Origin of the sequence: Zunongwangia pacifica (genome assembly GCF_023499215.1) — a bacterium.
In the GTDB taxonomy this organism is placed as follows: Bacteria; Bacteroidota; Bacteroidia; order Flavobacteriales; family Flavobacteriaceae; genus Zunongwangia; species Zunongwangia pacifica.
Map to the genome: position 1 here is coordinate 115,343 of NZ_JAKHSK010000006.1, position 57,671 is coordinate 173,013.

A 57,671-nucleotide genomic window follows, 5' to 3' on the forward strand; every position below is an offset into this window, starting at 1 on the left:
TAGGTTAAGAGCGTTTAAACAAACGACCAATAATCAAATTCATATTGCGCTTACCAAAGGTTCGTGGACTAAAGAAGAAGAAGTTCTGGTACGTATGAATTCTACTTTGGTAAATAATGATATCTTAGGCACCTTAACCAATGATGCCGATAAGAAGTTAGATAGTATGTTTAAGGCATTGGATAAAGATGGTAAAGGGGCAATTGTATTTATTAATCCTGCCGCTAAACCGCTAAGCCTTTTAAGCAGATTGGCAGAACTAAAAGAAAGCCAGAAAGAAGGTGTATTAAAAGCACCACAGCCTTCTATGGATAATAAAGATTTTGGGATAGGCGCACAAATATTACATGATCTTGGCATTCATAAAATAAAACTGCTTTCTAATTCTAAACAAACCAAACGTGTAGGTATGATTGGTTATGGTTTAGAGATCGTAGATTATGTAAATTATTAATAAATATTGATAATGGTATCTTCTTCAGATCGTCTTACTTTTTTAAAACTGGAGAAGATATCATCTTTAGCACGATAGCCAACCGGTAATACCAAAACCGACTTTAGATTTTTTTCCTTAAGATTTAAAAGTTCGTCGTAAGCTTCTGGTAAAAAACCTTCCATAGGACAGGCATCGATCTCTTCAGTGGCGCATACGGTAAGCAAAGTTCCTAAAACCAAATATGCCTGATTTTTGGCCCAAATCGCAAGTTCTTCATTCGTTTTTTTTCCGAAGTCTTCCACCAGAAAATTTTTAAACGGATCTAAAATCTCATCGGGAGTTTCACGAATTTCCTTTACCCGCTCAAAATAATTCAGAATAAATTCTTTATCTACATGATCTTCAATACAAATTACCAGTACATGCGAAGCGGTAGAAAGCTGCGCCTGGTTCATTGCCTTTTCCTTTAAGGATTCCTGCAACTGTTTATTTTTCACCACTACCAGTCGTATAGGCTGCAATCCATAAGAGGTTGCTGTTAAATTAAAAGCCTGCTTTAAAACATCGATTTTCGTCTCGGGTAATATCTTTTCAGCATCAAATTTTTTAACTGCATAGCGCCATTGCAAAGCTTTTATATTGCTCATTTCTTTTCTTTTTTTGCTAATTTAAACAATGCGTAAAGTAATTGTAACGTTAATGCATAGAAATAACTAATTCGTCTAAATTTATTGGTTATCTTCGAAATTAAAATGAAAAAGAAAAAGATACATGCGGTTTCTTAAGAAATCTATTCTTTATACGGTAATTCTAATTGTACTCGGTATTTTAATTACTCTTGGATTAGAAGCTTTTATAAAACAAGATATATCTAGCCGTATGTATGCCAAAATCGATGAAGTTCCCAACGCAAAAACCGCTATCGTTTTAGGTGCCAGTGTCTATTCAGACGGGAAGCTCTCCCCTATTCTACAAGATCGGGTAGATACGGCCATCGATCTTTTAAAACATCATAAAGTAGAAGAAATTTTAATTAGCGGTGATCACAGTAGCGATAATTATAATGAGGTTGATGCCATTGCCAATTATCTAAAAAAACACGGTATATCCCGTGATAAATTAATTTTAGATCACGCCGGTTTCGATACCTATGATAGCATGTACAGGGCATCTAAAGTTTTTAATATTACCGATGCCATTGTAATCACACAACAGTTTCATTTACCCAGAGCACTTTTTATCTCCAAACATTTAGGACTGGATTATTACGGATTCGAGGCGAAAGAACGTGAGTTTAAGATCGAAAACAAGATCATGAAACGCGAAAAACTGGCAAATTACAAAGCCTTGTTTGAAGTTATTTTTCAAACTAAACCTAAAGTATTAAATAAGAAGATTTAGTTAAACTTTTTTTTAATACTTAAGCCATAAGACTTGTTTTCGTATTTTTCAGATAACAATTACAACCTTACATTATGTTATCTGCAATTATACATATTCTTATCGATGCTGTAATCCTAATGGTCGCGGCTAAATTCCTTAATAAAGTTCATCTTAAAAGTTTTAAAACGGCTGTTTTGATCGCTTTGCTTGTTGGAGTGCTAAGCTTCTTTTTAAGCTGGTTGCTCACCGCTGTATTAAATATCGCCACCTTGGGAATGTTTTACTTTTTAGGCTTAGGCTTTGTGACACGAATTGTTGCTTACGCCATAATTATTGAAATTGCCGACCAGTTAAGCAGCGGATTTAAAACCGATGGATTTTTACCTTCCCTGTGGCTTGCCGTCATACTGGCTCTTTTTGGAAGCATCATAGACGCTATGCTATTTTAGCGATTTTTGGTTTTCTCTTTGGCTTTTTAAATTTTCTGCCATACCAGATATAAAAGCCGGTAATGGGTAAAGCAGCAACAAAAAGACTGCATAAAAAAGCGATAATTTTACCCCAAAGCCTAAAATACTGGCCGGTATGCAAACCATACATCATTTCCTGAAGTTGTAAACCTGCACTTTTGGAAGAATAACCAGATTGGTATAAAAGCTCCCCGGTTTTTGGATGAAATTGATAATTAGATTGATGATCAAAATGAAGGGATTTAGGATAAGCTCCTGTAATAATGGGTGAACTGTCATCCTGCTTCCAAACAAAGTACATTCCGCTGTTGGGTTGTAATTTTCTGGTTTGTTGAAAAGCCAGATCAATAGCTTTTTGCTGATATTGTTTATTTTCAGCAGGCTTTTTTAATACTGAAGTAAAAAAATCGGATTCGTATCGTTCTCCCAAATTGGCCACCAAATAAAATGCATCATGCACTGGTTTATAAACGAACGTTAGGCCCGTAATGGCCAGAATCACCGCTATAACTGAAGTATAAAAACCGGTAACATTATGCCAATCGTAATTAATCCTACGCCAGCGGGCATGCCATTTTACCGATAATCGTTGTTTTAGATACTTTATTTTTTTAGGCCACCAAAGCACGATTCCGCTTAGTAATAATACCAAAAAAATAACAGTTGAAATTCCCACAATTTGCTTTCCTATATGCTGCGGAAGTAATAAATACATGTGTAATTCTTCAATAATACTAAAGAACTCGGTGTCCAGATTCACTTTTTTTATCAATTTCCCGGTATAGGGATCAAAATTCAGTAAAAAATTAGTTCCATTTTCAGTAATACTAACCGTCGCGGGGCGAGTATCGCCATTGTAAACCACCATCGATGTTTCAACATCTGGTTGAAAATTATTGGCTTTTTTCAACAAAAAAGAAGGTGCTATAAATGCCGAATCTTGAGGTACTACAAATCGATAATCGTAAAAAGCATCTTTTAATTCATCATGAAAAGTAAAAATACAGCCGGTAATCGCTACAATAAAAACAACAATTCCAGAGGCTAATCCCAAGCATAAATGGATTTGATGAATGATTGTTTTAAAAGCGCTTTTACCTGCCATCCTAAAATTTTGAACAAATGTAATAAAAAGAGAAAGCCGGACACTTTTAAAGCATCCGACTTAAACACAAACTAACTAGAATAAAGTTATATATGATTAGAATTTATAAGTGAAGTTAGCCGATAGATTTCGCCCAACTTGTGGGTTAATGGTAGACCATCCATTATAATATTCTTCATCGTTTAGGTTATTCAGTTTTAACGTAATCCCGAATTTATCTGTTTGATAAAATAAAGAAGCGTTTAAAACCGTGTAATCATCTAAAGTAAAAGTACCGGCGACATTTCTGTTAAAAATCATATTCTCGCTACCGTAATTTCCGCCAAAACCGGCACCAAAACCATTAAGAGCATTTCCAGAGAATTTATAGGTTGCCCAAAGGTTTGCTAAATTTTTAGGCCCTGCACTTTCTGGACGTCGATTTAGAAAATCGTCTCCCTGGGTGCCTTTGGTAAGTTCGCTTTCATTATAGCTGTAATTCGCAATAATATTTAATCCTTTTACAGGAGATGCCGTAATGCTGGCTTCGAAACCACGGCTGTATAATTCACCTCCCTGAGTGTAAACTTGTGGTGCGATGGTCATTACCGTATTGGTTACTTCAATATCGTAATAGGATAACGTCGCTGCTAATTTATTATTAAGCAGGTTAAGTTTAACCCCTCCTTCCAGCTGGGCTGCATGTTCTGGATCAAATTCATAATTCACAGAGTTTCCATCCAAATCTTGTCCTACCTGTGGTGCGACGTTACTAAAACCGTCCTGATAATTAGCGAATATCGATACCTTGTCTAAAACCGGCTGATACACTACACCAAATTTTGGTGACCACGCGGTCTGGCTATTGCTTTCGCTTTCAAAACGATCTACACGTAAACTTGCCATAATCGATAGAGCCTCGATAGGATTAAAAATTTCTGAAACATAGGCACTATATATTTCCTGTCTTGAAATTGAAGGAGATATTTCTGAATTTTGGAAAAGGGCATCTACACCAGACTCCGATAAAATTCCGCTATCATAATCGGTGATATACTTATTTGGATCTGTGATTCCGTATACACTAGCATTTACATTTTCTGCACTGGCATCACCAATATAAATTAAACCATTACGAAGATACCCGGTTCCACTATTTCTAACTTCACGATTGTAATAATCTAAACCGGCAACGATACGATTTCTCATTTCTCCGATTTCAAAATCTCCAATAAAATTCTGCTGAATATCGGTTGTTAATGTTGTAGAATTTTGGTGATTCATTTGTCTGGCGAAAACAACCCCGTCTTCTAAAGCTGTTCCGTAAGGTGCATTATCGCCCATAAAGATTCTAGTTCCTTCGTATAAATAGGAATAATACCCTCTTGCTTTTGCTGAACTTTGAGAAAACGCTGTTTGTGAAGTCCAGCTATCAGATAACTTATAGTTCATTTGAGCCTGAATGCTATACATAGGATTTTCTATTCCTAAATCATCTGAAGTATAGGAGCGGTTATTATCGTAACCTAACTCCTCCAGGTTATTTACCGCCAGCTCTGAGCCTCGGTCTAAGAAAAGCATGGTTTGATTGGTACTTTCTACCTGATAGATTTCTGTATTGATTAAAAATGAAAGTCGGTCGTTTACCTGATATGATAAAGATGGAGCGAAGAAGAATGATTTTCTAAAACCTGCATCCTGAAAACTCTCCTGAGTGTGGTAAGCTGAGTTCACCCTTAAATTAACACCCTGACTTAAAGGTAAATTTACATCTGCAGTTAACCTATTTAAACCATAACTTCCCGAAGTATAAGAAACATTGCCACCAAAACCATTATATGGTTTTTTAGTAACCACGTTAATCAAACCTCCATAAGAAACTACTGAACTACCATATAGAGTTCCAGAAGGACCTTTAATGACCTCGATAGTCTCGATGTTTTGTGGATCTGGACTACCGTTGGTTAACGCTGGTAAACCATTGGTTAAGTTTGGCTGTACGGCAAACCCTCTTAACGAGTAATAACCGGCACCATCAGATCCTCTACCTGTAGATTCCCATAATTTGGTGATCCCGGCAGCATTTTTTAATGCATCATCAAAATTAGTAACGATCTGGCTTTGCAATAACTCCGCAGTGATCGAATTATAAACCTGCGAGTTCTCCATTCTGGATAACGGCAATTTAGATACATACACACTAGAGCTTTTGGTAAACTCGTTCGTCTTATTTTCAGCATTAAGAAGTACTTCTCCTAATTGCTCTTCACTTCCTATTAAAACAACAGGAGCAACTTCTGTGATCGCTCCACCTTCAACCGAAACATTGATTTGTGTTGACTTATAGCCTACATAAGAAAATTTGATCGTATAGGTTCCCGGCCTAACATTGCGTAATTCGTAAAATCCATTTTGATTGGTTTCAGTTCCCGTATAAGTACCCTCTAAAGCTACATTTACATTAAAAATGGGTTGATTAGCACTATTTACAACCTGTCCTTTTAGTGTTCCAGAATTTTGAGCAAATCCTAAAGAAGAAATAACTAAGGATAAAAATAGTAGTAGTTGTTTTTGCGACATTTTTTTAGATCTATTTATTTAGACTGTTTTTAAATAACTTCGCAAATGTATAAACCTCTGATCATTTTCAAAAGTTAATTCAGATTTATTTTAAATAAAAATAAGCCTTCATTTTACAAAACCGCTTCTTAACGAAACATTAAATTAATAGGTCATAACATCAGGTTTTCATATAAACCGCTATATTTAAGCTTTTAAAAAAATGCTATGATCAAATTAATAATCACAGATATGGATGGTACTTTGTTGGACGACCAGCATAATATTCATCCAGAATTCTGGGAAGTAGAAAAAAAGCTTCGTGATAAGGGGATAATGTTTTCTGTAGCCAGCGGACGGCAATATTATAACCTGGTGTCTAATTTTGAACAACTTAAGGGCCACATGATGTTTTTCGCTGAAAACGGAAGCTATGTGGTACATCAGGATAAAGAATTATATACCAACACCATGGATCGTGAACAGGCTAACGAGTTTATAAAACTTGGCCGCGAAGCTAAAAACTGTAATCTGGTTTTATGCGGAATAAATTCGGCTTATGCTGAAAGTGACGATGAAGAGTTTATTACTGAAGTTGGTAAATACTACAAACGCCTGGAAGTTGTAGAAGATCTTACCACAGTTGAAGATAAAGTCTTAAAAGTTACGCTTTGCAATTTTGAAGGGGTGGAAGAAAATACGTTCCCGAAATTCGAGAAATTTCAGGATGATTTTAAAGTCGCTATTGCTTCCAGAATTTTTATAGACATTATGTCCAACACCGCCAATAAAGGAAATGCAATTAAAGGCGTACAGGAAGAATTAAATATTTCTCCTGAAGAAACCATGGTTTTTGGTGACTACTTAAACGATCTTGAAATGATGCAGAACGCCAAGTACAGTTACGCCATGAAAAATGCACATCCTGAAATTATCAAAGTAAGTAATTTTGTAACGAAATACGATAATAATGAAAACGGAGTGGTACGAACAATCCGTGAGTTAGGATTAGTGGATTAAGCTACTTGTATAAACAACTGCTAAAATTAAAATTGTATAAAATTTCAACTAAAACATCTCGCAATTGCGAGATGTTTTAGTTGATGATAATATTGGTTTTGTCTACTCCGCTATTTCCTGTTTTGGGATCAAAAGCGTATACGGTAATAGTATAATTGCCTTTATTTAAATCGATATTCCCAGAAAATGTACTCGATTTTTCAGTTTGTTGAAGTGCTACTTCTTTAAAAAAACCTTCAGCTTCTACTACGGCTTTAATTTCAAAGCCACTGGCATCCCATAGGCCGCCTTCTTCAACCGGGCAGCCACACATCATTACAACATTCACTTTAATTTCCGTAGAAATACCACCGGGAATACGCTCATGGGTTTGCGGACTCAAAATATCGATGATAAAACCGGGAATTTCAAGAACAACACCGTCGCCCATAATATCCTTCCCCGGGATTACCCAAAGTTGCGTGGTCGTTTTAACTGTGGCCTGTTTTTTATTTATGGGGGCATAGGCTTCAACTTCGATAAAAGTGGGTGATTTTATATCTAATTTGGCCAGAAAACCTGCTGTATTATTTTCTGAAAGATCCTGATAGCGTACTTTAGGTTGTTTCATGATCTTTTCGGTATTGCCTGTACTCCCAAAAGTAATTCCTTCTGCAAGTATTTCTTTAGTCAGCGCATTCCTAACCATAATTTTTGCGCCCCCCACAGAGGTACCAATAAATTTGGCATCTTTGGCTTTGGCGCGTATCATCACATTGGTTTGGGACATGCCATTAAAACTGATGAGTAAAATAAGTAATGTACAAAGGCCGAAAAGTTTCATATAATTTCTTTTATTGAAATATAATAAAAGATAAGAAACTTCAACAACTATTTACATTTTATGTAAGTGGAACATTAGCATTAGGTTCTTCTTCAATAATAAAATTCTTAGGATCGTTTTTGTAGGTTTTAATATGATCTCTCAATATCTCTAATTCATCTTCCGTAAAATCATTGCTTTCTAAACTATCGGCCAATTGCAACCAGGGCTTCTTTTTATTATAATCATATTCGCCATAAACAATAAATGGTGTTCCGTTTGCCTGTATTCTACTTCCGTTTAATGTCCACATCGTCGCCCAATCATAGATAAAATGGGCATCATCCATATACAATCTCACACAGGCATGACTCGCCGGATAACCTGGCAACGCATATTGATGGGTGCCTACGCCCTCAAAGTTCATAAAATTAAAATAGTAAGGAAGTATCCAGTCTTTATTTACAGAACTGACCTTTCGTTTAGCTTTATAATTTCCGTAATGCAGGCCATTTGGTGTAGGCGTCGATCTTTTACCACTACTTACAGGTCCCCATTTAATAAGTTTACCGGCTTCATATAAGCCAAAAGCCTGAATGCGTTGTGATATTAAAACAACTTTGGGAATTGTATCGACCATGCCCAATTGTTTAGGGAACGGACTATAATCCATAAGATTAGTGCTTATAGAATCTGGAACCACCAACTCTTTGCCTGTCCAGACTTTGCGCTGATCTATACGGTTTAAAGCGTAGATTACTTTACGCTGCTCTTCGCTATAATTTGAATTAAAACTATCTAAGTCGATTTTACTTTTTAAAGAATCAATATGATATACAACCTTAAGTCTTTCGAGTGGTGGATCTACTTTAATAGTATCTAAAACAGTAACCGGGATTTCTACCGGCTTTGCAGCATCCTCATTTTTATTACAGGAGCTTAGGCAGCAAATCATAAAAACGGAACTGCCAAGACCAAAAATCCCTAGATATTTTCTAAAAAATGGTAACGTTTTAAATACTGGTTTCTTAGCACTCAAAAATGAGATCATGCTTAAAATCGAAATACTTTTATAGATTTTCTTCATCATATTAAATTAATCCTATGGTTAAGGGATCAATGTGGCAATCGACAAAATTAGCAGATAACGTCTATGGAATTTACTAATAGCTAGTTAATTATTTGTTGAATTCTTATTAAGATGAAATGCTGAATAATGACATAAAGAATAACCTTTAAAACTTGATATCTTATTTAATGTAACGATAATGCTAATTTAAAGCTATTGAAAGCGAAATATATTTAATTTGAAAGCGGAAAAATTTCTGAATTCGGAATTATATCCTATTTAACAAAATAAGTCAATTTTGCGTTTTACATTTATGCCAAAATGAAAATTAAATTGCCTCTAAAAATTTTAAGTTTTTGCCTTTGCTAACTATAGATTGAAATGAAAATTTGACCAGAATTACAATCTAATAACGACCATTCCCTACAATAGAAAAGCATGATTTAAAAATGCATCACCCAAAATCAAAATCAAACCTCAAACAATTTCCCCTATGAACTTTTGGTCTTTAAATAAAGCTAAAAAAAAAGAAGGTAAAATCGCCATTGTAACCGGAGCCAACGCTGGTATTGGTTATGAAACTACCAAAGGACTTGCAAGTGTAGGAATTGAAGTGATTATGGCTTGCCGAGATCTACAAAAAGCTGAAAACGCCAAACAAAAGATTTTAAAATCGCTTCCTGAAGCAAAATTAAAGCTGATGGAAATCGATCTTGCCAGTCTCACCTCTGTACACGCTTTTGCTGAAAATTTTAAAGCACAATATGATAAACTGGATATTCTTGTGAATAATGCCGGTGTTATGATGACGCCTTTACAAAAAACCGAAGATGGTTTAGAATTGCAAATGGCAACTAATTATTTTGGACATTTTTTACTTACCGGATTATTAATTCCTGTTTTAGAAAAATCCTTTAGATCACGGGTCGTTAGCTTAAGCAGTCTTGCCCATAGATGGGGAGACATTCATTTTGATAATCTAAATGCCGAGAAATCTTACGATAAGCGTCAATTTTATGCGCAAAGTAAACTGGCTTGTCTAATTTTTGCTTATCATCTGGATAAAAAGCTGGTAAAAAAAGGTTTCGATATGCATTCGTATGCCACTCATCCGGGGATTTCAAATACTAACCTGATGAGAAATCTACCAAAATGGTTAAGGTTCTTATCTCCTTTGCTAATGCCTATATTTTCGCAATCTGCTGAAAAAGGTGCGCTTCCTATTTTACGTGCATGCCTGGATGATACCTTAAATGGTGGAGAATATATTGGTCCTTCGGGAACCAAACAATATAAAGGACATCCTGTAATTGTAGATTCAGATTATAATTCTAAGGATAAATACAAAGCCAAAAAACTTTGGAAAGTCTCCGAAGAATTAGTCAATTTTAATTACTTTAAAAATACTGATACAAAAGCTCAGGCCTCATAGCCCGAGCTTTTATTTTTCTTTATCCCGTAATCTGGTTACTCTATTTTTGCGGCCCAACCACCATTCTTAACTATAGTAATTTCTAAAATGTCTCCTTTTTTTACGGTTTTTGTTCTTTTTACATAATCCATAGCCTGTCGCTTTGCATTAATTCCATCTTCAAAAGAAGTAAGCTGCAACACCTCCCCTTCTTTTAAAAAATCTAGTTGAATCTCAAACGTGCGCTCTTCCTCTTTACTATTAGCAATTCCGCCTAAAAACCACCTTTCACCTTTACGTTTGGCGACGATAGCATATTCACCCAATTTGGCTTCTAAAGCAATCGTTTCGTCCCAGGTAACGGGAACATCGGTAATAAACTGCGTACACTCTTCATTTTTAAAATAGTTAGTAGGATTATCGGCCAGCATTTGCAAACCACTCTCAAAAATTACGAAAAGTGCCATTTGGTAAGCTCTGGTACCTACCCCAGCAGAATTTGGTCTTCTGCTGTAATAATATTCGGGTTGCATACTTATCATTGCCCCAGGTGTATAATCCATTGCCCCTACGGCATTTCTCATAAATGGTAAAAACAAACTATTATCGGGTATGGCTCGTCCCATTTGTTCCATTCCTAAAACGCCTTCATAGGATAGTATATTGGGATATTTATATTCTAAACCGGCAGGTTTAAAAGAGCCATGAAAATCTACAAAAAGCTCATATTTGGCAGCTTCTTTAGCTACGCGTTCGTAAAAATTAACCATCCACTGGTCGCTGCGATCCATAAAATCGATCTTTACCCCGGCAATTCCCCATTCTGCAAATTTCTCGAATAAATCAAAATGATGCTCTACGGTAAGCCAGGTTAACCATAATACGATTTTCACATTGCGCTCTTTGCCATATTCAATTAATTTAAAGAGATCGATATCGGGATTTGGAGTATAAGGATCTGTGGTGCTTGCCGCCCAACCTTCGTCCATAATGATATAAGGAATATCAAACGCTGAAGCAAAATCGATAAAATATTTGTAAGTCTCTTCATTAAAACCAGCAACAAAATCTACATTGTAAGGAGATGCACCATTCCACCATTCCCAACTTACCTGTCCAGGCTTAATCCATTTCACATTTTTTAAAACATTGGTTGTTGCCAGATTAAGGCTCATGGTATTTTCTAAAATCTCTGTATCCTTATCGGTTATGACAAAATAGCGCCAGGGGAGTGATCTATTTCCTTCAATTTTAGCTATATAATCTGCTCTTTTTAAAATCTTCATGCTTCGGTCTCCCTCATCTTCAAAATCAATAGGATTTTTAGGAAATACCGACTTTAACCCCTCACCCGTTCCTTTTATAAACATGGCGGGATAATTTGAAAGGTCTGATTCTGAAATTAAGATTTTATGGTTATTAGCCGCTTCAATTAGAACAGGTAAAACCGACATATTTTCTTCTGAAGTAAAACCTGAACTTTTTAAGTGCGTATAAGGATATTCGTAAGAAGTCTTAAAGGATGGTGTTTGCTGCAGGTGTATCGTATATTCTGAAGGGAAACTAATATTAAAATTTTCATGAATAACTTCTACACTGTCTTTTTTATGTAGTTTAAATCTATAAGAAAAACCCTCGTTATATGCTTTAAATTCTATAGAATAGCTCCCCTTAAAATCTATTTGAGTAGCTTTAAAATCTTTGTTTATTCTTGAATATTTTAAAGGTACTACGGGCGTTCGCTCCTCTGTTCCATTGGAATTTTTAAGCTTTTTAATTTTTGGTTTTATTCCTAGAACTTCATTATTTAACTGAAGACTTAATGTACTCCTGTCCAGTAGCAATTTTTCTTTAGCATATACCCAATAGTAAATACTATCTGAGACTTCTATGTTTATTTTTAAATCTTTATCAGGGGAAGTTAAATGATATTTTTGTTGGGCACTACTTTGATACACAAAGCATAGGCAGCATATAAGCCAGATAAAACCGGCATCCATTTTAGATAAGTACATTTTTTCGATATTAGGTTAATGTTTAGCTAAATCGATTAAATATACTTTAAAATTTAATAAAAATAAAAAGCAGCATCAAATTGATACTGCTTTTTGCTCACATATAATAAAAAGAAAGTCTAGTAAAGAACTCTAAAACGTATTGTTCCTTCTATCCCTTTTAATTCTTTGATCACATCGTTATCATATTTTTTATTAATATCGGTGATCACATAACCAATGGTTTCGTTGGTTTTAAGATGTTGCCCAACCACATTGATGTCGTTTGCTGCCAAAACCCTGTTGATATGCGCAATAATACCGGGTTTATTATGGTGAATATGAATTAACCGGTGTGCATTTTCTAATCTTGGCAACTGTAAATTAGGGAAGTTCACACTATTTGTGGTTCCTCCTGTATTTATATATTCTATAATTTTACCCGGAACAAAATTCCCGATATTTTCCTGTGCTTCTTCTGTGCTTCCACCAATATGCGGCGTAAGGATTACGTTTGGCAAACCTTTTAATTTTGAAACAAATTCTTCCTGATTTGTTTTTGGCTCTTTAGGGAATACATCTACACCAGCTCCTTTTATTCTTCCAGAAGAAATATGTTTGTGTAATGCTTCAATATCGATAACAGATCCACGGCTAAGGTTCAATAAATAAGAACCTTCTTTCATTAAAGACAGTTCGCGATCTCCTATGATATTCTTGTTTTCCTTTCTACCGTCTACGTGAAAGGTTACAATATCTACTGTTTGTAATAATTCATCTAAAGAACTGCATTTTGTAGCATTTCCTAAAGCCAAACGCTCTACCAGATCATAATAATACACATCAAATCCTATACTTTCTGCCATTACAGAGAGTTGTGCTCCTATATTACCATAACCTACTATTCCCAGTTTCTTTCCACGAACTTCAAAACTTCCGGTAGCCGATTTATTCCAGATCCCTTGATGCATTTCAGCAATACGATCTGGCAAATTACGCATTAAGAAAATAATTTCTCCAATAGCCAATTCTACTACAGATCGAGTATTACTATAGGGTGCATTAAATACCGCCACTCCTTTATCTAGGCAAGCTTCGAGATCGATTTGGTTGGTACCAATACAAAATGCCCCTACCGCCATTAAACGGTTGGCATTCTCTAATACTTTTTTTGTTAATTGTGTTTTAGAACGAATCCCTAAAACATGAACATCCTTAATTTGTTCACTCAATTCTTCTTCGTCCAAAGCACCGGCTACAGTTTGTACATTATAGCCTTCTTCTTTCATAATTTTCACCGCATCTGCATGCACATTTTCAAGAAGTAAAACTTTAATTCGGTTTTTTGGATAAGAAATCGCTTTATTCATTTTATGTAGATATAAAAATTCATCGAAACTAGGAGTGATATGATCGGCTTTTTCAGTCACCTTATCACGCTCCACGTTTTCGGTAAAGGCGTAAAATTTATTGGCCAGGCCGGCTGCCTTGATTTCATAATCGGTATAGCCGTCCCCTATCACATAAACATCGCCTTGTAGATCTAGTGATTGTAATTGTTTTACCTTACCATTATTGCTACTAAGCACATTTTCGGTATTAAAACCTACAATTTTACGGTTTTCGTCAAACACAAAATCGTTCGCAAAAACATGTTCTGCTTTAATACCTAATTCTGCTACAATAGGAATAATAAATTCTTTAAAACCATTCGACATGATATAAATATTGTCGCGGTTTTCCCTAAAGAATTCTTCGTTACGTCTAAAGGATTTAGAAATACGAGTTTTAAGATTTTCTATAAGGGGTTCAAGATGTTTTTCTTCGGCCTCCAAAATATCCAGACGTTCCCTAAGCGAATCTCTAAAAGCAAGTTTACCTTCCATACCACGGTCGGTAAGCGATTTAAGTTCTGCTAACTTTGCGTCTTTATCTTTTGCATCTGCCAGGGAAATCTCTCCCAAAACATCTAAAGCTTCTACCTGCGTAAAAGTACTGTCGAAATCAATTACGTAATTCCTCTTGGTTTCCATTAGTTAGTATCGTTACTCTTTTAAAATTGAGTTCACCAAAACTACTATTTTTACCAGAGTTATCATGCCTTAATTCATTAAAAAAGCTGCTTAAATTACAAGGAATCAAAGCTTTTTAGAAAGTCTCTATTTTTTATTCTATCAGTAGATTTTTAGTAGATAAAAAGCAAGTTTTCCCCGCTTTTGTTCAAAATCCGATAATTTTAACCATAAAATTATTTTCATTGAATTTGAGCTAAAACGACTTAGTGAAATTTAAAAAGGATTTTTATTTGAATACCTTTGCCATTGTTCGCCTAATTTTCTTCTTTAAAAACAAAAATTTCAGCATGAAAATTCTTCATACCGCCGACTGGCATATTGGTAAAAAACTGCATAAACACGATCTTTTTGCCGATTTTGACTTGTTTATAGACTGGCTTTGTAAAATTATTCAGGAAGAAAAAATTGAACTGTTATTGATCTCCGGAGATGTTTTCGATCTGGCCAATCCATCGTCTGATGCTCGCAAACAATATTATCAAGCGCTTATAAAATTACAAAAACTAAATTGTAAGATTATTGCTACCGGTGGTAATCACGATTCGCCGGCTATGCTGGATGCCCCTAAAGAAATTTTACGTGAACTCGATATCACCATCATTGGGGGATTGCCCGAAAAATTGGAAGAAACCATCATTCCTATTTTTAATGCTGAACAAAAAGCCGAACTGGTAATTGCAGCTATCCCGTTTTTAAGGGGTGCCGATTTGCGTAGCGCTAACGAAGGAATTACGTATGAAGACCGAATTGAAGCGATTAGAAACGGCATTCAGCATACGTTTAAAAAGGCTGCCGAAATTTGCCAACATCAGTTTCCTGAGGTTCCAGCTATTGCCATGGGACATTTATTTGCTGCCGGGATTGAAACTTCAGAGAGCGAAAGGGATATCCAGATTGGGAATCAGGCGGCGTTTAACGCCTCTCAGTTTGGTGATTTTTTCAAATACGTAGCTTTAGGGCATATTCATAAACCACAACGCGTTTCCGCAGAAATTCCGGTTTTTTATAGCGGTTCCCCTATTCCGCTTTCGTTTAGCGAACGTAAAGACGATAAAAGAATCCTTATTTTGGATACCGCAACTTCCTGGGAACCCAAAAGCGTGACCGTTCCGCATTTTAGAAAACTCCTAAAAATTAGTGGCGATCTTAACGACATCGAATTTAAATTAAAAACAGTGGAAGATCACGATCATCTGGATTATTTGATTGAAGTCGATTTAATCGAAGAACAATACGACGCTCAAAAGATCTATGCACTCGATACGTTGGTAAACGGATTTAAAAAACCGGGATACGAAATTGTAAAGCAGCGCGCGCAGTTTAAAAATAAGCTGAAGGGAACAGCCGAATTATATACGGAATCCCAGCAACTGGAAGACTTAAAACCAACCGATGTCTTTAGTGAATTAGTAACAGCGCATGATTATGATGAGGCCACCAAAAATGAAATATGGAGCGCGTTCAACGAAATTTTAGAAGAAATTCACCAATCTGAAAATCCTGCCGAATAAGCATGAAAATATTAAAAATTGAATTTGAAAATATCAATTCGCTTCGCGGGCCGCAGCAAATCGACTTTACCGACAAACCGTTTTCTGCCAGTTCGCTTTTTGCCATTACCGGACCCACCGGAAGTGGAAAAAGTACGATTTTAGATGTGATTTGCCTGGCACTTTTTAATCATGTGCCACGCTTGGGAAAAATCACCAAAAACGAAATTATCGCAAAAGGCGCGATCCTTACCCGCAATCAAAAAGAAGCTTTTGCCAGGGTAACCTATGATTGTAAATCGGGCGTTTTTGCTTCAAAATGGTCTATTTCTACCAATCGAAATGATAATCTTCGGGATTATGAAATGGAAATTGCCGATTTAGCCTCCGATAAATTGATCGATCTAAAAAAGTCTGATGTTCCGGCGAAAAATGAAGCGCTCATCGGTTTAAATTATAACCAGTTTATCAAAGCGGTTTTACTGGCTCAGGGTGAATTTGCGCAGTTTTTAAAAGTAAATAAAGCCGAACGTGGCGAGTTATTAGAAAAAATTACCGGCACGGGGATTTACCGTGAACTCGGCAAAAAAGCTTACGAAAAAAATAAAGAAGCTGGTAAGGAAATCTTGCAGCAACAACAGGAAATCGAAATTATTCAAAAATCATTGCTGAATGACGAAGACCATGCTGAAATTTCCAAAGACTACGCTTCACAGCAAGCTGCCTGCGAACCACTGGAAAAAGAGATTCAGCGGTTATCGAAATTCGTTGAATTAAAGGAAGAAATTAAAAATCAGCAAACTAATATTGCGAAGATTACTACTGAAAAGACACAGGCTGAGGAATACCTGAATCAGTTTAATAAAAATAACGGCAAGTCACTTACCGAACACGAAAATCTTCAGGAACATGCCGGTGATCTACGAAATTGGAAACAAGGCAAAGAAAACGAAGCAGAAATCTCTAAAGAAATTACTGAAATAGAAGCCAAGATTGGTGAAAATAAGCAGGCATTTTCAGGATTATTATCTGAAGTTTCCCAATTGGTAAAAACTGAAGTTTCAGCAATCGATTTTGAAGGAAAGCTGAATGAATTTACGGGTAAAATTCAGCAATTGGAAGAAGAACGTAAGGAAAAAGGCCGTGAATACAGCAAGTTGATGGATGAGCTTAAGCTGAAAACAGCCGATTTATCGATTAATTTTAGTAAAAAACCAGATGAGAATATTCAGCAACTACAGGCGATTAGTAATTCGGCTGCAAATCGTATCAAAAATTATGAAGCTGAATTATCGAATTTTGATCTTAGCGATGCAGAAGCTTTAAAGCTTCAGATTAAAGAACAAACTGAAAAAACACGAGCGGCACAAAAAGCGAATTTCAAAATCGACGAAAGCGACAGGGAATTAAAAAAAATCGCTTCAGAAAAAACAACTATTAAAAAGCAAAGTGAAGCGCTTCCGCAGCAAATCAAAGACTTAGAGACTAAAGTTCAATTTCAGCAAAAAGACCTCGAAAACTTAAAGTTACAGCAAAAAAATAAGTTACTAGAGGCGAGATTAGAAGATTTACGTCATAATTTAATTGACAATGAGCCCTGCCCGCTTTGCGGCGCCAAACATCATCCTTTTGCAGATCATGCCCCGGAAAAAGATAATCTTTTAGAAGAAAAAATTACACAACTTCAAAAAGAATTACAGTTAAATTCATCGCAATTAGCTAAAATTCAGGCGAATTTTGAAAATTTTCAGCAGCGATTAAAAACACTGGAGATTGAGGAGCAGCAATGGAAAGCAACTTCTGAAGAAAAAAGAACAGCGTTTAAAACCAAATTTAAAGATTTTGATCTTGCCACAGAGGAGGTTTGGGAAAGTAGCATTGCCAGGTTAAGTGAGCAATTAGAGCTGATTGAAAAATGGGAAAAAGAGCAAAAACAATGGCTAATTGCTAAAAATGCGATTCCGTTACTGGAACAAACCAAAGAAATTATAAAACAGGGTCGAGATATTGCAGGGAAACTTAAAGCTTTATACGATGGTGACGATATTGTGGAAAAAAATCGCTTATATCATCGCAGTTTTACAACTTTAACGCAGGAGAAAAAGTCGTTGCAGGAACAGCAGGAAAATTTGAAAAGCAGGTTTCAAAAATTAACTTCAGAATTATTGATTTTGGAACAGCAGCTTATTGTGGTTTTAACAGAAAAAGGCTACGAAAATTTGCAGCAGGCACTTAAAAATTTGTTACCAGAAAAAGAGTATTCGCAACTCAGGGAACAACGCGAAAAACTTCAGGAAAAATTATCGCAATTAAGCACTTCGTACAACTTACTGCTACAACAATTAGAAGAAAAACAAAAGCTGGATATCGAAGAAACCTCAGCTGAATTACAGGAGCAACTTACCGAAAAACGACTGAAGTTAAATGAAATTAATGAGGCTTGTAAAGCACTTTACCGGCAGTTGGAAAACCAAAAAGAGAACCTGCAAAAACTTGATGAAATTAAACAGGGAATTGCTGAAAAAGAGCAAAAAATAAAACGCTGGCGACTGCTTAACGAGTTAATTGGGGATGCTACCGGCAGGAAATTCAACGAATTTGCACAGGATCTTACCTTAACCCAACTTATTGCTTTAGCTAATAAACGACTGGCCGATCTTAGTGATCGTTACGTGATCGATAAACCGCTGGATGAAGAAGATGATGGTTTGGTAGCGATTGATGAGCACATGGGCGGGCAACGACGGTCTGTAAAAACACTTTCTGGCGGGGAGACTTTTATTTTAAGTTTATCGATGGCTTTGGCCTTATCTGATCTGGCTTCTAAAAATGTAGAAATTAACAGCCTGTTTATTGATGAAGGTTTTGGAACGCTGGATCCCGAAACCTTAGATCAGACATTAGACACTTTAGAAAAATTACAGGCAGAATCATCGAAAACCATCGGAATTATTAGTCATGTGGATTCTTTAAAAGAGCGAATTGCAACGCAGGTGGTACTTACCAGAAATGGGCAGGGTTATAGTACAATAAATATAAAAGGATAGCACTAATAATTTTGCAAACGCAATAGGTTTTAATTATTAATTTAACACTTAAATAGTTATTAATTAAGGATTTATTAATATATTTAGTTAAGTCAATGAATTTTAAATTAAAACCTTACAGCAATGGAAGCAAGAATAATTACTCTACTACGTTTTTGTTTTTCTGTTTGGTTACTGACTTTCCTAATGGCGAGTCCGGTTACGGCGAAAAGCCTTCCTACAGAAAATAGTAAAGATCCTTACCAGTCTTTTAAAGGACGGGTTATAAATTCGGTTACCGAAAATCCAATCCAATCGGCACACATCAATGTAAAAGGAACGACAATTTCGACCATATCGAATGTTGATGGTGAATTTTCGTTGAAGTTACCGGCAGATATGAAAGATGCGTTGATAAGCATCTCTGCACTGGGTTACCAAACTAAAGAACTTCAGCTGGATTATTTTAAACGAGATAACGTAATCATTGCCATGCAGGAAAGCGTGCAGGAATTAGCCGAAGTGAATGTGTATACTAAAGGTGATGCCACAGATCTGGTTCGCAGAATGATGTATAATCGGGATGAAAATTATGTGAATGATGAAGCTCTCATGACTGCCTTTTATCGCGAAACTATCAAAAAAGGAAATCGCAACATTTCGTTATCTGAGGCGGTGACCGAACTTCATAAACAACCTTATCTTTCTAATAAAGACGATGATATTGCAATTTTAAAAGCCAGAAAAAGTACCGATTATAAGCGGCTTGATACACTTGCACTAAAATTACGAGGCGGGCCTTTTAACACCCTTTATATCGATGTGATGAAATATCCACAATTTCTATTTGATATGGATAAATTGGATTTATACAGCTTTCAATATGCCGAACCTACCAAAATTGGAGAGCGAACACTCTATGTGGTCGATTTTGAACAAAGACAACATGAGAGGCCCTGGTATTATGGTAAGCTATTTATCGATAGTAAAAGTTACACACTGGTAAAAGCTATTTATAGTTTAAATACCGAAAACCGCCAGGTGGCCAGTAGAATGTTTACCAGCAAAAAACCCAATGGTGTAAAAGTGTATCCAGATAATGTGCAATATCAGGTAGATTATCGCGAAAACAATGGTAAATGGTTTTATGGCTACGGAAAGGCAGACCTTGAGTTTGTGGTAAACTGGAAGCATAAAATCTTTAATTCCCGCTACAAAGTACATAGTGAAATGGCAATTACCGAATGGGAGGTAGCCAATCTTATTGCACCCCATACTGAAGAATTTATTAAACCTGCCATCGTAATGGTAGATGATATTAAAGGTTTTGCTGATGTAGATTTTTGGGGAAGCAATAATATCATTGAACCGGATAAAAGTATCCAAAACGCCATTGAAAAAATTCAGAAAAAGATAGGGGATTAAAATATAGCTCTTTAGGAAAAGTACCTAAAAGACTAACGAGGGTTTAAGTTGTTTGGGTTGAACACCGGGATAGGGCTTTTGTTCTTTTAAAGTTCTATACCGGTTTTTTTACTAATTAATAATATACCTTAAGTTTCTTATTCTTGGTTTACCATCAATTAATTAGGGATCACATGATAATAAATTGCCAGAAAATGGCAAAAAGTACCAAATAAAACAAAAACATGAAATATAGCATGATTATATTTTAGCTTATCGATACTAAAAATAATCGCACCTATGGTGTATGAAATTCCGCCAGCAAAAAGCCACATTAGACCATCCTGAGACAGGTTATTAATTAATGGTTTTACGGCAAAAACAATAATCCACCCCATGGCTACGTACATAATAGTACTTAAGGTTTCAAACCTGCCGGTAAAAAACAGTTTTAAAATGACACCAGCAATCGCTAATGCCCAAACAACACCAAATATTATCCAGCCTACGCTACCTCTTAATGTAACCAAAGAAAATGGTGTATAGGTGCCCGCAATAAGTACATAAATTGAGGCATGATCCAGGATATTTAATCGATAACGTAACTTTCTTTCCCTTACACTATGATAAAGTGTAGAGGCTGTATATAGCAGAATCATACTAATACCAAAAATCCAATAGCTTACTTTTAGCGCTAAAAGGCTTAACTGTCCTGCTTTAATAATTAGTAATATTAGACCAATTATACTTAGCAATAAGCCAATCGCATGCGAGATCACATTAAGACGTTCTTCAGATTTTGTATAATATTTTATCCTATCGCAGTCTCTCATTGTATTTTATACTGGTAGCAAATATAACACCAATGTAATAATGAAAAACAAGCTTAGCGTTAATAAATTAAAACGAAAAGATATTACAACACCATTAGAAATTTTATCGTAGCGATCTATAAAATGCTGCTTAATACTGAAATTAAAGGATGAAAAATTATAGTTCTTCTTTAAGAATATGATTTATGCCAATTACTTTTAATACTTCTTGTCTTATTTTTCAGAAAAAAAATAAATTTGATCACTAAATTACTTTTCATTCTTTTAATGTCTCTTCTAAAATGCGCATTCTCTGCTTTTAAATATTGTAATTGGCTTAATAAATACGCATTTCCATTAGAAGACAAGTTGTCGTTTTCAGCATAAATATCCTTTAACCTATTCTTCATAATTTGGCCAACGTTTTTAAAAGAAAGTTCTTTTAATATGTAAGCTTTGGCCTTTACTGCTTTAATTTCCCTCGCAGTCGTATTAAGATAAACTTCCCTTAATTTTGCTATAGCATCTTCCAAAACTGGATGAGCCCAAATAGTATTGGCAGAAAAATTACTATCTTTATTACGAATTAAGCCCAGTTTATAATCTACTAAAAAGCTATTCTCAATATTCATAAATTGGGTGTTTCCCGAATAGTTAGTTGCTATGGTTGGCTTTCCTAAAAACATTGCTTCTGCCAGAGTTAATCCAAAACCTTCAGAATGGTGCATGGACACATAGCAATCACAATCTTTAATCAAGCTATTTATGCAATCTTTTTTAAGATCACCATCAAAGATCTTAATGTTCTTATGCTCGGCCGCTTTTGCCAAGAGCTGATTATTTTCTTTCTTAAAATTCTTGCCTCCACTAGTTTTTATAATAAGCTCGACCTCTTCATTATTAGAAAATGCATTTGTAAATGCATCTATCAGAAAAATTGGATTTTTTCTCTCCATAGAACTATGGAAACTAAAAATGAACAGGAAACTAAATTTATTAGGATCGAAAAAACTATGGTTATTAGGTATACATTTTAAATCGAATCCTACCGGATGCGGAACTATAGTAATTGGATTGGTATACACTTTTCTAAAAATACCGGCACAAAACGAGGAAGCTGTCCAAATCTCGTTAAATAAACTGAGGCTTTCTGTATGCTCTGGCGGTAAATATTCAGATTCCCACATCAAAAACAAAATGGTATATCTAAATTTAAATAAACCTGGATCTATAACCCTAAAAAAGCAATCTAAATCCCTTAGTGAAATTTGAACAAGACTTACCGAATATTTAAAATCTACCTTTCGGCTAGGGTCGTTTTTTAATTTTTCAAAATCAATTAAATTTAGCGGTATATTCTGGCTTTTGGCAGCCTGTATATTTAGGCGTACCGCTTCTCCTAAGCCAAAGCTACCTGCTATGTATCCCAGCACATTTAGCCCTTCTTTGTATGGTTTCATGCTAATTTATCAAAATAGGTTCAGTACTTAGTGACTGTAATGAGACTAAATTTTTATATGTTCCGTTTTTAGCTAAAAGCTGGTGATGAGTGCCTTTCTCTATGATTTCACCGTTTTTCATTACTACAATAAGATCTGCATTTTTAATAGTAGAGAGACGGTGAGCGATCACTAAAGATGTACGATTTTCCATCATATTATCTAAGGCATCCTGTACCAATTTTTCAGACTCGGTATCTAATGCCGAGGTTGCTTCATCTAAAATCATAATGGGTGGATTCTTCATTACTGCCCGGGCAATTGCAATTCGTTGTCGCTGCCCTCCAGACAGTTGATATCCTCCATCACCTGCGCAATACTGATATTGATTAGGAAATTCGCTAATAAAATTATGGGCATTCGCTATTTTCGCCGATTCTATGATTTCTTTTTCATCGGGATTATCTATTCCTAAGGAAATATTATTCGCAATAGTATCATTAAAAAGAATGGAATCCTGAGCTACAATTCCCATTTGATCACGTAATGATTTTGCGGTCACTTCTTTAATATCCACGCCATCAAAAGTTATACTACCTTCGCTTACATCATAAAAACGCGTAAGTAAACTAGCCAGGGTAGACTTACCGCTACCCGACTCTCCTACAAGTGCGATTACTTTCCCTTTTGGTATTGTTAAATTAAAGTTCTTAAGAACGTAGTCTTCTTTATATTTAAACGATACATCATTAAATTTAATCTCGTTATTAAACTGCTTAATGATCTTGGCGTCTGGTTTTTCCTGTAATGGATCTTCTGCATCTAAAATTAGTGCCACCCTTTCGTAAGCGGCGTTACCACCCTGCAAGGCATGATTGGCCTTAGTTATGGCTTTTGCAGGAGTAAGAATTTGATAAGCAAGCCCCATATAAGCGATAAACGCACCACCACTTAAAGACTGATCTACCAGCACTAACGAGCCCCCATAAATAAGCAAAATTGAAATTGCAAAAATCCCTAAAAATTCACTCGCCGGGGCTGCAAGACTCATTGTTTTACCTATGGAATTATTAAGGTTATTAATGTTTTCAGTAAAATTTAGAAATTTTCTGGAAAAAAAACCTTCTGAATTGAAGTTCTTAATGATCTTGATGCCTCCTAAAGTTTCTTCGATATTAGAGAGTAATTCGCCTTCCATGGCAAAAATATTACCCGATTGGCTTTTAATACCTTTAGTGATTTTTGAAATTAAAAATCCTGAAAGTGGTATAAAAAAGAATACAAAGATGGTAAGTTTCCAGCTAATGGCGATCATCCCAATTAATGTAAAGAGAATAGTTAAAGGCTCCCTTATCATCATTAAAACGCTCATAAAAGAAACTTTAATCGTGTTGATATCCGAAGTCATTCTGGCGATCAGGTCTCCTTTTCGTTCATTCGCAAAAAAGCCTACGTTTAAACCTATAACTTTGTTATAAACATCCTGTCTTAAATCTTTTAAAATTCCGTTATTTAAATAGGTCATATATAAAATAGACAGATAATTGAATAGGTTTTTCAATAAAAATGTGCTTAAAACAAAGCCTACTACCACAATTAGTGTAACAAGCGGACCTTTAGATAGTTGAGTGGTGGTAATAAAATAATTTAAATAATCTTCAAAATAGTGCAGATCAAAATCCTTTATTCCATGATATACGGGTTTCTCAGTTATTTTTTTTCCATCTTCAAATAACACCTTTATCATGGGTAATAAAGAAAGCATCGATAATGAAGAAAAAAGCGCATAAAAAATATTGAAAACGATGCTTAATATTTGATAATTTCTATATGGGATGAGGTATTTGAGAAATCTTTTAAAATTTTTCATGGTTTCCTTAATAAAATACGATGAGATTTTTTAAATAGATGATCCTTCCAAAATACTGCTATATACTTTTATATATTCTTTAGCAGCTTTTTCCCAAGAGAAACTTTTTGCGTGTTCTATGTAAGCCGATATATATTGTTTTTGATTATCATCATACCTGGACATACCATCTTCAAATACATTGGCCATATATCTAGGATCAAAATTCTCCCAATAAAAAGAATGATTGCCTCCTATTTCGGGGAGTGAAGATAAATTAGATAAAAACACAGGTTTTCCAAAAGCCATTGCTTCGATTACCGGTAGTCCAAAACCTTCTCTTAGTGATGGGAATGCAAAGGCCATACAGTTTTTGTAGTAGAAAATCTTATCTTCTTCATTAATCCTTCCTACTAAAAAAACCCTTTCTTCAAGCTTTTCTTCTTTTATTTTTAGTTTCAATTTATCGGCATATTCACTTTTAAGCCCTCCTGCTATAATTAAATTTATCCCTTTAAGATATTTAATCATATCCACGAGCGTATGCATATTTTTCTTTTGATCTACCTGCCCGATAGTAAAAATAAAAGGTCGCATGGATTCCTTTTGGTTGTAACCAGTCTCGGTTATAACCAAATTGTTATTCGTGATCGGATTTCCGTTATAGATAATATATTCCGGAATATTAGGTACATCAAAATGTCTATGTGTTTGCTGCTTGGTGTACTCTGAAATATAGACCAAAGCAGAACTTCGGTTCAGTTTTTCTTTGAATAATTTTATTTTACTATCCAAACTCTTCCCCTTTTTCTCTTCCATAAAATTTATATCGTGCACTGTTAAGAGGTAAGGAATTTGATTAGAAAAAGGTTCTATTTTAGTATTTTGATTCACTGAATGCCATAAATCAAACTTTCTTTTAATCCTAAAAAAGGGATATCTACTTAACGGGGAATAATTATTATAACTAAGCTTGGAGCCAATTTCACGTTTAGCATCAGTATTGCTACAGTTTAAAATTACTTCATGATCATTTAAAAACTCACTTTCATCATTAAGCGCTTTTGCTAGGTGTAAATTGAATTGCCCAAAACCGGTATTAAGATTCTTGAGATTATGGGTTTCCAAAAAAACCTTTTTCATACGGCAGGACTTACTTCCCGTTAATTTCGTCATAGTATAATTTGATTAAGATCTGAAAATATTTTTTTGATCTACTTAGTTTATAGATCAAAAAAAATGATTTAGTTGCGTCGCAAAGATGAATAAAATTGAATACAATCTATAGTCCGCTTTCGGTCAATTTGTTATGCTTCAAAAAAAATTATTTTTTTTAAAAAGCTTAATCTTGAATTAATCCTTAGGCCTTTCTTTTAAAACTGAAATAACATCTAGTTGCATTCAGCAATTAATTTTGTGAAAAAAACAAATGACGCTACCAGAACAAATCAAAACTTTACTGGAGACCTTAAGTTTCCCGGTAAGCTACGACCAAAAGGGACAAAGTATAAAAGATGCAAACGGACTTTTTGTTTGTGATGTAAGAGGTTGGGGAAAAATACAGTTTATGGACAAGGCCCAAGAAAGACACGATGCGATAGGTTTTGTAATTGCCGATTTATTGAACAGCCTGCAAGGCACTAAATGATATTGTAATTACGCGCTTTTTCTACGGCTTCTAGTTTACTATGCACCTGTAATTTTTTATAGATATTTTCTATATGCTTTCTAACCGTTGAAGGGGAGATAAAAAGGTTTTCGGCAATTTTGGTATAACTTAAACCCACGGCCAATTGCTCTAAAATTTCAATTTCCCTATTGCTTAAACCTATTTGCTCTTTTGCAGAACATAGATTGCCAAGGTCTGGATGCCTTAATAATTTTAATGTCTTTTTAGCGATTTTAGGACTCATGGCGGCGCCTCCTTCCATGGTCTCCAAGATTCCCTGATACAAAACTTCGGCCGGGGTATCTTTTAGCAGATAACCATCTGCTCCGGCTTTTATAGCGTTAAAAATATGCTCTTCATTATCAAATACGGTAAGCATCACCACTTTGATCTGTGGATAGCGTTTTTTTAAAATTTCAGTGGTTTCAATTCCGTTTATTCCAGGCATTTCAATATCCATAAGGATGATATCTATCGTCAATTTACATTCCAGATGCTCTAATACTTCAGCACCCGAAGTACATGAAAATTTATGTACCAGATCTTCAAAAAAAGAGATTTTCTCTTCTAAAGCTTTCAGAAGAAAATGGTTATCATCAACAATACCTATCCTTATCATCATTTTAAAAATTAAATGCTATCATATTCATCAAAATAAGAGCTTTTAGATATGTTTATCATACGATTTCTTAAAATTTAGGATTACCACAGTTCCCTTTTCTGAAGAGGAGATTTTTAAAACACTACCTATGGCTAAAGCACGATTTTTCATATTCCCCAGACCATTTCCAGAACTTTTCATAGTGGTATCAAAACCTATCCCGTTATCATGAACATGAAATAAAAAAGCCTCTTTATTTTCTATAATTTCAATTAATATCTGGGTTGCATTGCTATATTTAGTAGCATTGTTTACTGCTTCCTGAATTATCCTAAAAATATGTACTGCTTCTAATGCAGAAAATTGATATTCAATATTATTCTTGTTTAATTCAAACTGATATTCGATAGCGTCATTAAGATTTCTGGCGTGGGACACATACTCCAAAATTCTTGATTGTAATTCTTCCATCACTATTTTTTCCTTATTCATCGCCCAAATCGTATCCCTTAATTCAGCAATCGTACGCGAAGTAAATACCGCAATATCTTCTATTTTCTTTATGATAAAAGGATTTTCTGCCTTTATCCTGAATTTTAAATTGTCTAAACTAGATATGATAAAGCTTAGTTGCGAACCAATATTATCGTGAAGATCCCTGCTAATCCTAATTCTTTGTTCCTCTAGTTTATTCTGAGTTTCAATACGCGCCAATGCGACTTCAAGTTCTTTTTCTTTTTGCAACTGCCGCTTTTCTGTTTTGTGCCTGCTTATCGCAAAGGCGGCGGCTAAAAGAATTAAAGCACTTAAGCCCAAAATACCTATTATAATAAAGTTCTTATTTTTAACCTCTAGCTCTTTAGAAATAATTTCAGTTTGCTGTCTTAAAATTTCATTTTCTTTTTTTTCAGTCTCAAATTCAACATTTAAAGCCGCTATTTTCTCCTGAATTTCAAGATTGTTTATACTATCCTGATAGGTATTATGAAGTTCTAAATAATGTAACGCTGAATCTGTTTTTTGCTGAAATTTAAAAGCATCAGAAAGTTGTTTGTATGTATACTGAACCAAAAATCGATAATTCTCTTCTTTTGCTAATGGAAGCGCCTTTTTAAAATTAGTAATTGCTACCGGATATTTTTTCTCTGCCAGATAAACCTCTCCTATTTGCGTGTAATTTTCAGCAATCCCTTTTGTATCTCGAAGGTCTTTTCTTATGGCAATAGCACGCTCAAAAAAATAACGGGCACTATCATACAACTTTAATTGTCCATAAACGCCACCAAGATTACTGTAACTATACGGCAAACCTTGGGTATAATTTATATGTTGAACAACATGAAGCCCTTTTTTATAAAAAAATTTAGCGCTATCTAACTGACTCTTAAATTCTTTTATAACACCGTAGTTGTTATAAATACGACTTAAAACCGTATCAAAATTTTTCTCCTTAGCCAGTTTTAAGCCTTTTTGCATGTAAAATTGAGCTTTTTCGAGATCTCTTCTTTTCATGCCATAACCTAACTCTCCATAAGCATTTGCAACCTTTTTAAGATCACCAATATCCTCGTAAACATTTATGGCATCTAACAAATATTTTGTAGAGCGATCGTAATTTGCTTTATAGGTATAAACCAGAGAAAGTTGCGCATAAGAATCGGCAATTCCTTTTAAATACTTTATACTTTCTGCGTCTTTTAAATTTTGTTCATAAATGCTCAATAAAGCATCTGTAGACAGATTGGAGTTCTGTATTAATTGGGCATTTAAAGAATCTATTTTTAGTTTTTCAGCTTTTTGAGCAACAAGTTGGGGAATGCAGCAACTGAAAACAATTATTGCTAATAATTGTTTCATTGGATACATAAAAATACTTAGTTAGTAGGCCTAATATACATTTTTCTGGTTTACAAGAGCTTGGGAAAGATTATATTTTAAAAAATTATAGACTAAAAGATGTTTTTCTCGCTGCTCAACTTGCTTTTTTTGTAGGTTTATTTTTCCCTTAAGTTGATTTAAACGAGTAAGATATGACCGGTTATGGTTCCTTCGTAAGAAAAAAAGAATCCCAAATTCAACCAAAATCAATAATCCAGATATGCTTATGGCTACAATCATTTAAACTAGCATAAAAGGAGGCCGCCAACTAAATGTTTTTAGCCCCCTACACCCAAACATTGTAATATAAATAAGAAGAAAATTAAATGCTCTTTAAAGCATTTGTTGTATGTTCCATAAGCATCTTCTTGCAAGCCATATATACGCCATTGGCATATTTGGTACTTTCTACATTAATAACCTGAAGATCTTCTACACTTTTATTTTCGGCAGAATATAATCTAAAGTATGGGAGCTCTTTTCCTATTTTATCCACATCCTGAGCTACAACACTTACTATTTTATCTTCGTTAACGACATTTTCGATTTCCAGTGATTTCTTTAAAGAACCTTTATAAGAGGCCGTAGGATTTGGCCCACTTTTACCAGAGATAAAATTTACTTCACTCGTAACCTGATCGTGTGTTACAGATCCTTTAAACTTTATTATACTTTTCGATTTATTTTCGTTCGTGATCGCATAAGAGTCGACCAGGCGCAGGTTAGGTTTTATTTTAATTTTAGCAGCTCCGGTAGGATTCCAATTATCGCCTAACTCTACAAAGGCTATCGTTAAATCTATCGTTGCAATAATCGCATCGTTAAGCTCTTTAGAGAGACTTGTATTTTCACCGATCTTGGAAAATTGTGAAAACATATTTTGTTTCCTTTTACCTCCGTCTTTGTTTGCCTTGAAATAGTATTCATAACCTGTAGGGCTTACTGAAACTACTCCGGGTATATTAGAAACCTCAATATTTCCTCCTTTAGCTGGCATCCAATCCTGGTAGTATTTGGTTTTACCGGCTTCCAGTGCCGTGACGATTGTAAAACCTTTCGCTTTTAAATCGCTAACAAATTCTTCGTAAAGTTTATCTACTGTTTGCTGAAGATCTGCTTCAGAAATTCCCTGCAACCCAACGGCTAATCTTGCAGTGGCATCTCCTTTTACTCCACCTCGCCACATTTTACCGCCACTCTTATGATTAATCATTTCGTTGTAGAGCTGAAAATTGACATTAAATTTATTAATATAGATTCGGTTATTAGCCGCTGCAAATTTGTTAAGTTTAAACTTGTCTATAAGGGGTTTAAATTCTCCCAAATCTTGTGCTTCTAACTGAAAACCAATGCATATCAAAGCTATAAGTAATACTTTTCTCATCTCTTTTCATTTAATTTGAACATTAAAAGAACCGTCGGTTACATTTCTGAAATCAGATTTTTGATCGTTAGAGGCTTCAAAGAAAAAAGTCCCTTTTAATTGTCCATTCTCATCTTCTGAAACACTTATTTCTCCTGCTAATCCGCCTTCTCCGTATGGAGCACCAAAAGTTTTGCTATTCTGTGGATTGTTAATATCTACCTCGACGTAACTAGCAGTAACATATACTAAATTATCCCCCCCAATATCATAGGTTCCCACACCCTCGTAACCATTAATAATTAGGTTAATGGCAAAGCCACTAGCATCTGTTCCCAAAACGGTTAAAGTGGTGCCGGCGTTACCTGTTGCTTTCGCTGCAGTTGTCCCTTCTTTAAAACTCTTAAAGTCTTCTCCATCTACTTTAGCCACCACTGTACCTTCGGCTGCTGTTCCTCCTTGTCCCCCATCATCATCTTTTGCACAAGCAACCAAAAATACCGTCATTAAAAGAAAAAATAGTTTCGCCGATTTTATTAATTTTTTTTGACGTCCCATAGTATAAATATTTTGTTATTTGTTTTTGGTAAAACTATGTCAGTTTCCCTTAAAAAAGTATAGGGCAATTGCCCTATTTAAAAAAGAGTATAAAGAGGAACGAGGCAAAAAAAGAAGCCCGACTTTCGCCGGGCTTCTTTATAAATTCTAAAATTTATTGCTTACCATATGGTGTTTGCTCCAATATTTCCTTGTGCGGCAAGGGTCGCAAGATCGTCGGCACTAGCATGAACATTGATATAACCATTGTACTCAATTAAGTCTTCGTAAGAAACAGCGGTTCCATCTTCTTCTTCAGTTCCGTCTGTCATCGCTACGTTGGTTAAACTCATTCCGCTTGCGCCATCAACAGAAGTTAAAGTAATTGCAATATCGCCGGGAGCATCTGCAACAGATCCCATGTGAATGTGTGCTGGGTGTGTATTACCTTCAGTAGTGCCTTCTAAGTCTAATTCTACCAAAGTTTCTCCATTTTTTCTTTCGTGAAAAGTAGCAGTACCACTTACTCCTTCTATATCAACTTCAGCAAGATCATAAGATTTTGATTCTCCGGTCAACTCATTTCCTCCGATATCGGTTTGTGCTACAAGAGTTTCTAAATCATCGGCGCTGGCATGCACATTAATGTATCCGTCGAATTCTAGTAAGTCCTCAAAACTAATTTCAGTTTGATCATCGTCCAACATATCCACCGTAGTTTCGCTAATACCCGTATCGCCATCTACTGGATCTAAACTTAAAGCTATTTCTCCACCTTCTGCGGCAGAATTGTAATGAATATGTGCCGGGTGCATTACTCCAGCTGTGGTACCATCAAGATCTAAAGTGATCGTAACCGAACCATCTTCATTTTCATCAAAAATTGCAGTTCCCGAAACTCCAGATTCACCTACAGCACTTACATCATATTTTTTAGTTTCACCTTCAAAAGGCGGGTCGACATTTGCGTCATCATCGTCGCTACATGATACAATGCCTAAAAAGGCAAATAATAAAATACCAAATTTCTTCATTGTAATTTTCAATTTTTAGATTAATAAATTGGTTTTTGGTTTTATAGTATAGATGGATAACGGCTACATGGGTTGCGTAATTTTATTGTTAAAAACACCCCTAAAACCTAACCAACTGAAGCTCAAAACATAATTTACAAAGTTTAACTTAAATTTAATTTTTCCCATAAGGAAGCATTAAAATCTACATTATTCACAATAAAATTCAATTGTATATTTAGAAAAGTGAAATTAATAGCATAATTTTTTGCTACGCACAATTCATAACTTTGGCTCTATCCCTATCAAAAATACCTTAAAAACTATTCTTTTTCCCATCTAAAAAGTTTACCAAATACAAACTTAAAATCTTTAAAATTTAACCCTAAGAATTAACATAGCTTTAAAAAGTGATTTTATTTTAATACTATCTTCGTTAGAAGAAAGAACTATTAAAAACTGAACCATGAAAAGATCTTTTATCAAAGCTTTATTTTTGACTGTCTTACTAATGAGCTCTCCAACTCTTCTACATGCGCAGGAACAGGAAAGTTTTCAGAAACTGGTAAAATTGCCATTAAGAGCGGGAGGTTATGATAGTTTTTTAACCTTAATGCGAATTAATATTAATGAATCCAGAAAAGAAGAAGGTGCTATTTCTTTTACGCTCTTTGGAAAAGATGATAGCTATACGGTTTACCTTTTAGAACGATTTAAAAACAAAACCGCATGGGAAAAACATAAAGAAAGTGTTTATGCAAGATCTACAGATGGCATTTCGCCTGCTGCCACCATGAATTTGTTAGAAGAAACTACGCTAAAGGAAATTCCTGAAATTCCGGCTGAGGATACTGAAGAAATTGCTCCTGAAGAAAATACACAAAATAGTATAGAATGGTTTACTGTAGCACCAAATACAAAAACTGCTTTTATTGAAGTCATGGGCAAAGCCATTCCAAAAGCTCGTAATGCTACAGGAAATTTAGGCTATAATATTTATCAAAATGCCGATAATCCCAATGAATTTATAGTGATAGAACGATGGAAAAACCCTGAAGTTTATCAAACTCATTTACAAAACGAGTATAGTATCCAACTGGATAAGGAGTTAGAAGGTTTAATTACTAAAGACACTAACCATCGCAAGGAAGTATTAAAAAATATTTCAGAGTAAATAATCCTCGGGGCAAGCCCCGAGGCATTCGATAGACACAAAATTTCAATTCCGAGGCAAGCCTCGGGGTATTAAACCCTTTGGCGGTACCAATAAACAGTCACCTTGAATTATCACTTAATATGTGGTCTTTAGAAAGGGTTTAACCACCTTTTCAAAATATCATTTTTATAGATTTTTTTTTGACAATAATTCAATAATCATCTAAAAAATTAACACTTACGGCTGTAATTTTTATGGAAAACCGTATTGAAATATTCTGCGGCAATACTACATTTGCATTGAGAAATGCTGATGGAGAGGTTTATCTAGTAGGGAGATAAACGCGATCTGTTGGCATTTTCTTTTTAGTATTTATGGTGCATTACTTCTATTTCAAATCTATCTAAATACCTTTGCTAAAAAATTAGCTTTGATCAAGATTTTAAGAATTATTGCTTTCTTTTTATTTATAGGATGCCATCTGGCTTTTCTATTATCCATATTGTTTGAAAAAGTGAACAATTTTTGGCTAATATCAGGGATCCTTATCTCTACTGCGTTAATTACCTATGCCTATTATCATAAAAATATACAAGAAGAAGAGTATTTTTTTGATGATCTTCAGGATATTGTTTATATAAGCTTAGGAGCTTTACTAACTTATTTTATTAGCGTAGATCTGGAATTTGGTAGCGTAATTGCCGCAGGTTTTACAGGTACACTGGCTTCGTATCTGCCTAATATCTTTAGAAAAACATGGATCCAAAGAGTACCTGTTGCTGCATATTGTGGTGCTTTTGTGGGAATGACAGCACCTGCGGTATCTTCAGGGTATACTTTTATAATTTTTAGTGCCTTTTTAACCGGAGCGTTATTTATTTCAGCAAAAAATGTTTTTAATGGTTTTGGTGGAAAGTTAGGAACTATTGCTTTTGGTGGCGTAGCCTTATCTTCACTAATCGTATATCTTTTATTTTGATGGAAGCAGGGGTTATCATTTTTACCGGAATTTTTGGCGCGTTGCTTACCTGGTTTATCAATAACCATAGAGCTAAAGGAGCTATTAGGGCCTCTGCCCTGCCCTCTTTAATTGTAGGATTGTTTTTTTATTGCTTCCCCAATTTACTTTCAGAATATCTTACCAGGCATATTCCTTTAGTATTTATCGGATCTTCTTTTATAGGAATGGTATCTATCAATATCATTTCTAAATGGATCTATGTGGCGATTTCAGGGATAGTTTTTGGTCTTATTTATTTAAATACTGGTACATTTTTTAACGGATTTGGTGGTGCTTTGGGCACTACGGCCTGTATTGCTGTGTTAGTGGCTATTGGGCTTGCAAAACTTATTAAACACCGCGGAATCAAAAAGAAAAATAGTGTTGAGTAGACTAAGAAAATATTTAAGCTTCCTTTGGCCAATTACTACTAAAACAGATTCAGATTTTAGTGGTCCACTGGAAATTACCTGGATTGATGGCAAAAAAGTTTTAGACACCAAAAACGCCAACTACTCCTACGGGGCACTTCAGAATGTATTGGAAAACGGACTCAAACATATAGATTTTGGACAAATCAATTCCGTTTTAATTTTAGGTCTTGGAGGTGGTAGTGTGGTAAAATCGATTGCAGAAAAATTTAATTTCTTCGGAAGTATCCATGCCGTAGAAATCGATCAAAAAATCATTGATATTGCGAAAACCGAATTTGATATTTCAGCAATAAAGAATCTGAAAATCCATAGATCTGATGCATTCGATTTTGTAAAAAATAGCAACCAATTTTATGATCTTATTATTGTTGATGTATTTATCGATACTGAAATCCCTACTATTTTTCTTTCTGATGAGTTTTGTGAAAACCTTAGCCATATTTGCCAAAACAGCCTCTTATTCAATTTAGGATTTAGTCAAAATGCTTTGAACCAGACCAAAAAAGTAACTCGCTTTTTTCAAAACAACTCGAATTTTGAAGTTCTGACCCTCGAAAAAGTTGAAGAAATTAACCGTTTATTAATCGCGACTAAACGAAGCAGGAACGTAGTTTAAATACTATATTTTCCTGTAACGTTTTGAGGTAAATTGCTACTCATCCTTTATGAAGAAGGGTCACTATTTTCAAAAACCTCTGTGCATGCAATTTCCAAAAGAAGAAGAATTCCAAAAACAACGACTACTAAAATCGAAATTAGATAAATTACGCTCCCAATTTAAGGAGGCAAGTTCTTGGTTAAAAACGAAAGAAAAATTAGAAATTGTAGTTTCTAAAAATTTAGACTAATTTTATAAAATATGGTATTAAAAACTATAAATCCCAGAGCTGATATTGGGGAAAATAAAAAAGCTTATAAAAGTTTTTCCCTGTTTATGGGATTTCTTGACGTATTAAAACAGCAGGACTTAAATAAGGTAGTGATTGAAAAGTTAAATGCTGAAATTGACAAAATAAATGAGGTTCCCCTTAAAAAACTAAATACTCAGATAAAGAGAAGTCAGTTAAAAATGCTTCAAATTGTTGAAAAAGAGCAAAAATTAGTTCCTAAGAATTATTATAAAAAAACCTGGTTAGTTCTGGGAATGTCTGCTTTTGGAATTCCACTGGGCGTAATTTTTGGTCTAACATTAGATAATATGGCTTTTTTAGGCATCGGTCTCCCTATTGGGTTGGCTATTGGAATGGCCGTTGGCGCACAAATGGATAAAAAAGCCGAAAAAGAAGGTAGACAAATTAATATGGAAATGTGATTTGCCTAAAAAACTTCGCAATTCTATGTATTGGTTGCAAATCTAGCTATTATGACTATAAGCAGGTACCGGGAAGAGTACAGTAATATTATCGCTTATGCAAAACATCATAATGGCAATCCTGCAAATTATCCACTCAACGTAAGCATTAAAGAATTAAAACCAGATAAAACGGAATATCTACTTCATTTCACTAAAGAAGACACACTAGTTAGAATTAAGCATTTAATACAAAATGATTCCATGCATCAGGAAATTAATTATTACTACGATGATGGAAAATTAAAAGTTTGTGTGTTTCAAGATAAACGAAGAGATACTAGCTTTCACCATTTTTACATTACCGGTAAATTCAAAAAAAACAATTAAAACTCTGTCCTGACTTAAGTTCTCATCAAGAATATTACTCAAAGGGCATAGAATTTTTAAGTAAACTATCTCGGGCAAGCTTACGAGGCATTCGATAGAGACAAAATTTCAATTCCGAGGCGTCCCGATTGTTATCGGGAAGGGATATTAAACCCTTTGGCAGTGCCAATAAATTCAGATAATGCACAGGTTTTATTAAGTTTCTTAAAATTTAGAGTAATGGTACAATAAATCTACTTTTTGTTAGAAGTAGTAGTGACCTTAATCTGGCTGTCCAACTCTAAAATTTTCTTGATGAAACTCTCATTGGTAAGCGGACTTATATAAATCTCGTTATAAATATCATATTTAAGGATCAATCCTTTTCTGGCCGTTGCCGGTCGTAATCCTAGCCATAAGCTTTTGCCTACTACAATTTCGGTAATTTTCTCTAACGGTATTTCTCCCCTTAATGGACCTCCTCTATATTTAAAATAATGCGGGGTAAGCTCGTATGCTGTTCCAAAATTCAACCATAATAAAAGTCCGGCTATAAGTATCAGTAAAACATCGCCAAAAATAAAATTCTGGTTTCGGCTATTTTCAGATAAAAACTGATATATAAATATGCCACAGGCAATTGCTGTAAAACCAAAGATAACAACTAAAAAGAGCACATCTTTTCGACTTTTAAACTTCATAATTCTCAATTTGGGGAATTGATTTTATGCTATTTGTCGGATTTATCTTTTACAAATTTCAACAATAATGGTAAAGCAGGATAAACCATGTTATGCCCATAACCATTCATTTCATACAAGTCTATTTCTTTTTGGCCGGCAACTTTCATCATCCTATAAAAATAAGCGTTCTCTTCGTAGCGGCCCAGCATTTCCAATTCACGATCGCCCGTAATGAGTAACGTTGGTGGTGCATCATTTCTTACGTAAAATAGTGGTGCCCATTTGTCTACAATTGGTTGTGTTCCGGGAATACCTCTTTGATCTCTAATGGTAAAATGCGTAATGGTATGGCCACTAAATGGCACCAATCCGGCAACATCATTAGCATCTATATCATATTTTGCCAGATTATCTTTATTCATTATCGCCATTAAAGCCAGGTATCCACCGGCCGAGTGTCCTGAAATATAAATTTCTGAAACATCACCATGATACTTTTCAATATTATTAAATACCCATGCTATTGCCGCGCTTGCATCATCTATAGTTTCTTCGGCCTTAATCTTTGGCGCCAGGCGATACCCTACGCCCACCACGACAACTTCTTTATTTTTTAATTCCTGCGGAATTTCTTTTTGGCCTCCTGTTAATCCCCCGCCATGAAACCAAACGATAACAGGATATTTTTCATCATCATCAGGATTGGGAAAATGAATATCCAGTTTGGATTGTTGTTCCATATATTCTGAAGTTGGATTTTCGTAATATTGAATATCCTTTACCTCCTGATATTGCTGTGACAATAATTGAAAAGACAGCAATAAAAAGAAAACACTTAATTTAAAGTTCATTTTTATTTTTTTTGAAAAAGTTACTCCCTCACTATTCTTCGGTGGCTAAAATTTCCTCATAAAAAGGTACAATTTGATCGGCCATCATTTTATCTTCTTCGATTGAGGGATGTGCTCCGCAACCTGTTTCTGGAATGGGTGTAAAATCGAAAACATGAATTTTCTTTCCTTTGGTCTCAAAATAAGAAGCCACACTATCTAGAGAACGGTGTAGAATTTCTTCTTTTTTTCCTGAAATCATCGGGCTATCTAAAATGGCGATTTTTGGATTATCCCGAGTATCGATAAGGTGCTGCACAAAATTAATATAGGCACCTACATAATCATCTACACTAAAAGGCAAGCGCTCGTGCTGCCCATCACCATCAGAAAGATCATTAGTTCCCAAATTAATACTAATGAGCTCTGGTTTAAAATCTTTGGCTGTATAGGTTTTAGTGCTATCGGTATTTAGGTACAGATTATCGTAAACATCTGGTACCGTAGGGCCGGTAACATCCCAGTTTCTATACATTCCCCAACCAGAAATTGAAGACAATATAAAATCGACATTCAAACGATTGGCTGCAATCGTTGCATACGAATAATACGCATTATGCGCATCAAACCAGGCACCTTCTCCACAGGGAAATTCGATATTATCGTTACCAAATCCTGAAGTGATCGAATTTCCTATAAACTCGATTTTAAGTGCTGGTTTTTTAGGAGCATCAGCAAGATCTTTCGCTTCTAAACCGCTAAATACCAAATTACCGGTACTGGCTTCAGTAGCTTTATATAGCTCGATTAATGTATCATTTTTACTAACCGGTATTTTTAGTTCGTTAATCGTATCCCCATCAACCCGCTTCTTTCCTTTATATTCTCCATTAATGGCCAGGGCCCAAAACGCATGTTGCTTAGGATCGTCTACTTTAGAATATATACGTATCGTATCTTGCTGCCTATTTTTAAAAGCAATTTTAGAAGCCGGACTAATCATTACCAATGACGAATCTCTTTTATCCACTCTTCCCGAGATCGTAAAATATTCGGTATTCTGGGCAGAATACAATTTTGATGTTTGTTTTTCTTTTTGTTGGCAACCTGATAAACCCGTAACTAAAGCCAGGCCAAAAATTATTTTTTTCATGATGATGAATTTTGCTAAAACCTTAAACTAAGGTAGGTAAAATATACTTTTATCTAAAATCTTTATGTAAAGAAAGCACTTTATAAAATGAAATTCCTAAGAGCAAGCTTATGAGACATTTCTTATAAAATTATTTTTTATTTCGATTATCGAGTAAACGAGATACAAAGTTTATTTTATTTGACTTTTTCCTGAAAAAAGTGTGATTTTTAAAAGATAGAAACGATTAATGATACAAAGACCTGATAAAAATAGGGGATGAAATCGACGAAAAAAGACATTGTGCAACTCATTGAAGAAAACAAAAACCTTATTTTTAAAGTGGTTAATGCCTATTGTTATTATCCCGAAGAGCAAGAAGATCTAATTCAGGAAATTATTATTAATCTTTTAAAAAGCTATAAAAGATTTGACCATGGCGTCAAAACAACCACATGGATTTATAAAGTTGCATTTAATGTAGTGATTTCTTATAACCGAAAAATAAAGACCAGGGAAAAATACTTTGTCCCTTTAAAAGAGAAGTTTGTTCACATCCATGAGGAAAATAAAATTGAAGATGATGAAAATCTAAAAAAACTAAATCACTTTATTCAGCAATTAAAACCCTTAAATAAAGCTTTAATGATCATGTATTTAGACGGGAAAAGCCATCAAGAAATTGCTATGGTTTTAGGAATTTCTGAAAGTAATGTGGGCACCAAAATCAACCGAGTAAAGAAAGAACTAAAAAACAAATTCAAAAAATAAGTTATGGATATCGATAAATTAAGAAATTCCTGGCAGCAACAGGAAGAAAAACTAGAAAGCACCAGAAGCTTAAATATAGCTGTTTTAAAAGAACTAAAATTAGAGAATGCAAAATCGAGAATAAAACAGCTTCTTTATCTACCAATTGGTACTTTATTGTTTTTTAGCTTAGTTATATGCTATGCCACATATTTTACCATCTCAAATTTTGGAGTATGGTACTTCACTTTTTCAGGGATAGTGATGCTACTTTTTTCTTTTGCCTTTGTATTTTCTTCCGTTAATCAATTACGTATTATTCTTAAACTAGATTATCAGCAACCGGTAACGATGTTGCAACGACAACTTTCAAGACTAAAACTTTCAGTTATCTATAATTTAAAAATCGCTGCTGCCATTTTACCATTTAGTCCGTTTGTAGGACTATTTGCCATAAAGGCAATTTTCAATTTCGATGCTACCCAAGTGATCTCTTTACAGCAGATCTGGATCTTTGCTGGAATTACCGTAATCCTTCAAATTTTAACACTATTTTTTTCGGCCAAACTTAGATCCCAAAATAAGGATAAAAACTATATAAATTGGCTGTTACAGGGAAGCGGAAGTCAGATCGAAGAAGCTAAATCATTCTTATCAGAAATCGAAGATTTTGAGCAAAAATCTAAAATTTAATAAAAAAACTTCGGTATAGATCACCAAAAAAAATATTTATTTTAAGAAAATTGTTGATAAAGAATAAATGTAGTTGATGTAAGATTTTGCTAAAAATTTGTACTAACTTTCCCTACTAAAAATATCAGCGAACATGGATTTTGAAAAAATTTTTCACTTTTTAATCGATCTTCAAATCAATAATAACAGAAACTGGTTTAATGACAATAAATCCAGATATGAAGAAGCTAAAGACGAGTTTCTATATTTTCTAAGCGATTTTTTACCACAATTAAAAGCCATTGATCCACAAATTAATATTGAAGATCCTAAAAAGTGCATGTTTAGGATTTATAAGGATGTGCGGTTTTCTAAAAATAAAGCACCATATAAAACTAATTTTGGGGCCTATATTGCAAAAGATGGACGTAAAAGTGGAAATGCCGGGTATTATATGCACATCGAGCCTGATCATTGCTTTATTGGTGGTGGAATTTATAAACCCGATGCACAAAATCTAAAAGCAATACGTCAGCATATTTATGATCATACCGAGGATTTTAAAAACATTATCCAAAATGACCAATTTCAGTCTTATTTCCCTGAAATTTATGGGGAAAAACTGAAGCGCGCCCCAAGAGATTTCCCCAATGATTTTGAGGATATCGAATGGCTAAAACATAAAAGTTACGCCATGATCCATCCCGTTGAGAACGAATTTTGGGAGCAGAAAGATATAGAAAAACATTTGTTGAAAATTTATAAAATCCTGCTCCCTTTTAATCACTTTCTAAATAGGGCGCTAGAATAAGCTAAAATTCATATTTTTTCTTAGTTACCTTTTAGCCCTACTTGTAAGCCTTATCCAATTGAAGACAACTAAAGGATCTAAAATAACATCAATTGTAATGTCTGCTGATTGCAAAAAATCATCCCAAGGCTTAATAAGCTTTGGGATGATTTTATTTTTTTAAAGAGATAACAAACAGAAACTAATATTACTATAATAGTTATGATCACTTTTAATTCATAGAATGTATACCGATCATGTTACCCTCTGTATCCATAGCCAAAACGATAAAACCATATTCCCCAATTGCCATCTTTGGTTTAAAAATGCTTCCTCCGGCAGCTACTATTTTCGCTTCTTCGATACTACAATCTTCACTGGCAAAATAGACAATCGTACTATTGCCACCGGCATCAACACCTTCCATTTTAACCAGAGCACCTGCGACCCTATTCTTAGACTCCATATCACTGGGAAAAAATAACATTTCCATAGGCTCACCAACATCAGGTGCTGGTATAGCGTCCATCTTTAGAGAAAATACAGTTTCATAAAATTTTTGTGCTCGGTCTAGCTCGTTGACATAAATCTCAAACCAAACAACAGGATTTTCTTTTTTCATGACTAGAAAGCTTAAAAGTTAGTGTGTTAAAATTAAGCGATCTATAGTATACAGAACTTGCCATAAGACAAGATTTAGCTTTTGGTAGCAATTTCTTTTCTAATTCGGCTTAAAGAAGTATCGGTAATCCCTAAAAACGAAGCTATATATTTTAAGGGTACTTGTTTAATAATTTCAGGCTGTGTTTTTATAAGCTGTAAATAACGATGCCTGGCACTTTGAGTAAGCATATTTATTGAACTTTGCTTGGATATAAAAAGCTGATTAGACATCCAGGATCTGCCCCACTCCGAAAATCCCTGGATAGATACAAAGAGTTCATTAAAATCTATAATATTGATTTTCCACAACACTCCGTCTGTAAGTGCCTGAAAATTTTCCTGTGAGGCCTGGCTTAAAAACAATGAAGCTACTTCAATCAATATTTGATTAGCTCCAAAAAAACCAGTCGTAATTTCATTTCCTTTAAAATCGATTACATACGACCTAAACAAGCCTTTTTCAACTAAATAATATTCCTTGCTTATTTTCCCCGCTTTCAAAACAAAATCATTTTTAGAAAATTTTACTTGCGAATGAGCATTAATAATACGCTGGTAATCTTCCTTTCTTATTGTAGGATAGTCATAAATTCCTTCAAAAAAAGTTTTATACATCAAAAGCGAGTTTTTGAAATTCATAAAAAAGATACTGAAAATCAAAATAAAGTCTTTTTTAATTTTTCATTTTTGAAATTATATAATGCAAACAATAGAGGAAAAAGGCGTAAATCACCTTTGATTCTGAAGCAGAACTAATTATTTAAAGAAGTTTCAATAATGTAACCACTGGCAGAATTGATATGAAACAAGAACCGCAGGGTAAAACCCACGGCGATAGATCGAAAAGCCTCTTTAATAATTTGGGGTGCATGCCCATCCTGATAAACCTTAGAACAAGATACATCATTAACCGCCTAATAACAGATTAGAATGGTATTTTTTATCATCATTCAACAAAATATTTACTCATTCACTATGAAGAATACTTTCAAAGATTTCTCAATAAAATTATAAATATCCTATTTTTTATACGCCAAAAATCACATTTTCTCAAATGTTAATTTTTAATAATTTAAAATACATAACTTGCTACAATACAGATATTTAATTATATTCGCACTACCTAAATTATGTTATAGAAATCATAAAATTTTAGTTTTTATGCCCTACCTACTTAAATGTTTCAGATAAAGGCTACGTCCTAATCATCTGGAAGTTTATGCCCCTATTAAATATTTTTATTAAACTAATTAATATAACTGATGACTAAAATTAAACTAAATCTTTTGTTATTATTTTGCGCTTGTTGGTTATTAACTTTATCAGGTTGTGATAACGAAGAGTACGGAATGTATGAGGTAGATAGAATCGTGGGATCCTGGAAATTAGTTGAAGTTTATAATGATAACAACAATGGTCGTGGCGTATGGAGTCCTGCTGAAAATGTTTACAGTTATACTTTTAATGAAGACGGTACCTTTAGCTCTACCCGATTTCCTCAATGCACTGGTGGAAATTATTCGATATACGATGATGAGATTGTACTAGATTTTGATTGCAATAATAATAGAACCATGGGAATATCCAGCGTATCATCTACTTTTATCGAAGAATTTGATTATGATGGCAACAATGTTATTTTTATTCCCACTTATCCTGCCTGCGATAAAGGTTGTAAATTAAAGTTTGAACCTACAAACTAATTTTTACTTCTAGCAGAAATATTCATGTTACAAGGCCTATTTCTGCTTTTAATTGAGCATTCGCAAACAACCTTAGCTATAATTTATCTGGTTTTCGCTTTGATAGCTACAGAAATAAAAAGATTACGACGAATACGATTTTTTCATTGTAACGAACTATTAAAACCTATACCGTAATCACTAATAAATAGATTGCGTGTTGCAGTCTAGCCTTGCTTTATAAAAGGTATAAATGAACAGTGAAAAATATCTGATTTAAAGAAACCGAGTGTTTGAGTTTTTTATTCCTGAATCCAATTTACAATCTCAGGATCGCTAGGAAGTACACTAGAACCTTTTACAGCCACAAGTCGTCCATTTTTATCGATTAAATATTTCTGAAAATTCCATTTCACTTCAGAATCTTTAAATCCGTTTTGGGACTGCTCTGTTAAAAACTGATACAAAGGATGCTTTTCCTCTCCTTTAACTTTGATCTTTGCCATCATTGGAAATTCTACACCATAATTTTGCTGGCAGAATTCAGAAATCTCCTCATTACTTCCAGGCTCCTGGTTCCCAAAATCGTTAGATGGGAAACCGATAATCACAAAACCTTGATCTTTATATTGTTCGTAAATACGCTGTAATTCGGCATATTGCGGAGTAAAACCACATTTGCTTGCGGTGTTAACGATCATTACTTTTTTCCCTTTTAAAGAATTTAAATCGAAAGTTTCTCCGTTAATATTCTCAACCTTAAATTGATATATGGTTTTATCGTTTTGCGCTATGCCCGTAGTTCCAAGAATTAGAGCCAGTATTAAAAAGTATCTTTTCATTTCTATTATTTTAAAATTTCAACTTAAGTAAACAACCTCAATAGAAATTCCCCGAGGCATTCATTAAAAAATTGTTCTTTATCCCGATTATTGGGTAAAAGTAGCTATTTAATTAAAAAACTGATTGTAAGGAACGCTTAAAAATGCAGTAAACTACCTTAGGGCAAGCCCACTAGGCATTCGATAAAACAAAATCTAAATTTCGAGGTATCCCGATTGTTATCGGGAAGGGGTATTAAACCCTTTGGCGGTCACAATAAAACAAATTCTGTATACATTCATTTCATTTTAATTAAAGATACGTCATCTATTTGAGCACTGGCACCCGGACTTCCTTTTGCATAAAAACCAATTTCAACTTTCGCCTTTTTTATTATAATATTCTCAATAATGACGGTATGCCAATCACCATCATTATCACTGATTACTGCTTTCTGTTGAAGCCCGGCACTATCTGCATACATTTCAAGATTTTTAAAACGGGAATTACTTTTCACCTTTGCCATCAAGGTATAGCGTCCATCTTTCAAATCCACAAATGGTGTAGAAGTTACGATTTGATAAACTTGCCGTTCAAAAGCTACATTATCTTCGATATTCAAACTTTTCTCTCCGATAACATATTTTCGATCTTCAGTAGTATTAAAATAATTTAGTTGGGGTGATTCCTTCTGCCCTATTACGATGGTATTGCCTTGATAGACTTTGGCTATCCAGCCTTTTAATTGTTCCTGAATAGGTTTTACGGAAGAAGGAATAGCTTTTCTATCGGCTTCAAAACTTGGATTCTTTATATAATTATTGTCTTCTGAAACTTGCCATACGCCTGTGTTCTCATCCAGCATCCAACTATTTAAAGAATTAAAATAAGGAACCTCTTCCTGAAAGGATAAAGGCACCCATTGATTATAACCTAATCCATTTCCGGCAAAATTCGACCAACGATCACCACAATAAATTACGGTTTCAGTCTCACCCCCTTTTACATTCACAAAAAAACCAGTTTGGGTAATATGCGCGTAATCATCGATGCTTCCGGGGGTAACAAGCATATTATTAGTGGGCAAATAAGGACCTTTTATATGATCTGAAACCAGATAATAAGCATAAGAAGAATCCCAACCATAAAGGTTTGAAGCAAAAACATAATACTTTCCATTATATTTAAACATACAATTCCCTTCCCTACCTTTTCCTCTAAAAATTTCGGTACAATCCAATAAATCTACCTCTCCGTTTTTAACTCCTATTTCAGAAAGGTATATTTTGTTTCTTCCCTGTCCATAAGAATAAACCAGATACGATTTTCCTAATTCATAATCTGTAAAAACACTTTGATCTCCAGTATTTGGAGTGCCAATACGATCGGTCATATCTAATTTTCTGTGCCATTTAAACGTCCCGGTTGGAGAATCTGATAAGGCAATAAGGACGCCGGCATTATGTTGAATGAGCATGGCATATTTTTTCATTTCTGGTATATATAGAACGCCTAAACGCCCCATCCAACGCGTACCTTGGTCGTGTTTTAATGCTTCAGTACGTTCAAAGACATGATCTTCAAAAGTCCAATTTATTAAGTCTGAAGAACTATAGCAGGTAACTGCTACAAAGTGATCTTGAGTATAAGTTTGGGAAGGGTCATTTCGATAAAGTTCAGCTTCCTTATAATAAGCACCATACCAGTAATATTTTAGTTCCCCGGTTTTTGGATCTTTAAATTTAAATATTCCACCACCCTGGCTATAAATTGGTTGTCCATCTATAGTCTCCCAAAATTGATCGTTATGAATAGTCTTGTTTTGGGCATTTACATTCAAGAAAAATAAGAGGAAAACAAGCAAAAAAGTATAGTAGTTTTTCAAAAAATCAATTCTCATAAAATCATTATTTAATCTCGATTATCGAGTAAATATCCAACTAATTTTAAAGGAATTCATACTGAACTGTCCTGCTTTTGGATTAATCCATGAGTATAAAATCTAGAATCTGAGGAATTTTAAACCGAAAAATGAATATTAAAACCTTTTGTTCGCTATAGTATTTATTATTTGATCTGAAAGCATCTCTGTAGCCGTAATGATTCTATATCTGGCTTTAAAAGTTTCAGAAGGTTTAAGATCAAAGCCCTTTTCTACCACAGGCGTAAAGCAAAAATAAGGTAAATCGGGATGCACTCTAACGTAATCTGGAAATTCAGGATTGTTAGATAACGGAATAACAACAAGATTCATAGTTGTTTCGCCAATCTGTCCATACATGCTCACCCACTTCGGGATAGTATGATTAGCCGCTAAACGTGATTTATGGAAATTTGTAGTCACCTGAAAATCTACATCAATTTCATCGTTTTCTAATGCGCTTTCTTCACTATACCACTCATCCCTTCCCCGAAATGCCAAACCACCATAATGATATTTTAATATTTGAAAATTTGAGGGTGAAATATTCTTTTGCTCTACCGTTATATCCCATATAAAAGGATCTGTATCATTATACACTTTTATAGTCCAGATCTCTTCTAAAACGGGAATCGTATCGCCATCTATAAAGGCTAAATGCTGCTGTTTTGTTGTTAATAGGCCATAGTTTCTGGAGGAAGTTACTTTCAAAATTTCTTTAAAAACTACAGTTCCGGTTTCATCCTGTTGATTCCAAAAATCTATTTTCTTATCTCTAAACTTTGTATTTACCCAGGCGTTAAACATACCATGGTGGTGTGTATGTTTTTTAGGAAATCCTTCTGTTATCACTGCCCCGCCAGGAGAATATACCGGATGGATAAAACCACTCCTCTTGTAATATTCCTGAATTTTATCTGGCTTTTGAGTTTTATAGTTATACTGAAAAACTGACTTATCCCCTATTTTAGCTATAATAGCACTTTCGTTATCTTCAAATGTTACAGAATTATTATCTGGTGTATCCTGTTGCGCATAAATTGAAACGTGCCAAGAAAAAATATAAACAACTAAATAATAGCCTTTAAAAAATTTCATTCTTAATTCATCTTTTTAATGTGATCCCTATGTTACATCAACTAAGATGAATCTATAATAGAAGTACGGACTCATTCATTTCCTTAAAATTCACCTTAAAAATGAAAAATAAGAATTTTCACTATCAAAATTCACCCTAAAATTGAATAAACTCAAATACTTTGCGTATCAGGAAATTTAAACCTAAAAGTAATCTTATAGTTAGGTCCAAAGGATATAATCTTATGATTCATAAATAATTGCCAATCTTTTTATGTTTATTCCTTTTTTATTTTTTTTATTGCTTATTTTGTACGCAATATCCTAGCCCCAAAATTGAAATTTTTTATTTAGATCTCTACACTTTATGAGTACACAAATTACGCAGAATTCGTCAAGATACCCTATGATATCTTACGAAGAAGCTTCAGAAGATGTTAAAGCTATATACGACGACACGAAGAAAACATTGCAACTTCCTTTTGTTTTAAACTGGTTTAAATGTCAGGGCAGTAATGCGACATTATTAGAAGGAAACTGGAGTAAGTTAAAAAATACCTTGATGAAAGGTAATGTTCCTAACGTGTTAAAGCAATTAATTATTTATAATGTATCCAAGTCTAGAGGATGCAATTATTGTTCACATGCTCATGGGATTTTTGCAGATAGTATGAGTTCTATGATTTCTGAAGAAGAAAGCTTTAAAGCAACAGAAAATATTGATTCTCCATCGATGCCAGCCAGCTATAAAAAAGCTATAAATATTGTGACTAAAGCCGCCTTACAACACAGTGAAGTTTCTGATGAAGATTTTGCTGAGCTTGAAAAAATTGGTTTCTCAAACACTGAAATCCAGGAATTAATGGCACAGGCAGATTTAGTGAACATGCTAAATACCATTGCAGATGTTTCTGGTATTAAAATAGACAACGAACTTTTAGAGACGCCAGAATAAACAAGGGTCTATTGCAAAATGTCGTCAATTCAAAATAACGCATCTCAGTTGTACAGAATAACTTACGAAGCTTATTCTAAGTTTGCCAATGGCATAAACAGATGCAGTAATTTTCCGGAAATTGGAAAAGTTGTAGAAAAGCATTTAAAGTATATTCTTAATTTTCATGTCATTAAGTTACTCATCGAGAAGGATAATAAGCTCATGGAGTATTCTTTATGCGGAAATGATATTTGGTTTAAACAAAAAAATGTAGAAGACCTCAACGAGGATGAATTAAATTTAGCTAAAACCGGTATTCCTATAAGAACATCTAATATTCCAAAAGATATTGCCAACGGGAAACTAGACCTTTCTAAGCTTAAAAACCCACATTTATGGTCCTGGCTTTTTAATAAAGATGATCATAAAATGATAGTCTCCTTAGTTGCAGATGAAGAAAGAGTTTTTACCAGCAAGGATATAGAAATTTTAAAACTTGCGGCAGACTGCTTTGATGCTAAATTTAAAGAGCTAAACCTTAAACGGGAAATAGCGAAAAAAAACAGGATCTTACAAGGTGCTTTGACGACTATTCAGCAACAAAACGATGAAATTAATAAGATTAATAAAAACCAAAAGGAAATAATCCAAAAAAGAACAGAAGAAATTGTAAAGAAAAATGAAAAGCTTTTAAAAATTTCAGTTCTTAATGCGCATAATGTAAAGGAGCCTTTATCACGTATTCAGGGGATTATTGAATTATTTGATCTTATGGACGACGAAAGTTGCAGACAAGAACTTTTACCCAGGTTAAAATCCTCGGTAAAAGAAATGGATGAAATTGTTAGAGAAGTTATAGGTGTAGCTTCAAGAGAATTAATTGAATTAAAAGCAAAAAATAAATGACCCCAATCATTTTAGTAGATGATCAACCCATCGCTAATTTTATAACCAAAAAATTATTGGAAATAGAAGGCTATAAGGATAATGTAAAAGATTACACTGATGCCTTAATTGCGCTAGAGTCTGCGAAATCTGAATCTGAAGCTATTATTTTCTTAGATCTTAATATGCCGGTAATGTCTGGATGGGATTTTTTAGAACAAATGAAAAAGTTTGGGCTATCACATAAAACGATTATCCTTTCCTCCAGTACCAGTGAACTGGATATAGAAAAAGCTAAACAATACCCATGCGTGATTGAATATGTGGTAAAACCATTAAGTAAGATTAAGTTATCTAAAATATCCCCTTATTTAAAGAAAGAATAAATTTTTTAAAAATAAATACCAAAGCCACAAAGTTAAGATTATACCTTTGTGGCTTTTATTTTTTATATGAACAATCATCAGGAAGAATTACTTAAACTGGCTTACACCAAAATGCCCTTTGGTAAATATAAAGACTGGTATTTATCAGATATTCCAGAACCCTATTATGTTTGGTTTAGTAAAAAAGGATTCCCGTCAGGAAAATTTGGTGACCAGCTAAGACAGGTTCACGAACTTAAAATTAACGGTATGGAAATTTTATTAAAAGAAATAAGAAAAAGATATCCTAAGAATCAATAAACTTTCCTTTTACTTCACTATTCAATTCATTGCTTTACTGAAGTTTTTATAGACTTAAAGAAACCTTAAATATTAGCATTCAAAATTAGCTGCTTTTTCTATTCTTCTTCGTAATTTAGCGCCCTGAATAATTGGAACGCTTCAAACACTTTTAAAAAATGGCCGAAACCAAGTATATATTTGTTACTGGTGGCGTTTCCTCTTCTTTAGGAAAAGGGATAATCGCAGCATCATTAGCAAAATTATTACAAGCCCGTGGCTTCAGAACCACTATTCAGAAACTAGATCCTTACATTAATGTAGATCCTGGAACTTTAAATCCGTATGAACATGGTGAATGTTATGTCACCGAAGATGGCGCTGAAACAGATCTGGATCTTGGTCATTACGAGCGTTTTCTAAACGTAAATACCTCTCAGGCAAACAATGTTACCACCGGTAGAATTTACCAAAGTGTAATCGAAAAAGAACGCCGTGGGGAGTTTCTGGGAAAAACAGTTCAGGTAGTCCCACATATTACGAACGAGATAAAAGAACGTATCCAGATTCTTGGTAAAAAGAAAGAATATGATATCGTAATTACCGAAATTGGAGGAACCGTGGGTGATATTGAATCCTTACCTTATATTGAAGCGGTTCGCCAACTTAAATGGGAATTGGGAGACGAAAACGCTTTGGTAATTCATCTTACTTTGGTACCCTTTCTATCAGCTGCCGGTGAGCTTAAAACCAAACCAACGCAACATAGTGTAAAAACCTTGATGGAAAGCGGGCTAAAAGCTGATATTTTGGTTTGTAGAACAGAACACGAGTTATCTGACGATATTAGAAGAAAACTGGCTATTTTTTGTAATGTTAGGCAAGAGGCCGTTATCCAGTCGATCGATGCTCCTACCATTTACGATGTCCCTAATTTAATGCTGAAGGAAGGTTTAGATACAGTAACCCTAAAAAAATTAGAATTACCAGATGAAACCACACCAAATTTAGAGCAGTGGAATAAATTTTTAGATCGCCATAAAAATCCAAAAGCCGAAATTAGAATTGGTCTTATCGGAAAATACGTGGAACTTCAGGACTCTTATAAATCGATTTTAGAATCTTTTATACATGCAGGCGCCGAAAATGAAGTAAAAGTAATTGTTGAGAGTATTCACTCAGAGTTTATAAATGAGAATACCATCAAAAATAAAATTTCGCATTTAGATGGTGTGTTAGTTGCGCCAGGATTTGGAGAGCGCGGGATCGAAGGAAAAATCGATGCGGTTCAATTTGCCCGGGAAAATAAATTACCCTTCCTTGGGATTTGTCTGGGAATGCAAATGGCAGTTATCGAATTTGCCAGAAATGTACTTCAATTAAAAGGTGCCAATTCTACAGAGATGGATGAAGCCACCAAACATCCCGTAATCGATATTATGGAAGCGCAAAAAAACATCACCCACATGGGAGGTACAATGCGACTTGGTGCGTGGGATTGTCATTTAAAAGAAGGATCTACAATCTATAATGTTTATGGCAAACACGACATCAAAGAAAGACATAGACATCGCTACGAATATAACAATAAATACAAAGAGCAGCTGGAAAAAGCAGGTATGCTAAGTACTGGTATTAATCCAGAAACTGGTCTTGTAGAGGTTGTAGAGCTTAAAGACCATCCCTGGTTTGTAGGGGTTCAATATCATCCTGAATATAAGAGTACGGTAGCCAGCCCCCATCCTTTATTTGTGGCTTTTGTAAAGGCTGCTTACGAACACTCAAAAAATAAAGTATAATGCCAGTTTGGCATTAAATTAAATATTGGTCATTTTTTTGACTAATCAAAAAAATATCAAATAAAACCCTTATTTAGGGATTTAAGACTTTAGTAAATTTTAGAATGGAAGAAAAGAAGATTGATATTCAATCCATCATTGGATTTATTTTAATTGGCGGAATTTTAATCTGGATGTTGTATACCAATAGCCTGGAGCAACCAATAGAAGAAACCAGTACTCCCGCTACTACAGAAGAGGTTACCACTCCTTCAAATACTAATCAGTTAGCAAATCAAAATAATGCTACTGCCCCTGCAACCGACTCGGCTGCAATAGCACAGGCACAAAGCAGACTTGGTGCTTTTGGTTATTCGGCTACTTTACCTTCAGCAGAGGACAACATAACAGTTCTAGAAAACGATGTGTTGCGATTAGAAGTGGCCAATAAAGGTGGTTATATTGAAGAAGCTGTTTTAAAGAATTATAAAACATACGATTCTATACCTGTTTATTTAGTAAAAGATGGTAACGCAAGATTCAATCTTAATTTCACTACCACAGATGGTAGAACTCTAGATACCGAAAATCTATATTTTGAGCCAAGTATTTCTAAAAATGGTGAAAATCAGGTATTATCGATGAAATTAAAGATTTCAGATAATGAATTTTTAGAATATCGGTACTCTTTAAAACCTGGAGATTACATGATGGATTTTAATATCCGTTCTCAGGGACTTGCTAGTACTTTTAATACTTCACAACCTATTAATTTAGACTGGCAACTTAAAGGCTATCGCCACTCCAAGAGTATTTCTTACGAAAACAAATACACCGTTTTAGGTTATGAATATGAAGGAGATAAGTACGATGACTTAGGACATGGAGAGGATCAGGAAACCGATCAAGATGTATCTTATATTGCATTTAAGCAACATTTCTTTAGTTCTATCCTTTTAACAGATACACCATTTAAAACTACAAAATTCACTTCAAAGAATCTTGTTGAAGATGAAGAAATAGACACTGTATATACCAAAGCTTTCACCGCTAATATTCCTTTAGAATTACAAGGTGGCGAATTAAATTATAACATGAACTGGTATTACGGACCTACAGATTACAAAATTCTGAAAGATTACGATCGTAACTTAGATGAGATTGTACCTTTAGGATGGGGAATCTTTGGATGGATCAATAAATATGTATTCATCCCATTCTTTGGTTTCTTAAGTAGTGTGCTACCAAGTTATGGAATCGCCATTATTGTAATGACTATTGTAGTACGGATTGTACTTTCTCCCGTAACCTATAAATCTTACTTATCTCAGGCAAAAATGAAAGTTTTACGTCCTGAAATTAATGAGATTAATGAGAAGTATAAGGATAATGCGATGAAAAAGCAGCAGGAGACCATGAAGCTGTATAGTAAAGCCGGAGCCAGCCCCATGAGTGGTTGTTTACCCGCTTTAATGCAGATTCCTATATTCTATGCGCTATTCCAATTCTTCCCAAGTGCTTTTCAATTAAGACAAAAAAGTTTCCTTTGGGCAGACGATTTATCAAGTTACGATGTTATTGCCGAACTACCTTTCCATATCCCGTTTTATGGAGAACACGTTAGTTTATTCCCAATATTGGCTTCGGTAGCAATATTTATTTACATGCAAATGACTACGGGACAAAGCATGCAGGCCAACCAACAACCGGGAATGCCTAACATGAAGTTTTTAATGTACCTATCCCCTATCATGATGTTATTTTTCTTTAATAACTATGCCAGTGGGTTATCATTATACTATTTCACTTCTAACTTAATTACTATAGGAATTATGTTAGTAATTAAACATGTTATTGTAGATGAAGATAAAATCCATGCAAAGATTCAGGCAAACAAGGCAAAACCTAAAAAACAAAACAGGTTTACCAGAAAAATGCAGGAAATGATGGAGCAGGCTGAAGAGCAGCAAAAACGTAATAAGAAATAATTCAAACCGAATTTTAAAAAAAGCCATTCCTAGGAATGGCTTTTTTATTGCTATTTTTTATGAAAAATATTATTTGGTAAAATGACCAACCCACATTCTTATTTCCTTCTCCCCTCAAAAAAAGCCTGATTTTCTTCAAAAATATGTTAACCAAAAACTCCTAAATAAATACGTTCATAAATATAATTAATGATTTATATATAATATATAAATAAAAATATATAAATTATGTTTTAGACCTTTGTACCGATCAATAATCTAAAAACAGAAAAATATTCGTGAGCGCTACACCACTAAACCAAAACAAAAAATCAACGGAACTTTTTTCATTCGCAAACCTGATACTTTGGATATTATTTGCTGTTAACCTATTATTTCTTATAATTTCTTATGCTAACCTACCAGAATGGAAATTTGGGGAATGGATTTATATAAATAGTTTTAGCTTTCTTATCTGGACGGTTGTATTATTTTTTGCAGCTCTTATTACCAGCTATTCTAAAAATTACCTTGTCGGTTTTAAATTCAGGAGGAGTTTTATTTTAAACTGTATCGCTTTTACGTTCTCGGTCATAAGTTTGGTGATGGCCAATCACGTCCTGCTATTTTTAGGATGTTGGGTTTTAATGGGAGTTTTTATGGCTAATTTAATAGGTGTCAATAAAGATTGGCCAGAAGCAAAAGCAGCCGCAAGTTATGCCCAAAAGTTTTTTCTTTTAGGTTCTTTTTGTCTTGGCGTAGGATTATTCATATTAGCCTGGTATACCAACGAGGTGACTATCGTAAAAATAAGCGAACAGGTTGGTGATTTACCTGTATTCGTCAAAATTGCCGCAGCTTTAGCTATAATATTAGCCGCTATTATACAGTCGGCTATATTTCCGTTTCAGCGTTGGTTAATGTCTGTAATGACTTCACCTACACCTGCATCGGCTTTAATGCACGCTGGTTTTGTAAATGGAGGCGGAATTTTATTGTCTTTCTTTGCAACATTGTTTTTTGCCTCTAATACCTTAACCATTCTTTTTGTAGTAGGCGGAGTGACCGCAGTTACGGCACAGTTCACCAAGCTCCTTCAGGTAAATGTAAAGCAAAAATTGGCCTGTTCTACTATCGCGCAAATGGGATTTATGATTATGCAATGTGGCTTGGGATTTTTTAATGCGGCTGTAGCCCACCTTATTTTACACGGTTTTTACAAGGCTTATCTATTCCTTTCAGCAGGTGAGGAGATTAAAAAAAGTGAGCCTTCTTCAAAATTGAAAATTAAAATAAAACCCCTACAGGCTATTGCTGTACTCATTTTTGGAAGTTTAGGAGCCTTTTTGTTTTCTTTCTTAACCGGTAAAGGGACCAGTGCCGATAGCGGGATCATTTTAACGCTGGTTGTAGCCATAACGGTAGGTCAAGTAGCTTATAACATTTTTAAAGAAAAGAGTTTAACAACGTATCAAAAAATAATTTATCCTACACTAATGTTTGTGTTGGGGATTGTTTTATATGCAGGGCTTTACAATGCTGTTACCTACTTAATGCATCCACTACCACTAACAGATCATCCTGTAGATATTTCTTGGGTACATATCGTTTTTGGAATTATATTTTTAATCGGCTTTTTCTTAATGAAGTTAGGCGTCTATAAAAAGTTCCCTTGGCTTTACCTAAAGTTGATCAATGACTCGCAACCCTATCACAAAACCATTTTCAATTCTAAAAAATAAGTACGATGAAAAAAATTGAATGGAAAAAATCGCTAGAAGAAATCTCTAAAATTGTAGATAAAACTTCTCCTTTATATGCCTATATAACGTCCAATCAACTTTCAGGTTTTGAGGAAAGTCACTTTAAAGAAGCGGTTGGTAAAGCCGCCACATTCTATAATGCTCAAGGCTATCCTAAAGCCGAAGTTTTTAAAGAAGCGCTGGATAAAAAAGAACTTCACAGAAAGGAATTAGAAAATCTATTGTTGGAAAACGGCTATAAGGAGACTGTTGAGACTTATTTAAACATCCTTGATCAGGACCCAGAACGAAAAGAACAACCTGATAACCTAAAACTAAATAGATTAATGCTTAAGTGGCTTTCTATTTTTTTAGATGAAGGTGTAGCAGAATGGCCAATGCCAGACAGGGAAAAAGGCTTTTATAAAGCCTGGTTAGGTTTAGCCAGATATGATAAAGATTATCAAATTTATAAAGATACACCAAAAAAAGCTTCTGAGGCCTTAGACCAGATATTTGAGAAATATACGAAAGAAGAAATAGATAATAGTATTCAATTTCATTTAACCAGCCTTCCAGGCTGGGTGGGGTATATTAAACAACGCCAAACTTCAGACTCTGGATGGAACGAAGAGGCACCCATTTCTATTTTAGAATATTTAGCTGTTCGGCTTACCATTGTAGATAAATTAAACTTAAAAATAGATGTAGTACCTGCTTTTAAAACGACCAATAAACAACAGGAATTATCTTATTTATTTTTGAAAGCCTGGGAAATAAGCTGGCAAAAAGAGCTGACTCAAAATTTCATCAATAATCACACGCCAGAAAAAAACAAGAAGATACCAGACGCCCAGATGGTATTTTGTATTGATACGAGATCTGAATTAATTAGAAGAAAAATTGAAGAAACAGGCAATTACGAAACCTTTGGTTATGCAGGTTTCTTTGGGATTGCAATGGATTATAAAAGTACTGAAGATGGGTTGACAAGAAAATCCTGTCCTCCAATCCTGGATTCTGCTTATAAAGTTTCTTACGATGTAAAACCACAACACGAGACTCAGGCAAAAGCCTATAAAAAGCAACTTAAAAAAAATAAGTTTAAAAAATATTTCTTCAGTAGAATGAAAAATATGCTGCCTTCAGCCTTTGGGTATGTAGAAGGCACCGGCATTCTGTATGGATTATCTTTGGTAGGGAGAACATTGCTACCTAACAAATTCAATGAAATAATGACTCGTGGTAAGATCGCTCCGGAAAAAAGTTATGCGCCTAAATTGAAAAAGAAAGAGCATAAACACGATATCTCTTTAGAAGAAAAAGTAAGTCTTGTAAAAGCTACTTTCGATTTAACGGGGTGGAAAACCTTTGCTCCCGTTATCATTTTTACCGGTCACGGAAGTCATACGTCCAACAACCCATTTGCTTCCAGTTTAGATTGCGGTGCCTGTGCAGGAAACCCAGGAAGGCATAATGCAAGAACCTTAGCTTCTATTGCCAATGAAAAAGAAGTGAGACTGGAATTAAAAAACAACTTTGGAATCAATATCCCAGAGAATACCATTTTCTTAGGGGCCGAGCACAATACCGTAACCGATGAAATAGAGATTTTTGATACCGAAATTGCTCCAAATCATAAAGAAGTACTTCTGAAAATCACTGAAAATCTGAAGCAGGCACAATTAGAAGCGAGCCGCGAACGACTAGGAAGCGAAAAAGATAGTTTAAAATTAGCTCACAAAAAATCAAATAACTGGTCGGAAACCAGACCGGAATGGGGCTTGGCTAAAAATGCCAGTTTTATCATTGGGCCAAGGGAACTTACTAAAGGTCACAATTTGAATGGAAGATGTTTTTTACAATCTTACGATTGGAAAACCGATAAAGACGGGAGCGCACTCTCTGCAATTATGCAAGGCCCTATGGTGGTTACCCAATGGATTAATAATCACTATTACTTTAGCACGGTAGACAATGAAAAATTTGGCGCGGGTTCTAAAATTACCCATAATATAACCGGAAAGTTTGGGGTAATGCAGGGAAACGGAAGCGATCTAACCAAAGGTTTACCCTTGCAGTCTTTAAAAAGGAGCGATTCAGAGATGTATCATCAACCCTTACGATTATCGGTGGTGATTGAAACACCAACTGCCAGGGTAGAAAAAATTCTTCAAGAACAACCGCACTTACAAAACCTTTTGGATAACGAATGGATTTACTTACTGGTAATGAACCCTGAAGAAAACCACAAAATAAAACGTTACGTTCCTGGTGTAAAATGGGAAGATCTAGATCAAAATACAACACCTGATGTGGTAAAGCTGGCGGTTTAAAATGGTATAAACCTGAGTTGGATTTAAAAAATCCCCGGAGGCTGAGTGAAATCTTTGCAAAAGATTTTATATCGAAGCTTCCATTTGGATCCAAAACCAATACAATGGTCTAATTCATAATATAAAATTTGAAATCATAATGAAGTGTTGTCACCCTGAACCTGCCCGTCCGGTAGGTCTGGAATGACGAAAAAACGAATTATTACAAATTACGGATAATTAATATAAAATTTCTCCTGGTTATCTAATAACGAGATAACCAGGAAAAATTTGCCTTATTAATACTTTCCATATTTTTGGTGAGAAAGTCTAAATAAGCCACCGCGGCAGGCGAGAATTTTTTACCCTTCAGCCAAATTAAATTCCAAGAGGTTACAATGGGTAATTTTTGGATAGGTACAATTTGTATCTGCTTGTTTTTTATCTCGTTCTCTAACCCTATTATAGGCATTATACTATAACCAAGTCCCGCCAATACCGCTTGTTTTACAGCCTCATTAGAAGTAAGCTGAATTTTTTTGGTTACTGGAATTTTATTCTGACTTATAAATTTTTCCATTGCCTGTCGTGTTGCTGAACCTTCTTCCCTATAAATTAAAGGCAAATTTTCAGGAATTATTTCCCCTTCAATAGGAACTGCCTTTATTAAAGAAGGACTTCCAAACAAGAAAAGCTTATTATCTATAAACGTCCTCTTTTCAATCT

54 protein-coding genes (2 of these 54 running past the window's edge) are annotated in these 57,671 nt (G+C 34.5%); 28 read left to right on the top strand and 26 right to left on the bottom strand.

Features of this window, described 5'->3' with window-relative positions; translation table 11 throughout:
* A protein-coding gene (gene ribB, locus L1967_RS05960) for a 3,4-dihydroxy-2-butanone-4-phosphate synthase (RefSeq protein WP_249600814.1) crosses the window boundary here: on the top strand, positions 1 to 454 show its 3' portion. Its footprint begins 695 nt before the window's first position; 454 of the gene's 1,149 nt are visible here — the last part of the coding sequence; the start codon falls outside the window, past its left edge; its stop codon occupies positions 452 to 454.
* Here the strand turns inward: ribB and L1967_RS05965 are convergent.
* Positions 451 to 1,083: an NAD(P)H-dependent oxidoreductase gene (locus L1967_RS05965; protein ID WP_249600815.1), complete on the bottom strand. Its 633-nt coding sequence runs from the start codon at positions 1,081 to 1,083 to the stop codon at positions 451 to 453. The genes ribB and L1967_RS05965 overlap by 4 nt on opposite strands.
* 124 nt (positions 1,084 to 1,207) lie before the next feature.
* Here L1967_RS05965 and L1967_RS05970 point away from each other — a divergent pair, with 124 nt between their 5' ends.
* Entirely contained in the window at positions 1,208 to 1,837 is a 630-nt protein-coding gene (locus tag L1967_RS05970) for a SanA/YdcF family protein (protein ID WP_249600816.1), read from the top strand.
* Positions 1,838 to 1,911: 74 nt separating this feature from the next.
* On the top strand, positions 1,912 to 2,268 hold the full coding sequence (locus tag L1967_RS05975) for a phage holin family protein (protein ID WP_249600817.1): 357 nt from the start codon (positions 1,912 to 1,914) through the stop codon (positions 2,266 to 2,268).
* Here L1967_RS05975 and L1967_RS05980 read toward each other — a convergent pair.
* Positions 2,255 to 3,394, bottom strand: coding sequence for a PepSY-associated TM helix domain-containing protein (locus L1967_RS05980; RefSeq protein WP_249600818.1), 1,140 nt, complete (start codon positions 3,392 to 3,394; stop codon positions 2,255 to 2,257). The two genes, L1967_RS05975 and L1967_RS05980, sit on opposite strands and share 14 nt — an antisense overlap.
* Before the next feature lie 96 nt (positions 3,395 to 3,490).
* Positions 3,491 to 5,953, bottom strand: coding sequence for a TonB-dependent receptor (locus L1967_RS05985; RefSeq protein WP_249600819.1), 2,463 nt, complete (start codon positions 5,951 to 5,953; stop codon positions 3,491 to 3,493).
* Between the two features lie 207 nt (positions 5,954 to 6,160).
* Between L1967_RS05985 and L1967_RS05990 the strand changes: the two genes are divergently transcribed.
* The gene (locus tag L1967_RS05990) at positions 6,161 to 6,952 is read left to right on the top strand and encodes an HAD family hydrolase (protein WP_249600820.1); all 792 of its coding nucleotides are present in this window, start codon (positions 6,161 to 6,163) and stop codon (positions 6,950 to 6,952) included.
* A gap of 76 nt (positions 6,953 to 7,028) precedes the next feature.
* On the opposite strand, the gene L1967_RS05995 is transcribed toward L1967_RS05990, so the two are convergent.
* The 3 genes from L1967_RS05995 to L1967_RS22450 are packed head-to-tail and all read right to left on the bottom strand — an operon-like array spanning position 7,029 to position 8,922.
* The gene (locus L1967_RS05995) at positions 7,029 to 7,775 is read right to left on the bottom strand and encodes a Gmad2 immunoglobulin-like domain-containing protein (protein ID WP_249600821.1); all 747 of its coding nucleotides are present in this window, start codon (positions 7,773 to 7,775) and stop codon (positions 7,029 to 7,031) included.
* A gap of 58 nt (positions 7,776 to 7,833) precedes the next feature.
* Positions 7,834 to 8,844, bottom strand: a complete 1,011-nt coding sequence (locus L1967_RS06000) for a L,D-transpeptidase (RefSeq protein ID WP_249600822.1) — start codon at positions 8,842 to 8,844, stop codon at positions 7,834 to 7,836.
* An 18-nt stretch (positions 8,845 to 8,862) separates the two neighbouring features.
* A complete protein-coding gene (locus tag L1967_RS22450; protein WP_420856402.1) occupies positions 8,863 to 8,922 on the bottom strand; it encodes an OapA N-terminal domain-containing protein in 60 nt (19 codons plus the stop codon).
* A gap of 394 nt (positions 8,923 to 9,316) precedes the next feature.
* Here L1967_RS22450 and L1967_RS06005 point away from each other — a divergent pair, with 394 nt between their 5' ends.
* On the top strand, positions 9,317 to 10,255 hold the full coding sequence (locus L1967_RS06005) for an oxidoreductase (RefSeq protein ID WP_249600823.1): 939 nt from the start codon (positions 9,317 to 9,319) through the stop codon (positions 10,253 to 10,255).
* 35 nt (positions 10,256 to 10,290) lie between these two features.
* On the opposite strand, the gene L1967_RS06010 is transcribed toward L1967_RS06005, so the two are convergent.
* Both L1967_RS06010 and serA read right to left on the bottom strand, forming a co-directional pair.
* Positions 10,291 to 12,249: a glycoside hydrolase family 97 protein gene (locus tag L1967_RS06010; protein WP_249600824.1), complete on the bottom strand. Its 1,959-nt coding sequence runs from the start codon at positions 12,247 to 12,249 to the stop codon at positions 10,291 to 10,293.
* 119 nt (positions 12,250 to 12,368) lie between these two features.
* Positions 12,369 to 14,261: a phosphoglycerate dehydrogenase gene (serA, locus tag L1967_RS06015; protein ID WP_249600825.1), complete on the bottom strand. Its 1,893-nt coding sequence runs from the start codon at positions 14,259 to 14,261 to the stop codon at positions 12,369 to 12,371.
* A gap of 329 nt (positions 14,262 to 14,590) precedes the next feature.
* Here serA and L1967_RS06020 point away from each other — a divergent pair, with 329 nt between their 5' ends.
* From L1967_RS06020 to L1967_RS06030, 3 genes are all read left to right on the top strand, one after another.
* On the top strand, positions 14,591 to 15,814 hold the full coding sequence (locus L1967_RS06020) for an exonuclease SbcCD subunit D C-terminal domain-containing protein (protein WP_249600826.1): 1,224 nt from the start codon (positions 14,591 to 14,593) through the stop codon (positions 15,812 to 15,814).
* A gap of 2 nt (positions 15,815 to 15,816) precedes the next feature.
* A complete protein-coding gene (locus tag L1967_RS06025; protein ID WP_249600827.1) occupies positions 15,817 to 18,840 on the top strand; it encodes an SbcC/MukB-like Walker B domain-containing protein in 3,024 nt (1,007 codons plus the stop codon).
* 123 nt (positions 18,841 to 18,963) lie between these two features.
* On the top strand, positions 18,964 to 20,244 hold the full coding sequence (locus tag L1967_RS06030) for a carboxypeptidase-like regulatory domain-containing protein (protein WP_249600828.1): 1,281 nt from the start codon (positions 18,964 to 18,966) through the stop codon (positions 20,242 to 20,244).
* Between the two features lie 158 nt (positions 20,245 to 20,402).
* On the opposite strand, the gene trhA is transcribed toward L1967_RS06030, so the two are convergent.
* From trhA to L1967_RS06050, 4 genes are all read right to left on the bottom strand, one after another.
* Positions 20,403 to 21,056 (bottom strand): PAQR family membrane homeostasis protein TrhA, encoded by a 654-nt coding sequence (gene trhA, locus L1967_RS06035; protein ID WP_249600829.1) that lies wholly within the window; start codon positions 21,054 to 21,056, stop codon positions 20,403 to 20,405.
* A 170-nt stretch (positions 21,057 to 21,226) separates the two neighbouring features.
* A complete protein-coding gene (locus L1967_RS06040; RefSeq protein WP_249600830.1) occupies positions 21,227 to 22,495 on the bottom strand; it encodes a glycosyltransferase in 1,269 nt (422 codons plus the stop codon).
* A gap of 1 nt (position 22,496) precedes the next feature.
* Positions 22,497 to 24,344: an ABC transporter ATP-binding protein gene (locus L1967_RS06045; RefSeq protein WP_249600831.1), complete on the bottom strand. Its 1,848-nt coding sequence runs from the start codon at positions 24,342 to 24,344 to the stop codon at positions 22,497 to 22,499.
* Positions 24,345 to 24,374: 30 nt separating this feature from the next.
* Positions 24,375 to 25,499, bottom strand: coding sequence for a glycosyltransferase family 4 protein (locus L1967_RS06050; RefSeq protein WP_249600832.1), 1,125 nt, complete (start codon positions 25,497 to 25,499; stop codon positions 24,375 to 24,377).
* Between the two features lie 253 nt (positions 25,500 to 25,752).
* Between L1967_RS06050 and L1967_RS06055 the strand changes: the two genes are divergently transcribed.
* Positions 25,753 to 25,971, top strand: a complete 219-nt coding sequence (locus L1967_RS06055) for a hypothetical protein (RefSeq protein WP_249600833.1) — start codon at positions 25,753 to 25,755, stop codon at positions 25,969 to 25,971.
* Here L1967_RS06055 and L1967_RS06060 read toward each other — a convergent pair.
* The 5 genes from L1967_RS06060 to L1967_RS06080 all read right to left on the bottom strand — a co-directional run bounded on the left by L1967_RS06060 (position 25,964) and on the right by L1967_RS06080 (position 31,405).
* Positions 25,964 to 26,614, bottom strand: coding sequence for a response regulator (locus tag L1967_RS06060; protein ID WP_249600834.1), 651 nt, complete (start codon positions 26,612 to 26,614; stop codon positions 25,964 to 25,966). The genes L1967_RS06055 and L1967_RS06060 overlap by 8 nt on opposite strands.
* A 42-nt stretch (positions 26,615 to 26,656) precedes the next feature.
* Positions 26,657 to 28,450, bottom strand: a complete 1,794-nt coding sequence (locus L1967_RS06065) for a tetratricopeptide repeat-containing sensor histidine kinase (RefSeq protein WP_249600835.1) — start codon at positions 28,448 to 28,450, stop codon at positions 26,657 to 26,659.
* Between the two features lie 343 nt (positions 28,451 to 28,793).
* Entirely contained in the window at positions 28,794 to 29,855 is a 1,062-nt protein-coding gene (locus L1967_RS06070) for a hypothetical protein (protein ID WP_249600836.1), read from the bottom strand.
* 6 nt (positions 29,856 to 29,861) lie between these two features.
* Complete coding sequence (locus L1967_RS06075; RefSeq protein ID WP_249600837.1) at positions 29,862 to 30,392, bottom strand: DUF6252 domain-containing protein; 531 nt, start codon at positions 30,390 to 30,392, stop codon at positions 29,862 to 29,864.
* Between the two features lie 161 nt (positions 30,393 to 30,553).
* Positions 30,554 to 31,405 (bottom strand): CHRD domain-containing protein, encoded by an 852-nt coding sequence (locus tag L1967_RS06080; RefSeq protein WP_249600838.1) that lies wholly within the window; start codon positions 31,403 to 31,405, stop codon positions 30,554 to 30,556.
* Between the two features lie 445 nt (positions 31,406 to 31,850).
* On the opposite strand from L1967_RS06080, the gene L1967_RS06085 reads away from it, so the two are divergent.
* The 7 genes from L1967_RS06085 to L1967_RS06115 all read left to right on the top strand — a co-directional run bounded on the left by L1967_RS06085 (position 31,851) and on the right by L1967_RS06115 (position 35,655).
* Entirely contained in the window at positions 31,851 to 32,558 is a 708-nt protein-coding gene (locus L1967_RS06085) for a putative quinol monooxygenase (RefSeq protein WP_249600839.1), read from the top strand.
* Between the two features lie 412 nt (positions 32,559 to 32,970).
* Positions 32,971 to 33,519: a hypothetical protein gene (locus tag L1967_RS06090; protein WP_249600840.1), complete on the top strand. Its 549-nt coding sequence runs from the start codon at positions 32,971 to 32,973 to the stop codon at positions 33,517 to 33,519.
* On the top strand, positions 33,519 to 33,932 hold the full coding sequence (locus L1967_RS06095; RefSeq protein WP_249600841.1) for a hypothetical protein: 414 nt from the start codon (positions 33,519 to 33,521) through the stop codon (positions 33,930 to 33,932). Before L1967_RS06090 ends, L1967_RS06095 begins: the two co-directional genes overlap by 1 nt.
* Positions 33,925 to 34,590 carry a spermidine synthase gene (locus tag L1967_RS06100; protein ID WP_249600842.1) on the top strand — a complete coding sequence of 222 codons (666 nt, stop codon included), beginning with the start codon at positions 33,925 to 33,927 and terminating at the stop codon, positions 34,588 to 34,590. Before L1967_RS06095 ends, L1967_RS06100 begins: the two co-directional genes overlap by 8 nt.
* A gap of 85 nt (positions 34,591 to 34,675) precedes the next feature.
* Positions 34,676 to 34,822 (top strand): hypothetical protein, encoded by a 147-nt coding sequence (locus L1967_RS06105; protein ID WP_249600843.1) that lies wholly within the window; start codon positions 34,676 to 34,678, stop codon positions 34,820 to 34,822.
* 11 nt (positions 34,823 to 34,833) lie between these two features.
* Positions 34,834 to 35,286 (top strand): hypothetical protein, encoded by a 453-nt coding sequence (locus tag L1967_RS06110; protein ID WP_249600844.1) that lies wholly within the window; start codon positions 34,834 to 34,836, stop codon positions 35,284 to 35,286.
* 51 nt (positions 35,287 to 35,337) lie between these two features.
* Positions 35,338 to 35,655 carry a hypothetical protein gene (locus L1967_RS06115; protein ID WP_249600845.1) on the top strand — a complete coding sequence of 106 codons (318 nt, stop codon included), beginning with the start codon at positions 35,338 to 35,340 and terminating at the stop codon, positions 35,653 to 35,655.
* 233 nt (positions 35,656 to 35,888) lie between these two features.
* Here the strand turns inward: L1967_RS06115 and L1967_RS06120 are convergent, their stop codons facing one another.
* Genes L1967_RS06120 through L1967_RS06130 form a run of 3 tightly spaced genes read right to left on the bottom strand, consistent with a single transcriptional unit; the run spans position 35,889 to position 38,300 of the window.
* Positions 35,889 to 36,335: a PH domain-containing protein gene (locus L1967_RS06120; RefSeq protein WP_249600846.1), complete on the bottom strand. Its 447-nt coding sequence runs from the start codon at positions 36,333 to 36,335 to the stop codon at positions 35,889 to 35,891.
* 29 nt (positions 36,336 to 36,364) lie between these two features.
* Positions 36,365 to 37,168, bottom strand: a complete 804-nt coding sequence (locus tag L1967_RS06125; protein WP_249600847.1) for an alpha/beta hydrolase — start codon at positions 37,166 to 37,168, stop codon at positions 36,365 to 36,367.
* Positions 37,169 to 37,199: 31 nt separating this feature from the next.
* Positions 37,200 to 38,300, bottom strand: coding sequence for an SGNH/GDSL hydrolase family protein (locus L1967_RS06130; RefSeq protein ID WP_249600848.1), 1,101 nt, complete (start codon positions 38,298 to 38,300; stop codon positions 37,200 to 37,202).
* Positions 38,301 to 38,558: 258 nt separating this feature from the next.
* Between L1967_RS06130 and L1967_RS06135 the strand changes: the two genes are divergently transcribed.
* From L1967_RS06135 to L1967_RS06145, 3 genes are all read left to right on the top strand, one after another.
* Positions 38,559 to 39,050, top strand: coding sequence for an RNA polymerase sigma factor (locus tag L1967_RS06135; protein ID WP_249600849.1), 492 nt, complete (start codon positions 38,559 to 38,561; stop codon positions 39,048 to 39,050).
* A 3-nt stretch (positions 39,051 to 39,053) separates the two neighbouring features.
* The gene (locus L1967_RS06140; RefSeq protein WP_249600850.1) at positions 39,054 to 39,722 is read left to right on the top strand and encodes a hypothetical protein; all 669 of its coding nucleotides are present in this window, start codon (positions 39,054 to 39,056) and stop codon (positions 39,720 to 39,722) included.
* A gap of 133 nt (positions 39,723 to 39,855) precedes the next feature.
* The gene (locus L1967_RS06145; protein WP_249600851.1) at positions 39,856 to 40,512 is read left to right on the top strand and encodes a DUF2461 domain-containing protein; all 657 of its coding nucleotides are present in this window, start codon (positions 39,856 to 39,858) and stop codon (positions 40,510 to 40,512) included.
* A gap of 211 nt (positions 40,513 to 40,723) precedes the next feature.
* Here L1967_RS06145 and L1967_RS06150 read toward each other — a convergent pair whose 3' ends face one another.
* A complete protein-coding gene (locus L1967_RS06150) occupies positions 40,724 to 41,113 on the bottom strand; it encodes a VOC family protein (protein ID WP_249600852.1) in 390 nt (129 codons plus the stop codon).
* Between the two features lie 74 nt (positions 41,114 to 41,187).
* The gene (locus L1967_RS06155; protein WP_249600853.1) at positions 41,188 to 41,769 is read right to left on the bottom strand and encodes a Crp/Fnr family transcriptional regulator; all 582 of its coding nucleotides are present in this window, start codon (positions 41,767 to 41,769) and stop codon (positions 41,188 to 41,190) included.
* Between the two features lie 671 nt (positions 41,770 to 42,440).
* Between L1967_RS06155 and L1967_RS06160 the strand changes: the two genes are divergently transcribed.
* Positions 42,441 to 42,857: a lipocalin-like domain-containing protein gene (locus L1967_RS06160; protein ID WP_249600854.1), complete on the top strand. Its 417-nt coding sequence runs from the start codon at positions 42,441 to 42,443 to the stop codon at positions 42,855 to 42,857.
* Positions 42,858 to 43,138: 281 nt separating this feature from the next.
* On the opposite strand, the gene L1967_RS06165 is transcribed toward L1967_RS06160, so the two are convergent.
* From L1967_RS06165 to L1967_RS06175, 3 genes are all read right to left on the bottom strand, one after another.
* Positions 43,139 to 43,678: a glutathione peroxidase gene (locus L1967_RS06165; RefSeq protein ID WP_249600855.1), complete on the bottom strand. Its 540-nt coding sequence runs from the start codon at positions 43,676 to 43,678 to the stop codon at positions 43,139 to 43,141.
* A gap of 278 nt (positions 43,679 to 43,956) precedes the next feature.
* Positions 43,957 to 45,558 carry a family 43 glycosylhydrolase gene (locus tag L1967_RS06170; RefSeq protein WP_249600856.1) on the bottom strand — a complete coding sequence of 534 codons (1,602 nt, stop codon included), beginning with the start codon at positions 45,556 to 45,558 and terminating at the stop codon, positions 43,957 to 43,959.
* A 138-nt stretch (positions 45,559 to 45,696) separates the two neighbouring features.
* Complete coding sequence (locus L1967_RS06175; protein WP_249600857.1) at positions 45,697 to 46,677, bottom strand: DUF6807 domain-containing protein; 981 nt, start codon at positions 46,675 to 46,677, stop codon at positions 45,697 to 45,699.
* Positions 46,678 to 47,023: 346 nt separating this feature from the next.
* On the opposite strand from L1967_RS06175, the gene L1967_RS06180 reads away from it, so the two are divergent.
* The 8 genes from L1967_RS06180 to L1967_RS06215 all read left to right on the top strand — a co-directional run bounded on the left by L1967_RS06180 (position 47,024) and on the right by L1967_RS06215 (position 56,966).
* Positions 47,024 to 47,611 (top strand): carboxymuconolactone decarboxylase family protein, encoded by a 588-nt coding sequence (locus L1967_RS06180; protein ID WP_249600858.1) that lies wholly within the window; start codon positions 47,024 to 47,026, stop codon positions 47,609 to 47,611.
* Positions 47,612 to 47,659: 48 nt separating this feature from the next.
* Positions 47,660 to 48,499: a histidine kinase gene (locus tag L1967_RS06185; protein ID WP_249600859.1), complete on the top strand. Its 840-nt coding sequence runs from the start codon at positions 47,660 to 47,662 to the stop codon at positions 48,497 to 48,499.
* Positions 48,496 to 48,864 carry a response regulator gene (locus tag L1967_RS06190; RefSeq protein WP_249600860.1) on the top strand — a complete coding sequence of 123 codons (369 nt, stop codon included), beginning with the start codon at positions 48,496 to 48,498 and terminating at the stop codon, positions 48,862 to 48,864. Before L1967_RS06185 ends, L1967_RS06190 begins: the two co-directional genes overlap by 4 nt.
* A gap of 48 nt (positions 48,865 to 48,912) precedes the next feature.
* On the top strand, positions 48,913 to 49,164 hold the full coding sequence (locus tag L1967_RS06195) for a DUF3820 family protein (RefSeq protein ID WP_420856401.1): 252 nt from the start codon (positions 48,913 to 48,915) through the stop codon (positions 49,162 to 49,164).
* 158 nt (positions 49,165 to 49,322) lie between these two features.
* A complete protein-coding gene (locus L1967_RS06200; RefSeq protein WP_249600861.1) occupies positions 49,323 to 50,942 on the top strand; it encodes a CTP synthase in 1,620 nt (539 codons plus the stop codon).
* A 104-nt stretch (positions 50,943 to 51,046) separates the two neighbouring features.
* A complete protein-coding gene (gene yidC / locus L1967_RS06205) occupies positions 51,047 to 52,909 on the top strand; it encodes a membrane protein insertase YidC (protein WP_249600862.1) in 1,863 nt (620 codons plus the stop codon).
* A gap of 278 nt (positions 52,910 to 53,187) precedes the next feature.
* Positions 53,188 to 54,630, top strand: a complete 1,443-nt coding sequence (locus L1967_RS06210; RefSeq protein ID WP_249600863.1) for a proton-conducting transporter transmembrane domain-containing protein — start codon at positions 53,188 to 53,190, stop codon at positions 54,628 to 54,630.
* A 5-nt stretch (positions 54,631 to 54,635) separates the two neighbouring features.
* Positions 54,636 to 56,966 (top strand): DUF2309 domain-containing protein, encoded by a 2,331-nt coding sequence (locus L1967_RS06215; protein WP_249600864.1) that lies wholly within the window; start codon positions 54,636 to 54,638, stop codon positions 56,964 to 56,966.
* 244 nt (positions 56,967 to 57,210) lie between these two features.
* Here the strand turns inward: L1967_RS06215 and L1967_RS06220 are convergent, their stop codons facing one another.
* Positions 57,211 to 57,671, bottom strand: the end of a protein-coding gene (locus L1967_RS06220) for a LysR family transcriptional regulator (RefSeq protein ID WP_249600865.1). Its footprint extends 463 nt past the window's final position; only the last 461 of its 924 coding nucleotides appear in the window; its start codon lies beyond the right edge, outside the window — the gene reads right to left on this strand; its stop codon occupies positions 57,211 to 57,213.

Coding starts and splice junctions, on each gene's coding strand:
- trhA (WP_249600829.1), bottom strand. CDS start 21,056: ATGAGAGACTGCGATAGGATAAAATATTATACAAAATCTGAAGAACGT.
- L1967_RS06065 (WP_249600835.1), bottom strand. CDS start 28,450: ATGAAACAATTATTAGCAATAATTGTTTTCAGTTGCTGCATTCCCCAA.
- L1967_RS06190 (WP_249600860.1), top strand. CDS start 48,496: ATGACCCCAATCATTTTAGTAGATGATCAACCCATCGCTAATTTTATA.
- L1967_RS06115 (WP_249600845.1), top strand. CDS start 35,338: ATGACTATAAGCAGGTACCGGGAAGAGTACAGTAATATTATCGCTTAT.
- L1967_RS06170 (WP_249600856.1), bottom strand. CDS start 45,558: ATGAGAATTGATTTTTTGAAAAACTACTATACTTTTTTGCTTGTTTTC.
- L1967_RS06055 (WP_249600833.1), top strand. CDS start 25,753: ATGACGCTACCAGAACAAATCAAAACTTTACTGGAGACCTTAAGTTTC.
- L1967_RS06165 (WP_249600855.1), bottom strand. CDS start 43,678: ATGAAAAGATACTTTTTAATACTGGCTCTAATTCTTGGAACTACGGGC.
- L1967_RS06145 (WP_249600851.1), top strand. CDS start 39,856: ATGGATTTTGAAAAAATTTTTCACTTTTTAATCGATCTTCAAATCAAT.
- L1967_RS05995 (WP_249600821.1), bottom strand. CDS start 7,775: ATGAAACTTTTCGGCCTTTGTACATTACTTATTTTACTCATCAGTTTT.
- L1967_RS06155 (WP_249600853.1), bottom strand. CDS start 41,769: ATGTATAAAACTTTTTTTGAAGGAATTTATGACTATCCTACAATAAGA.
- L1967_RS06125 (WP_249600847.1), bottom strand. CDS start 37,168: ATGAACTTTAAATTAAGTGTTTTCTTTTTATTGCTGTCTTTTCAATTA.
- L1967_RS06045 (WP_249600831.1), bottom strand. CDS start 24,344: ATGAAAAATTTTAAAAGATTTCTCAAATACCTCATCCCATATAGAAAT.
- L1967_RS06130 (WP_249600848.1), bottom strand. CDS start 38,300: ATGAAAAAAATAATTTTTGGCCTGGCTTTAGTTACGGGTTTATCAGGT.
- L1967_RS06150 (WP_249600852.1), bottom strand. CDS start 41,113: ATGAAAAAAGAAAATCCTGTTGTTTGGTTTGAGATTTATGTCAACGAG.
- L1967_RS06180 (WP_249600858.1), top strand. CDS start 47,024: ATGAGTACACAAATTACGCAGAATTCGTCAAGATACCCTATGATATCT.
- L1967_RS06050 (WP_249600832.1), bottom strand. CDS start 25,499: ATGACGAAATTAACGGGAAGTAAGTCCTGCCGTATGAAAAAGGTTTTT.
- L1967_RS06060 (WP_249600834.1), bottom strand. CDS start 26,614: ATGATGATAAGGATAGGTATTGTTGATGATAACCATTTTCTTCTGAAA.
- L1967_RS06120 (WP_249600846.1), bottom strand. CDS start 36,335: ATGAAGTTTAAAAGTCGAAAAGATGTGCTCTTTTTAGTTGTTATCTTT.
- serA (WP_249600825.1), bottom strand. CDS start 14,261: ATGGAAACCAAGAGGAATTACGTAATTGATTTCGACAGTACTTTTACG.
- L1967_RS06040 (WP_249600830.1), bottom strand. CDS start 22,495: ATGAAACCATACAAAGAAGGGCTAAATGTGCTGGGATACATAGCAGGT.
- L1967_RS06215 (WP_249600864.1), top strand. CDS start 54,636: ATGAAAAAAATTGAATGGAAAAAATCGCTAGAAGAAATCTCTAAAATT.
- L1967_RS06140 (WP_249600850.1), top strand. CDS start 39,054: ATGGATATCGATAAATTAAGAAATTCCTGGCAGCAACAGGAAGAAAAA.
- L1967_RS05975 (WP_249600817.1), top strand. CDS start 1,912: ATGTTATCTGCAATTATACATATTCTTATCGATGCTGTAATCCTAATG.
- L1967_RS06010 (WP_249600824.1), bottom strand. CDS start 12,249: ATGTACTTATCTAAAATGGATGCCGGTTTTATCTGGCTTATATGCTGC.
- L1967_RS06135 (WP_249600849.1), top strand. CDS start 38,559: ATGAAATCGACGAAAAAAGACATTGTGCAACTCATTGAAGAAAACAAA.
- L1967_RS05965 (WP_249600815.1), bottom strand. CDS start 1,083: ATGAGCAATATAAAAGCTTTGCAATGGCGCTATGCAGTTAAAAAATTT.
- L1967_RS05990 (WP_249600820.1), top strand. CDS start 6,161: ATGATCAAATTAATAATCACAGATATGGATGGTACTTTGTTGGACGAC.
- L1967_RS05970 (WP_249600816.1), top strand. CDS start 1,208: ATGCGGTTTCTTAAGAAATCTATTCTTTATACGGTAATTCTAATTGTA.
- L1967_RS06000 (WP_249600822.1), bottom strand. CDS start 8,844: ATGATGAAGAAAATCTATAAAAGTATTTCGATTTTAAGCATGATCTCA.
- L1967_RS06075 (WP_249600837.1), bottom strand. CDS start 30,392: ATGGGACGTCAAAAAAAATTAATAAAATCGGCGAAACTATTTTTTCTT.
- L1967_RS05985 (WP_249600819.1), bottom strand. CDS start 5,953: ATGTCGCAAAAACAACTACTACTATTTTTATCCTTAGTTATTTCTTCT.
- L1967_RS06070 (WP_249600836.1), bottom strand. CDS start 29,855: ATGAGAAAAGTATTACTTATAGCTTTGATATGCATTGGTTTTCAGTTA.
- L1967_RS06200 (WP_249600861.1), top strand. CDS start 49,323: ATGGCCGAAACCAAGTATATATTTGTTACTGGTGGCGTTTCCTCTTCT.
- L1967_RS06110 (WP_249600844.1), top strand. CDS start 34,834: ATGGTATTAAAAACTATAAATCCCAGAGCTGATATTGGGGAAAATAAA.
- L1967_RS05980 (WP_249600818.1), bottom strand. CDS start 3,394: ATGGCAGGTAAAAGCGCTTTTAAAACAATCATTCATCAAATCCATTTA.
- L1967_RS06080 (WP_249600838.1), bottom strand. CDS start 31,405: ATGAAGAAATTTGGTATTTTATTATTTGCCTTTTTAGGCATTGTATCA.
- L1967_RS06020 (WP_249600826.1), top strand. CDS start 14,591: ATGAAAATTCTTCATACCGCCGACTGGCATATTGGTAAAAAACTGCAT.
- L1967_RS06005 (WP_249600823.1), top strand. CDS start 9,317: ATGAACTTTTGGTCTTTAAATAAAGCTAAAAAAAAAGAAGGTAAAATC.
- L1967_RS06105 (WP_249600843.1), top strand. CDS start 34,676: ATGCAATTTCCAAAAGAAGAAGAATTCCAAAAACAACGACTACTAAAA.
- L1967_RS06095 (WP_249600841.1), top strand. CDS start 33,519: ATGGAAGCAGGGGTTATCATTTTTACCGGAATTTTTGGCGCGTTGCTT.
- L1967_RS06175 (WP_249600857.1), bottom strand. CDS start 46,677: ATGAAATTTTTTAAAGGCTATTATTTAGTTGTTTATATTTTTTCTTGG.
- L1967_RS06030 (WP_249600828.1), top strand. CDS start 18,964: ATGGAAGCAAGAATAATTACTCTACTACGTTTTTGTTTTTCTGTTTGG.
- yidC (WP_249600862.1), top strand. CDS start 51,047: ATGGAAGAAAAGAAGATTGATATTCAATCCATCATTGGATTTATTTTA.
- L1967_RS06025 (WP_249600827.1), top strand. CDS start 15,817: ATGAAAATATTAAAAATTGAATTTGAAAATATCAATTCGCTTCGCGGG.
- L1967_RS06085 (WP_249600839.1), top strand. CDS start 31,851: ATGAAAAGATCTTTTATCAAAGCTTTATTTTTGACTGTCTTACTAATG.